Below are 57,671 nucleotides of genomic sequence, written 5' to 3'. Positions count from 1 at the left end.
AAGAAAATCAGCACCCACAAATCAGATTTGAGGCGTCTTCTGAACCAGCCCAATCGCAAAAAGCACCAGCAACCGCTGACGAATTTTCGGCAAATGTTCAGTCTGAAAATGCGTTTCAACTTATTCAAAATATCCAACAAGACAATTTAAAAGCTCTAGAACGTTTCTTGATGGCGAGCATAGATTGGAAGATTTCAGAATTTTCTAAACGCAAGTAATTTAGGGAGCGCTACCGCAACTGGCGAGTTCTGAGTTGTGAGTTGCGTTGGCAATTTTGTTTGACTCAAAACTGACAACTCTTGAACTTAAATAATTTGCTGTTCTTGATAAACAACCCCGTTTGTAGTGAGGACTTTAGTCCTATTTTTAAGGGCTAAAATCTTGAACGCAGCGCTCATAACTTTTATTTTATTACTCTTGAAAAAGTGCTTGGATAAGCTGCTATTTTGGTGTCAGATTATTATGTAAGCATTTTTTTTAAGTGCTGTACTCAGATCCAGGTATGTAGTTGCGCTTCAGCGCTCTTTCTTTATATCTATGAAAGAGCGCTGAAGCGCAACTACGTACCTTGAAAAATGTTCGACTATTTAATATTTTCCGAACCAACGGCCTCTGAAATTGAATTAAATCCTTTTTCTTCTAACTTTTGCAGCAAGCCTGCCAAAATTCGGCGTACCATCCAAGGCCCTTCGTAAACCCAACCTGTGTAAACTTGAATTAAACTCGCACCGGCGGCAATTTTTTCCCAAGCATCTTCGGCGGTGAAAATGCCGCCTACTCCAATTATTGGTAATTCGCCTTTGGTATATTGCCAGATAAATCTGATTACTTCTGTCGATCGCACTTGCACTGGTATTCCGCTAATTCCGCCCGCTTCTTCGGCGATGGGTTTGCCTGTTTCTGGCAAGATTTGGGTTTTCAATCCGTCGCGGCGGATCGTGGTGTTGGTGGCGATAATTCCTGCTAGTTGGTAGGTTTTTGCTAAGTCGAGGATGGATGCGATCGCCTCTGGTTCCAAATCCGGCGCAATCTTGACTAAAATTGGCTTGATTCCCCGATTTTCTTGTTGCAAAGTTTCCAAAATTGTGCTAAGCCCAGCAGCATCTTGGAGCGATCGCAATCCAGGCGTATTGGGAGAGGAAACGTTGACTACAAAATAGTCGCCCCAATCTTTGAGCAGCTTAAAACTCTCCAAATAATCGGCTGCGGCCAGCTCTAACGGTGTTACCTTAGATTTACCAAGATTGATGCCCAAGGGGAAAGGAGGCTCAGGCATGGGGCGCGAGCCGTCTAATTTTAACTTTTTCTGTGCTTCCTGAAACCGGGCTGCCATTGCCGCGGCTCCTTGATTGTTAAATCCCATGCGGTTGAGGGCTGCACTGTCAGCAGACAAGCGAAACAACCGAGGTTGGGGATTTCCCGGCTGCGCTTGGGAGGTGACTGTACCGAGTTCGGCAAAGCCAAAGCCAAAATTTGCCCAAATGTCCGCAGCTACACCATTTTTATCAAATCCTGCCGCTAAGCCGACAGGATTTTTAAAGCTCAGTCCCCACTTCGATTGTTCGAGGCGAGAATCTTGGACTCCCAAAGATTTCTGCAATCGAGAGAGCATTTGACTGGTGGCAGGATTAGACTGGGTTCGGGCTGCTATTTCTAGAACTTGAAGAGTGCGGTTGTGCAGCCACTCGGCATCGGTTTTCAATACTGAAAACAACAGCGGGCGCACACCTAATTGATAAATATCCAATGACTTGTCCTGGGGCTATTGACAAATGAGAAATCAGAAGGGAAATAAAAATAGTCAGCAGGAGACTGGAAAGGGGGAGCATCTCAGTTTTGCCTTGATAGTGCTGTCCCCGCTCGCTTGCGGTTATAACCAAGCGAGCCGGGACAGCACTATATATATACAATAAAATGCTTTTTATAAAAATGAGCTACTCCCCTGGGAAGGTGAGATTTTTACTTTTACTGCGATCGACCGGATCGACATTTTAGATTGAAGCATAATTTAGACGACTATATTATAGGTTGATTCTTTTCCATTTTAAATTTTGAAATTTTTAAGTTTGTAAGTTGAAATTGGACAAAGGTGTGGGGAATCTGGGACATGGGGCAGGAGCAAAGAGCGAAGGATTTAGACGAACAAATCGCGGGGCTGGAGCGCGTGCTCCAAACTCTCCGAGAAGAGGAGAATGTGGAAGTGCTGCTGGAGACGGCACTCGGTTACTTGCAAGCGGAATTTGACTGGCGGTTGATTTGGATCGGGTTGTACGATCGACAGGCGCACCGATTGTTAGGGAAAGGCGGCATGACTCCTAATGGCGACTTGTCTTTTCTCAAACAGCGGTTTTCCCTGACTCCGGGGGATTTGCTGGAACAAGTGGTGATTCAGCTCCGGCCCGTGGGAGTCCCGGATTTGCGATCGGAAAACAGGGCCGGAGAATGGCGCAAAGCGGCTCAAACTTACAATATTCAAGGCACGACTCTGTTTCCGTTGCGCTACAAAGATCGCTGCTACGGCGTAATTTTGCTGGGGACAGACGTGTGGGGTTCTGCGCCAAATGCGGCAGAAAAAACGCAGTTGGCGATCGTATTTGGAGCACTGGCAACTGCTCTTTATCAAATAGAAAAAGATTGGCAGCGACAACAGGTCAAACGCCCGGATGAGTCTCTGTTAGCACTGATTTCGCAGTTGCGGGAATTGCGATCGCTCGACCAATATTTGCAAGCGGTAGTCGAACAAGCCCATGAATTTATTGAGCCGACGCGCACTAATGTTTATTGGTTCGAGCGAGAGCGACGCTATTTTTGGCGCCGAGTTAGCAACCGCCAAATTGCTCCTGGTTTGGGCCAGATCCGACCGGCTTCGGGCATTACTGTGCAAGACTTGGGCGAATTTTATCAGGCTTTAGCGGCCCAACAAATAGTTTGGATCGGTGAATCTCACAGTTCTCTGAAAACTGAGCTGACGGGGCGGTTGATGCAGCAAATTCGCGCTCGCTCTCTGTTGGCGGCGCCGATTGTTTTGGAAGGGGAATTGTTGGGATTTTTGGCAGTGGAAGCTGGCGAGCCGCGGATTTGGCAAGACAATGAAAAACAGTACCTGCGGGGAGCGGCGCAATTAGTGGCTCTGACGGCTCCTCTGTCGGAAATGGAGGAGAGGATTGAGCAAACACAGCTCGATCGAGATTTAACTGCCGGAATAGCTCGCGCCATCTACAGCGATGCTGACTGGGAGGCGACTTTGAAAAATACGGCGGAGCAGTTGTGCTCTCGGCTCAAGTGCGAATACTTTTTGCTGTTGTTGTACAGGGAAGAACAAAATCGCTTTGAAATTGTCTCCCAAAATCTGCCCCGCAACCGCAGACAAGTACCGTCGCCACTCAACGCCCTTGATGTGGCTGATGTGGGGCTGCTGCAAGAAAGCGCGGAACCTCTGGCGATCGAAAATTGGGAGGAAGACGGGCGGTTGGGCGCTTGGCGGGAAGTGCTGGCGGAAGCGGGGGTGCGATCGCTTTTGGCATCGAGCACTCGCACAAAACAGTCCGAGGGAGAAAACCCCAGTCGAAAATCGAAAATCGAAAATCGAAAATCGATCGAGGGTTTGCTGGTTGTCGGGCACAGCGCAACTCGCACTTGGAGGCGATCGGAGCGAGAATTAGTTCGAGTAGTCAGCCAACAGTTAGGATTGATTCTGCACTCCTGGCAGCAGAGTTCGGAAATTGACAAATATCAGGAATTTGAGCGATCGATCAAATCGGGTTTAGCGCTGTTGCAGCATTCGGGCGAGCCGCAATCTCCACAACAGAAATCTGTTGCTTCGCCGAATATGTTCCCAGAGTTGCCGCTGCAAAAGCTCGATCGTCATTTTGCCGAACACGTTTCCCAGACAATTGCCTGTCCTTTAGTGGCAGTAATTACTTGGAATCCCGGCTACGAGGCAGCTTCAATCTCCGCCGCAGTAGCTGCCAATCCCGTATTTGCCCTGAATCCCGAGGCGCTGATTCCTGTCCAAACAGACGCTTTGATCCAACAAACCCTGGCGGCAGGAGGCGTGCTGCAACAGAGTATGAGCCAAGTGCTGCTGGCGACAAAGCGGTGGCTGCGGAGTCCAGGAATTGGCGAAATTATGACAGTGGCGCTGCGGAGTGCCCCAGAACACGCTCCCTTGGGCATTGTGGTGGTGGCGGACGCTCCGGGCCGCCAGTGGTCGGAGTTGTCGGTGAATTTGCTGAGTTCGATGGCATCTCAGTTGGCTTGGCGGCGCAGGTATGTGGCAGTGCAATCGGCGCAGGAGTCGCAGCGATTGGATCTGGAGATGCTCAACTGGTACAAGCAGCGCCGTTTCGAGGATTTTTACCGCACTGTGGCAGCGGGCCTCAAGGAGTTGGGAGAGTTGAGCCAGTCGATTTTGCAGTCGGCGAAGGAACAAAAGGATGCTCTGAAAACCTTGCGCTACCAACAGGTTTTGCGGCAAATTGGCAATGCTTTGGGGTCAATTCATTTGGTGCTGAAACAGGAACAGTGGCGGCCGCAATTCGGACAAGATGCGGTGCCTGTGAGCGCTTGGCTGAGGCGATCGCTCGATCGCACGGCCCCCCTGGTCAAACAGTCGGGAATCTTGCTGGAAGTGAACAGAGAGACCGCTGTGTCGCTGCCTGCGGGTAAGACTTTGGGAGTTCGCGGAGATAGCATCAAGCTGGATTTGATCCTGTGCGAGTTGCTGGCGATGGCTTGCAGGCGTTCTGGAGCTGGCGATAAGATTGAGATTCGCTCTCAACTTTTGGGGGAAGAATGGCTAGAATTATCTGTGATTGATAGTGGCGAGTGCGATCGACAGTTACTTGCCGGCTTCAACGGCGGTTTTCACGGCGATATATTGGCCGTTACGTCAAATAGGTCGATCGGGCAAAATCTCTTAATTTGTCAGCGAGCAGTACGTTTAATGGGGGGAGACTTTTCCTTAGAAATCTTAGAAAATAACTTAATTGTCGCCCGCTTAGTCCTACCTCTAGCAGGTTCGTAGTCAGGACTTCAGTCCTTCTTCCAGGTTCGTAGTGAGGACTTCAGTCCGCATCCATAAATCTCAACTTAAATCCTCACCACTAAAACCTGCATCAAGAAATGGATGATTAACATCCAAACTATTGAAAACCCTCTGCTTAAACCGAAGGACTAGCAGTTTCCACCACATCAGAACTAGGGAAAAACTTGTCAGTAATCCAAGCAGTTAAAATATGAGAAAGCAATCCCATCGGCCCAGCAAACAAACACAAAGCCAAAGAATGAACAGTCCAAACACCCGTCCGTTGTCCTTCCAAATAAATCCAGCGTCCCACAAACAAATCCATCACTAAAAAATGAATCCATCCCGTAGCAGCCGCCGTTTCCTCCCCCAGAAACTTAGCAATATCTGCCAACTTAGGATTGGACAAAGCAGCCGCATTTTCTGGAGTCAGACTGCTACCAAACAAATATATGTACAAGACGGCGAGCACGGCAAACGGAATAAAGGAATTCATCACTTTGCGGGTGATTCCCCAGTTGGGCAATAAAATCATAATTGCCCAGAAAGGCAAAACGAACACATTACCTACATCGAAAATTAGTTCTGGCGTCATAGTCGGCTGTTGGCTCCTGTAAATGAATGCAATAAAAGATGTTGTTACGATTACTTTACACAATTTTTGCTAACATTTCTCAAAATCCGCAAAAATCCGATTCACAAATTAGACATAATTGCTAGATTTACGGGAAATGTAAGATTTACACGTGCAGGTACAGGTATGTAGTTGCGCTTGAGCGCTCTTTCATATAATAAAGAAAGAGCGCTGAAGCGCAACTACGTACCTCAAGAACAGGTATGTAGTTGCGCTTGAGCGCTCTTTCATATAATAAAGAAAGAGCGCTCAAGCGCAACTACGTACCTTAAGAACTAACAGGTAAAACCTATGACAACAAATTATAATAACTTTCCCGATTGGTGCAAGCACAAAGATAATCTCTCTCCCGGCGCCAAACATACCGTAGAAATACTGTTGCAAATATCAGATACTACCGAGTGCGATCGAGCTAACGAAGTGCTTGCTAATACAACAGAAATAAATCTTAAACTTGCTCAACTTACCGATATCAGTCCCCTGTCATCTTTCACTCAACTTACTAATCTAAATCTTAGTAGCAATCAAATATCTGACCTCGCTCCCCTGAAATCTTTAACCAACCTGAAAACTCTGATAATAGATGTCAATCAAATATCAGACATCAGTCCGCTTTTATCTCTAACAAATCTGACTAAACTCGTTCTCGATACCAATCAAATATCAGACATCAGTCCCCTGGCGCGTCTAACTAATCTTGTCGAACTTGTCTTGTTTGATAACAAAATTTCTGACATCAGTCCCGTGAAAACTTTAACCAACTTAAAGGCGCTGATTCTGTACAAAAATCAAATATCAGATATCGCTCCTCTGTCAAATTTAACTGAACTTCAGACACTCTACCTTTACAAAAATCAAATATCGGATATCAGTCCGCTGGCTGCTTTGAAAAATCTCACTACGCTGTTTCTATTCGAGAATCAAATATCTGACTTAACTCCGCTGAAAGCTTTGACTAAATTAAATAAACTGGTTTTGTTTGAAAATAAAATATCTGATGTTAGTCCTTTGGCAGGTTTGACTAATTTAGTTGAGCTGAACCTTGGCAACAATCAAATTTCAGACATTACTCCGCTGAAATCATTAACTAATTTGACTCAACTTTATTTGTTCAATAATCCGATTGCTGATATCAGCGCGGTGCAAGCTTTGAATAATTTGTTTGTACTCGACTTGTACAACAATCAAATTTCCGATATCAGTCCACTGCAATCTTTGCAAAAGCTAACGACGCTTGACTTGCGCGGAAATTCGATTGTAAATAAGATTTGCCCGGTGACTCCTGAATCAATCTGTCGGTTTTAATTGTTAAGGCGGTGGCGAAATCTGGGTGGGTATGATAAGCTATCGAACGTCGGTATCAGGAGAAAGTTATGAGCGGACATGATGCTTTGATGTTAGGAATGCTGCTGTTGCCCGGTTTGGCTTTGTCGATCGCAGTTATGGGCGCTTTTGCCGCTGGTGGATAAAGTGTTCGTAGTGAGAACTTTAGTCCTATTTAAAATTATAAGAGGACTAAAGTCCTTACTACGAACCTGTGGCGGCTGGGTTTACAAAAATTGTGCTGTGATGTCGGAATTGACTAGGGTATTCGCGCACAAAATACCCGATGCTGCGACGGCGGGAACCCCGATTCCGGGCATGGTGCTGTCTCCCACCCGATATAAGCCTTTGACTGGTGTTTGCGGCCCCGGAAAGGTGCCTTTGCCGGCGGCGATTGCAGGCCCGTAGGTTCCTTGATAGCGGTGCAAAAATCGGGCGTGGGTTAGCGGTGTGCCGATCGACTCCAGGACTATTCGCGATCGCAAATCCGGTATAATTTTTTCTAAAGCTTTGAACAGAGATTGCGATCGCTCTTGTTTCCTTTCCTGATAACCGCCGCCATACTCCCAGCCTGCGTAAGGTTCCAATGTATAGGCGTGAATCGCGTGATGTCCCGGCGGTGCAAGAGTTGCATCCCACACAGTCGGAATCGAAATCATGCAGGTATTTCCGGGTACTGTAATGTCAACCTTGCTGTCATGAACGACGACGTGGTGGCCGGTCAAGCCTTCGATTCCTTCGGCTTTAATGCCTAAATGCAGGTGCATGAAACTGTCTACGGCGGGCATCGATAAGGCAGTTTTTCGGTAACTTTCCGGCAAATCTTCAGGGCGCAGTAATTTTGTATAAGTATCCCAAACTGTAGCATTTGAAATCACAATTGGGGCGCGGATTGTTTCGCCATTTTGCAAGCGAACTCCCGTAGTTTTGCCAGATTCAACTAATATTTGCTCGACGGGTGTTCCCAATCGCAATTTTCCACCCCAGCGCTGCAAGCCTCGAACTAAAGCATCGACGATCGCACCGCTGCCACCTACAGGATACTCGATCGCCGATCGCGATCGTTCGCCAATCATAAAAGCGATCTCTGGCGCGACGGTTCCATGCGCTTTCAAGCCCGATAGCAAGAAGCACTCCAAATCGATCAAACGCCTCACCCAAGGATCTTGCACGTCCCTATCCATTAATGTACCAGCCGAACTGGCGATCGCACCTAATGACGGCAAAAGCTTCAGCAAAGCAGGCGAGTAGCGAGACAGCAACACGGGTATCAACTGCCAGTCGGATCTCAGTGCTAAAGCCGGAATTCCCCGCAAACCTTCATACAAAACTAATAAATTTTGTTGAAATTGCTGCAATTCTATAGCGCCTTGCGGTGCGAATTTAGCTACAGCATCTAAGTAATTTCTCGCATCAGCATAAACTGGCAAAGTTCCCTCAGGAAAATGGTAATGCCCCAGGGGATCGTAGGCAATAGCTGCGATCGATTCCTCCAAAATATTCAAGACTTGCCGCAAAGGATTCAGCGACTGGGGGTCACTCAAACCGCAATAAAAAGAAGGCCCCGAATCAAAATGAAATCCCCGGCGCGAAAAGCTGTGAGCAGCCCCCCCCGCTATGGTGTGGCTCTCGCAGACGAGTACCCCTTTGCCGTAGCGAGCCAGCATCGCACCCGCCACTAAGCCGCCAATACCGCTGCCAATTACGATCGCATCAAAGTCTTGCATTTATCAAATGTGGTATGATTTTATTATTTATCGCTGACTCTTGACTCGCCCAAAAACGGGTACAAGTCCCCGACTTAAGTCGTGGAGATACTAAGATTTTACACTCCTGTTCGGGTTCCTTTGATTCAATGTGAGAGTAAATCTAAAATCTAAAATCTAAAATCTAAAATCTAAAATCGACTAATAGGGTATTTTTTGGGAGAGGAAAACTATGCAATCTTTATCTATTTTAGATGAAGTTGTTCGCGAATTTGAACAAGATCTCAATCTTTCGCGCATTAAAAAAATCATATTTTTTGCTTGTAAAGAAAGTTGGGAAAACGATCCGGCAAAACTCGCCAGCGCAGATGTAGGAAAGTTGATCGAAGAAATCTGTGCTAAATACAGCAGGTTAGAAGATATTGAAACAGTTTTAAACAATATCGTTGCCAAGGTTAACAAAAAAACCGAGTACGCCTTAGTCGCAGATAAAATCGTCTGCCAACTGAGCAGGCTTTACGAGTACCAAGATTTTACCAAATTAGAAACAAATATATCTAATTTTGGTGGTCACGAAGCACCTGCATTTGATGACCACTTCAATTCGCAACTGCCCGCAGGAGAGTCGCTAGAAAGAGACGCCGGAAATTTGTTTGATGTCCGACAAAAAATTGTACAGCAAACCAATCCGCTGAGAGCAAAAATCCTCATTTTTTCTACTCTTTATCACGACTTCACTTTTAGCGAGCGCGATTGGCTGCTGCTTAAAACCCAAGAACTTGACAAGCTGCTGCGACAACTATTTAATGTCTGTGGCAGCCTGGCAGAACTCGAATCTAATTTGTACGGAACTGCGGGCAAACTCGACAACACCGACGAATGCGACCAAGCAGCTAGCGTGATCATCAAAGCAATGAATCCTTGTTACGCAAAATTGCAACAGGAAGAACGCGATATAGCCGAAGATTCGGTTAGCGAAGATTCGTCTACCGAAGACTACGATCAGACGCATTTAAACAACAGTTTTTATGAAGATATTGTCCCGGTTGACAGGCGCAACGAATATTTTGAACCTGGGGATATTACTCAGATCATTCAAGCTGCTCCGGCTCACTATCATTATGACCCCCAGAAGAGTTACTTAGTGCCTGCTCCGGTAGAAAATATACAGTTTAAAGACTCAAAAACCAGCAGCAATAATGCCACTGCTGATGTCAGACAGGAATTGGTAGAAACAGACGAAGTTGCAGAAATGCCGACCATTGTCGAAAGTGTAGAACCAGCCGCTCCTGTTACTATCAATATTACCGATTCCATCAAACGCAAGTTGGGATTGGAAGAGGAAATGAAAGGCTTAGTCAGCCAAAGTGCTAACTTCACAACGGCGCAAATAGAACAAATATTCAGCGACTTAGAAGCTGCTATGAACGGAAAATTTTCTACAGAAAGTGCCGAGGAGCGTTTGTATTGGAAATATAAAAATCTCAGAAATTATGTAGCAAAAGTTCAGGGATTTACTGACAAATTAATGAAAATGCTGAGCGAAGTTGAGTCAAAAGAAAGCGGGGGTTCTCCTGCTGAAATCCAGGAGAATATTGCCGAAAATAGTTCAGCAACAGAGCCACAAAACTCTAGCCACAAACCAAATCAGTATCAGCTTGTGGAAATGGCAAAACAAGGCAAACCAAAGGCGATCGCCATTTTGATCAATCAATTGCTACAACCCAGGGGAATTACTGCCACAGCGGGATTTAAAGAGGGTTGGCTCCACGTCATTCTGGAGTCTGCCGAAGTCCCAAGCCAACAGGATACAGCTACATACATTTACAAAAAACTGGGTACTTTAAAATCACCATCTCTGACTCATGTAAAAATTCACGGGCGTCAGTTAGGCAACAAAACAGTCGATTGGACTCAAGAATTTGTGAATAAAACTAATTAAATTCCCAGATACAAATTTGGGGTTGCACAAACTTTCGTCCTTCTTTAAGAGACTATAACTACCATCAATCTCTAAATAGCAAGTAGAGTTTCTCAATAATTAACAACAAAACAACATGAATGCTAGCGAAATTTTAAGGCGATATACATCAGGAGAACTTGATTTTCAAGGTATGAATCTGAGAGGCGTTCATCTGAGCGGTGCAGATTTAATTGGCGTCAATTTAAGCAGTGCTGATCTCTGGGGTGCCAACTTAACGATGTCATACCTGAACAGAATTAACCTTCAGCGTGCAAATTTAACTAATGCCAAGTTTTCGGGTGCTAACTTAAATCAGGCAAACTTAAGCGGAGCAAATTTGTCTGATTCCGACTTCCACGGAGCTAGTTTGCAAGGTGTAGATTTTCGCAAAGCCAACATTTCTTTGGCAGTTTTTATCGATGCAAATTTGACTGATGCAGATATGCGAGGCGTCAATTTGCAAGGTGCAGATTTACGCGGTGCTTGCTTGCGTGGTGCGAATTTCCGGAAGGAACAGCGGATTTTTGAGGGTGTAAATTTACGGGGTGCAAATTTGCAAGGTGCAGATTTGCGGGGTGTCAATTTGCTGGGTGCAGATTTGACTAAAGCTAATCTCAGTCAAGCGAATTTGACTGAAGCATCTCTGCGGGAAGCAAATTTGACTCAGGCAAATTTGAACCAAGCTATTTTAGATGGCACATTTTTAACTGAAGCAACTTTGGTAGAAGCAAATTTTTCCTGGGCTGTGATGACAAATGCTAAGTTGGAAAGAGCTGTGTTAATTGATGCTGAATTGGCTGGTGCTAATTTGCGCGGTGCGTTTCTTCCTGATGCTAAGTTGAGTAATGCTAATTTGGTGATGGCTGATTTGAGTCGTGCTAATTTGGTACGGGCTGATTTGAGTCGTGCTAATTTTAATCAAGCGAATTTGAGTGAAGCTGATTTGACTGATGCTTATCTAGCTCGAACTGATGTGCGGGATGCTATTTTGCACCGTACAAGTTTGATTAGGGCTGATTTGAGCACGGCTAATTTAGCGGGCGCTCAATTCCGCGGCACGATTATGCCTAATGGAGAATTGCACGGTTAGGAATTGGTAGTTGTTAGGTACGTAGTTGCGCTTGGGCGCTCTTTATTTCTTTATATATGAAAGAGCACAGGAATTAGGTACGTAGTTGCGCTTCAGCGCTCTTTCTTTATATAAGCAAAGAGCGCTGAAGCGCAACTACATACCTGGAAATTCTATAATCAATCTATATTCTAAAATCTACAATCAAATGGCAAAACCAGTTGATTTTCCTAAATATCTGCAATCCCTAATTAAGTCCTATGAAAGCCAACCGGATCTCTACACGCTGACAGATTTACAGGTGGAGGTGCGGGTGGAAATTTCACCGGAAGATCGATCGCCCCAAACCCCAAAAAATCAACCAAAAACGAAAATAGTTCGCCTGGAAGTGCTCTCAGGAATCCGCAAATACCTGCGCGACGGAAATGTGCTGCTAGTGGGGAAGCCAGGTTCGGGAAAATCGACGGTATTGCAGCGTTTTCGGTGGGTATTGGCACTGGAAGCACTCAAGGATTGCGATCGCCCGATTCCGATATTAGTGCAGTTGAGGAGCGATCGCTCGATCGTACAAGCAATTTGTGCCGAATTTCGACAAGCAAAACTCAGGGTTAGCCCGGAAGAGGTGGATGATTTGCTGCTGGATGGCAAGTTGCTGCTGTTGCTGGATGGCGTGAATGAGATGCCATCCAAACAAAGGCGGGATGAATTCCAGCTATTCCGCGACGACAATTCCGATACGCCGATGATTTTGACGACGCGGGATTTGGCGCTGGGCGGATCTTTGGGAATTGAGAAAAAGTTAGAAATGTGCGCGCTGACGAAACCGCAGATGGAGGAGTTTGTGCACAAACATTTGCCGCAACATGGGGATTCACTGCTGCGACAATTGCGCGATCGCCTGCGAGAAATTGCAGAAACGCCGTTACTGTTATGGATGATGTGCGAGGTGTTTGAAAGTACCGGGGAAATTCCCCAAAGTAAGGGGGAATTGTTTCAGAAGTTCGATCGCCAGTATGACGAATTTAAGGGCGGTGCGTCGGTTTCGGATGATTTTCGGCGATTCAAATCGGAGCTTTTGCAGCAGTTGGCTTTTGTGATGTTGCAGGGCGATTCGCAGCAGCCTACGGAGGGTTTGGTGGCAATTTCTCGCGATCGGGCTGAGGGAATTTTGGAGTGCTGGTTGCATCATAGAGGGGTGCTAGATGCGCCAACGAAGGCGAAGGAATGGCTAGAGGATTTGCTGGAACATCATTTGTTACAGGTGGCGGCAAAGCCGGAGGAAATTGAGTTTCATCACCAATTATTTCAGGAGTATTATGCGGGGCGGGCGTTGCTGAAACTGTTGGTTGAGAAGCATGATGATGTCACGGATGATGAAAGGTTACAGCATTTCTATTTAAATTATTTTAAATGGACTGAGCCTCTTGCCTTCATGCTGTCGCTGTTGGGGGATGAGGTGCAGGCGGTGCGGGTGGTGCGGCTGGCTTTGGATGTGGATGTGATGTTGGGGGCGCGGCTGGCGGGGGAGGTGCAGCGGGAGTTTCAGAAGTGCACGGTTGGGTTGGTGGATGGGTTGGATGTGCCGGGGTGGTTGAAGGTTGCGCTTTTGGGGGAAGTGCGATCGGATGAGGCGATTCCGGGATTGCTTAAATTCGTTGAAGATTCAGACTCAGATGTGCGTAGGAGGGCGGTAGATGCGTTAGGTGCGATCGGTTCCGAGGTGGCGATTTCTGAATTGTTTAAACTCGTTCAAGATTCAGACTCTGAGGTGCGTAGTAGCGTAGCATATGCCTTTGGCGAAATAGGTTCCGAGGCAGCGATTTCTGAATTGTTTAAACTCGTTGAAGATTCAGACTCTGATGTGCGTTGGAGTGTGGCAGATGCCTTAGGCAAAATCGGTGACAAGGCAGGAATTGAGGGATTGCTTAAACTCATTGAAGATTCAGACTCGGATGTGCGTTGGAGTGGGGCCGAAGCTTTATGCAAAATCGGTGACAAGGCAGCTATTCCAGGATTGCTTAAACTCGTTGAACAATCAAACTATGCTATGCGTAGGATGGCGGCAGATGCCTTAGGCAAAATCGGTGACAAGGCAGCAATTGAGGGATTGCTTAAACTCCTTAAACATTCAGACTCTGATGTGCGTTGTAGTGTGGCAGAACCCTTAGGAAAAATCGGTAACAAGGCAGCAATCGAAGGATTGCTTAAACTCGTTCAACATTCAGAGTATTCTATGCGTAGGATAGCGACAAATGCCTTAGGCAACATCAATAACAAGGCAGCAATTGAGGGATTGCTTAAACTCCTTGAACATTCAGAATCTGATGTGCGATCGAGTGCGGCAGATGCCTTAGGTAACATCGGTGACAAGGCAGCAATTGAGGGATTGCTTAAACTCCTTGAAGATTCAGACTCTGATGTGCGTTGGAGTGTGGCAGATGCCTTAGGAAAAATTGGTGACAAGGCAGCAATTGAGGGATTGCTTAAACTCGTTGAAGATTCAGACTCTGATGTGCGATCGAGCGTAGCAGATGCCTTAGAAAAAATCGGTGACAAGGCAGCAATTGAGGGATTGCTTAAACTCCTTAAAGATTCAGACCCATATGTGCGATTGATGGCAGCCAGTGCCTTAGGAAAAATCGGTGACAAGGCAGCAATTGAGGGATTGCTTAAACTCCTTGAAGACTCAAACTATGCTGTGCGTGAGAAAGCAGCCAATGCCTTAGGAAAAATCGGTGACAAGGCAGGAATTGAAGGATTGCTTAAGCTCGTTAAAGATTCAAAATCTGCTGTGCGTTTTAGTGTGGCAAAAGCCTTAGGAAAAATTGGTAACAAGGCAGCAATTGAGGGATTACTTAAACTCGTTGAAGATTCAGACTTTTATCGTTGGAGCGCGGCAGATGCCTTAGGCAAAATCGCTAAGCAGCACACAGAGAAAATTGCCACTTATCTCCCCCACCTCCTCACCTTAATTCCCTCCAAATCAGGCAAAGAAGTTCACCACCTCATCCTCGCCATCCAAGCCGCCTGCAAATACTACAACTACCCGATTCGTCAGTTGTCCCTAACACCGCAGCCAGCCAAACCACCGCAGCCAAACGAGATCCTTGCTAAAATTGACGAAACCACCCAGCTAATCCACAAAACAACAAAAGAAATGTCTGATAAACCCACCCAGGACTTCTCCAATTCAACCTTCTACGCCCCTTTGAACTTCAGAGATAACCACGGCAATCAAGCCCAAAATATCACCATCGCCGCCCAACAATCCTCCCCTGAAGCCGCACTAAATGCAGTAGTGCAAATCATTCAGGCATTAGAAAAAAAGTATACCTACGTGCAAGACGAACAACAAGCACTCAATATTATTGATGCAGAATTTAAGGAAATCAAAGAGCAAAAACCGATCGAGTGGCAAAACCTAATCAGCCTCAAACGGCTTTACAATGGTGGCAAAAATGCAGCAGTGAAAGTTGGTGAACACTTCGCCGAATCAAACCCCTGGGGTAAAGGAATTGTTGCTTTCATTGAAGGCGTATCCGAAGACGTGAATTAGCCCTAGGAATTACGCACGGGAGCTCAGAAACCGGGTTTTTTACGAAGATACTTCGTTGTTATGCAGAGATTCGGTAAAAACCCGGTTTCTCACCCCACCCGCCACTACTGTCAACTGCCAACTGCCAACTGACTAATGACTCCTTAAAACAACTTTAGCCGATCGCGCAAAATCTCAGCTTGTTTTTCCGATTCCGCCAAAGCATCCCTCGCGCCCTGAACCACATCAGGAGTAGCCTTATCCACAAACTTCTGATTAGTCAAACGCGCCGCCGTATGCTTAATTTCAGCTTCCACCTTGGCCAGCTTCTTCTCCAACTTACCACGCAAAGCCGCTAAATCGACCACACCAGCCAGAGGAATCAAGACTTGGACAGTACCAACAACCCCAGCAATTGTCTGTCCCAAATCTGCGTCTAAATTAGCTGTCACCGTCAGATTTTCGACTTTCGCCAAATCCTGAATGTAAACGCCTCCATCCAAGAGAATTTGGCGTTCCTTTTCATTTTCGCTTTGCAAAATCGCCGTCACCTTCACACTCGGTTTGATATCAGAATCTGCCCGCAAATTGCGAATAGTGCGAATTGTCCCAAACAACAAATCAAACTGGTGTTCTAATTCTGGATCGATTAGCGATGTGTCAGGTTCAGGATAAGCTTGCAAAGCCAAACAATCACCATCACCCGTTTGAGTCAGAGTGTGCCAAATTTCCTCAGTAATGTGCGGCATAAAAGGATGCAGCAATTTCAGAATGCCTTCCAAAACAAAAGCAAAAGTTTGCTGTGCAACTTTCTTAGAATTTGGTTCAGCATCCTGCTGCAAGCGAGACTTGACTAACTCAATATACCAGTCGCAAAAATCGCCCCAAATAAATTCGTAAAGCCCCTTCGCTGCTTCTCCCAAACCGTAATTTTCTAAACAAGTGCGACTTTGTTGTACAACTTGATAATAGCGAGAAAGAATCCAGCGATCGCACAATTCCAACCCTTCTTCACTCCCCCCCTTAGCAAGGGGGGGCTGGGGGGGGTAAGGACTTCCCAACTGCTGTGGAGTTTGTCCTTCCAGATTCATCATCACAAACCGGGCGGCATTCCACAACTTATTCGTGAAATTCCGGGAAGTCTCGACTGATTTAGATTCATCAGTTTTGCGATCGTACTCCATGCGAATATTCTGCCCGGCCCCAATCACTTCCTTAACCAAAGTGTAGCGCAAAGCATCAGTCCCGTACTTCGCAATCAACAGCAGCGGGTCAATACCGTTGTTTTTACTCTTAGACATTTTGTGGCCGTTTTCATCCAACACCAAACCGTGAATGTAAACAGTCTCAAAAGGCATCTTTCCTGTAAAATGTCCTGCCATCATCGTCATTCTAGCAACCCAGAAAAAGATGATATCAAAACCAGTCACCAAAGTAGTTGTCGGATAGTAAAAATCCAAATCCTTAGTTTCATCCGGCCATCCCAGAGTTGAGAAAGGCCACAATCCCGACGAAAACCAAGTATCCAATACATCTGGATCTCTTGCTAGCTGGACATCTGTGCCAAACTTAGCCTCCGCTTTTTCCCTCGCCTCAGCTTCAGTTTTCGCCACCACAAACGGCGTTGTATCAGTAATCTCGCCGTGAGTTTCGCTAACAGCATACCAAGCCGGGATTTGGTGTCCCCACCACAATTGTCGGGAGATACACCAATCTTTTAGCTTCACCAACCAATCGCGATAAACCTTTGTCCATCTTTCAGGAACAAAGACAGGTGAATTATTTTGATCTAAGGCTTCCAAAGCGCGCTGAGACAGAGGATCGATTTTCACAAACCATTGAGTAGATAGCAACGGTTCGACAGGAACTTTGCCGCGTTCGCTGTAGGGAACTGTATGTTTGTAATCTTCAATTTTTACCAAAACTCCGTCTGTTTCTAACCGCTTTATCACATTCTTGCGGGCAACAAATCGGTCTTGTCCCTGGAACTCTCCGGCATTTTCATTTAAAGTGCCGTCTTTATTCATGATATTGATAAACGGCAAATTGTGGCGCTTACCCATCTCGAAGTCATTCGGATCGTGGGCGGGAGTCACTTTCACGCAACCTGTTCCGAAAGTCGCGTCAACTAATTCATCGGCAAAAATTGGAATTTCGCGATTTATAATTGGCAAAGTGACAGTTTTACCGATAAGATGCTTATAGCGATCGTCCTCTGGATTCACAGCAACGCCAGTATCGCCCAACATCGTCTCCGGCCGAGTCGTCGCCACCTCCAAATAACCCGAACCATCCGTCAAAGGATAGCGGAAATGCCACAAATGCCCCTCAACTTCCTGCTGGTCAACCTCCAAATCAGACACAGCAGACTGACTCGCCGGACACCAATTCACCAAGTAATTGCCGCGATAAATCAGCCCCTCATCGTAGAGGCGGACAAAAGCTTCTAAAACCGCAGCGGATAAGCCTTCATCCATCGTAAAGCGTTCCCGCGACCAATCGACAGACACGCCCAAACTGCGTAATTGATTAGTAATAGTATTGCCAGACTCAGCTTTCCATTCCCAAGCCCGTTCTAGGAATTTTTCTCGACCTAAATCGTGGCGAGTTTTGCCTTGTGCTTTGAGTTGTTTTTCGAGAATAGTTTGAACTGCGATACTAGCATGATCGGTTCCCGGCAACCACAGGGTATTGCGTCCAGTCATGCGGTGATAGCGGACGAGGACATCAATTAGGGTTTCTTCAAAGGCGTGTCCCATGTGGAGGCTGCCGGTCACGTTGGGCGGCGGAATGACGACGCAGTAGGGTTCGCCGCCGCCTTCTGGGTCAGCTTTGAAGGTTTGGTTGTCTTCCCAGTATTTTTGCCATTTGGTTTCGGTGGCTTTGGGGTCGTATTGGGGTGGTAGGTTTCCGGTCATGGTGGCTTGAAGGTTTGATCTTATTTATGATTGTGCCATAGAAGGGAGGAGAAGAGTTTTGAACCGCATCCGCGTCAGAGGCAGAGAGAGGGAAGAGCGATATTCAAGGCGGGGCGGGTTTACGTTAAAATTAAGGTAAAATCAACAGGTTTGATGACATTATGAATGTAGCAGCACTTCGACATCAAATCGATCGATGGCTCGATCGACTCTCTCCAGAAAATCTGGCATTAGTTGCGAGTTTTATAGAGTTTCTCAGCCAAAAGCAACGTCAGGGGATAATCATTTCGCAAAATAATCTGCCAGAGGTTTTCTCAGCAGAAATCCAAGAGATGCCGACTGCTAATTCTTTTAGTATTCCAGAACCCTCAGAAATTGACGGAGAGGGTCAATCTAAAGCAGCGCTTCTACAAGATTTTCGGCAAGCTTGGCACGAAGCCATGAGTGGGCAAACCATTTCGGTTGCTCAAATGTGGGAAGGAATTGAGAATGACTGACTTGCCGTTAATTCAAGTTATAGTTTCGCGAACCTTCAACCGCAATTTACGCACTCTTTCAAAAAAATACCGCAGCATTCGCAATGATATTCAACCCGTTATCGAACAACTCACACAGGGAGAACTGCCAGGAGATCGAATTGCTGGAGTGGGTTATGCAGTCTTCAAGTTGAGAGTCCGAAATAGCGACACTCAAATATTTTCCGAGTTCAAAGATGCTTGAATAATGTAGTCTTTAATTTCTGCCTCCATCTCAAAAATTTCTGTCATTATGCTTTGACTCAATTCGCTTTCTCCAACTAATCCCTAATTATATTTCTCTTTGATCCAGATGCGATCGCCAAAACGCAGAACATAAGACCAGATCGCAGAAGGTAGCTCGGAATGCGTCACCCAAATGACAGATGTACCTGCTTCAATAATTTTTTCAACAATGCCTACAACTTTATAAGCTGTTTCAGGATCTAAATTTGCTGTAATTTCATCGAGTAGCAGGAGTTGAGGAGAGTGTACCAGCGCACGGGCAAATGCTGCCCGTTGCCGTTGTCCTCCTGATAGTTGATTGGGGTACTCATTCGCTTTATCTTCAATCCCAAGCTGAGCTAACTGATGCTTGGCAGCTTCATCTGCTAGCTTTTTACGTTTACCGTTACGCAACCAAAGGGGTAGTGCTACGTTTTCTAGAACAGTCATGTGCGACCAGAGGTATAGTTGTTGAAAAACCATGCCAATTTCTAGCCGACTGTTTGTCCGATCGAGATGACCGGGTTTGGAAACAACTCTGCCATTAAAAATAATTCGACCTCGATCGATCGATTCTAGCAACGCAATGCAGCGCAACAGGGTAGTTTTCCCGCAGCCACTTTTGCCTTGAATCAGCATACTCTCACCTTTTTCTAGCGAGAAGCTGACATTCTCTAGAATATTGGCATTATTAAACCGTTTGCCCAGATTTTCGATGCTTAGGAATGAACTTTGCATTGTAGGATTGAGAGCTTATATTGTCTCCGTGCCACCCAGTTCTTTGACTTGCTGTACCCGTCTTAGTAAGAGGTTGAGAGGAACAACGGTAGCAATGAACATCGCGGCAACTGTTGAATAAATTTCGATCGGGCGGTAGGTTTGAGCAATGATTGAATTGGCTGTATGAAGGATTTCTGGCACAGCAATTACTGATGCCAGGGTAGAGAATTTGTAGGTGGTGATGTACTGTCCCATGAGGGGCAGCCAGGATTTGCGAAAAACTTGAGGAATCAGGATGTAGCGAATCGTTTCTAAGCGAGTCATACCCGTGCAGTAGGCAACCTCGATTTCTCCAGGGGGGATGGAGTTAATCCCACCCCGGATGATATCTGCAACAAAGGCAGCGAGGCTCAAACCTAGCCCCAACACGGCACAGCTTTGCCCGTCAAGGATGAAGCCGGGGATGATTAGGGGCAGGCTGTAGTAAAGCCAAACGAGTAAAACTATAGCGGGGAGTGCTAGGAACACTTCGATGAAGAATTTGGCGCACCCAGAAATGAACCGGGAGGATGTGAGAGAAAGCACCCCTACTAACACACCGAGTAGCGTTCCAAGAGCAATACTACCAAGACTAATCCCGATCGTGGTTAGTAAGGCAAAGCATAGGGGTAAAAGGTTATTCCAGATGATGGAAAAGTTCCAGTTCATTGATGAATTACGATTTAGTAAATTCCCAGACTTTTTTAATGTGGAGCCAGTTTGCGCCTGCTTTTTGTTCCCACTCCCGCAGGCGACCTTGGTAATCTAAAGATTCTAGGCTGCTGTTGAGGAAGTTCAACATTTCGGTGTCGCCCTTACGCACTGCCCAGGAGACAGGAGTGAGGTTATAGGGGGCTTTGGCAAAAAGGTCTTTGACTTGGGGGTTGGCTTTGGCAAACTGGGAGGTAACATAGGCATCACCGAGGGCAATATTGGCGCGACCTGCCACAACAGCTTGGAAGGCAAGGGATTGGTCGCCACCAGAGAAGCGGGTGATTTTGGCTTTCTTGAAGTTGGCTTTGGCATATTCGTCGCCAGCTTCGCCTTGGGTGACAGCAACGGTGACTCCGGGTTGGTCGATGCTTTCCAGGGTTGTGAAGCGGGTTTCGTCGGCTTTAGTGATGGCGCTGTTGCCTGCGTAGAAGAGGGGATTGGTGAAGTAGACGGATAAGGCTCTGGGGACGGTGACGAAGGTGGGGACGATCGAAACATCAAACCGACGGGAGTCCAGCCCGGTAGCAAAGCCTGACCAATCGGTTTCGATGAATTCGGGAGTCCAGTTGTTGAGCCGCGCAATTTCTTTGATTGTATCTACTAAATGCCCGCCCAATTCTCCAGTGGTTTGGTTTTTGGTGATGGTTGGCGGAAAGACGAGATAGGCGACTTTGATTTTGCTACTGGCTGCGATTTGCCCCAAGGTTGACGTGCTGGTGGTATTTGGACTGGTTTGTTGTGCAGAATTTTTTGTGCATGAAGCCAAGCTGACCAAGAAGACTATTGCTAGTGAAATGGCGATTGGAAACCAGCGATTTTTAAGTGTTTTAATGCCCATTGCGTTCCTCCAAAAAAAATCAAAAGTTTTAAACACAGCAATCGGTTGTTTGTTCTTGTAAGTGCGCTATTAATCCACGCCACATTTCAGTTTGTGTCTGAAAAACAAATTCTTTCGCCCGATTGAAGGCACTTTCTCCACCTTCCTGTTCTCGAAGCCAAGAAACAACGTCTTCAAACATTCCAAAGTGTTCCGCTGCTGCGTGAACCTGAAAGAAACGTAGCCCTAGCTGTGAGACATCTGCTTTTTTCATGACTCGAAGCAGAAGTTGATAGTCCGGTACATCAAAAATTTCGTAAATTGCGATGGCAGATAAAGCTTCTGCCAGTGGAGCTTTTCTACAGAATGTTTCCCAGGCAAAGTTGAAGTGGCGGGCAAATTCAGGTTCCTGCAAAGAATTTTCTGGTCGAGCATCAACGCAAGATAAGAAATCTCGATACAACTGATTGTGGCTTAGTCCGTTTTTACCACCCAGTTCTTCATACAGATTTCTGGCTAATCCTGCCCATAGGAATTCATTCGTACAGCAACGTTCACCGACAATAAAGTTGAGGCGGCAAAAATCGTAGCGAACAAAGTAAAAGGCTTCAGCAAATCGTTTCAATCCGTCTACCTTGCTGGATAACTTACTAAGGTCAGCTTCTACTGCTAGCTTATCGAGAATAGAGTCTTCTTCATAGACCATGATTTCAACTAGGGGATGAGATATTATTTTCATATCAATTATCCCTCCCATTAGTAATCTGGGGAATTTCACTAACCATCCTGAGAACAGAGTTGACTGAAGAAGTCAGCTTTTCTTCTTCAGGATGAAATGCAAACGCTGGGTAAAGTTCTATATCTTTCATACAGTGGATATTGATGACTTTCCAGTCATTCTTATTTGCGATGGACTCACAAGTCATAGAGTCAGAACAAAAAACAGGAATCAATTCACTCTCTTTGCTTTCAGTAGCTTTCAAATAACTAATAGCTTTGGCTAGATCAGAACAAACCATTCGATCATAACGGACACCAAGAACTTTCACTATAAAACTTCCGACTTCGTTTACTATATAAACTAGCTGAACGCGCCCAATCTGTAAATCTTCAACAAATGAATTTTCATTAACCTGATTTTGAGATATCACTGCATTCAGTCTAAAAGAGCCTCCTTGCTTCCAAGGATCGGAAAAGCGATAGTTGAAAAATCTTTCGGGTGCAGCAAGCATAAAAGGGGCAATTCCATGAACCTTTCGCTCTGCAACAGCAGAAGGCATTTCATCCCAGGTTAAATACTGCCATTCTGTACGTATGCCGAGTAGATCTCCCACTATTTCTGCAAGATCAATAGCCATGCCAGTCGGTGCTTCTCCATAGTCATCTGGTACCTTTGCCCATTTTGGGCTAACTGATGTGTATCCAAGTTTCCACGAGCGTTTATGAGCTATTTCTTGCCAGCTAGAGTCGATTCCTTTTCCTCGAACACTGGCACTATAGCCTGCTGTTTCAAGCAGCTCATTTAACAAACCATCAATCGTGTCAGAAACTGGAAAGGGATTGTGAGGAAGATTTTGATAGACTTCATCTAAGCGACGAGCTAAAAATACCGCAACGCGATTAACAATCGCTTTTGTTGGTACATTTTCTCCCCTCGCCCACCGATAGAACTGAGCTTCTCCAACCTGGATTTCAGCCATGAATTGCTGCTTTGTCCAGTTTGCTTTGGTAAGATAGCCTTCCACAACCTGAACAAATTTTGACTGAGACGCGGTATCTTCAGGACGAGTGCGTTTTGGGCGTGCCATTGAGATTATTTACCCTCCTTTTTTTTCTGAAACCAATAGACTCGCAATAAAGCTGACTTGCTGCGAGGTGCTAGTTGTCCTGCTTGCACTTCAGAGGTCAAGCTTGGGTCGTTGCGGCTAGCTGTGTGCTAAGCCCACAAGAGTTTACACCATATAGCTAGCCTTTGAGCGTAGCAACTGTAAGTTTTGACGATCTTGATAAGACAGATTTATTGGCCATCTGCCGCAATCCTAACAGACATATGCTCGATCGTCATGAGTGGATGCCGTACCTAAGATAATTAAACATACTCATTTTGCAAAATCCGGAAATCGTGAAACGATAGTCTTCCTTGCCAGACTGATTGACATATAAGACTTTTCCTTTGTCCCAGAGGTGCGGGAAACCTAACCTATTAGGTCTACCCACTCGATCGGGACTTACGAAAAGAGTCTTTTACACTATCTGTAGAGTACGCAGTGCATACTCTACAGATAGAGTTTATGTGTAAGTCCTATCTATAAAAGGGTGCGGAGCAACACAAGAGTAATGGCTCAGCAGCCCTCCAGAGTGGCTTTACGCCAAGATTTGGTCATTCCAGGGAACGTCTTGGAAGGCTTCTGCAAGAGCGATCGACTGCTAAATTATATTAAAGATAGTCGTGATTGTCGTGAAACGCAAAAAATATTTGCAAAATATGTTGACAAGAGCAGGCGCGAGCAGTAAAGTGTAAATAACAAACGAAAAGAGTCCTGCCTCGGCAGAACTCTTCTGAAATAAACTTTCCCTCTAAGATTACTATGAAACTTGAAGCTCTGACAAGTGCTGCCGCTTCAGATGTAGGCTATTGGGCTGTTCGCGATCGCCTACCCGAAGAACAGGTCATTCTAGATCCCAATACCCTACTGGAACCGCCTGCTCCAGAAAATCCAAAGAGACTCGCGATCGTGGTCGATCGCACCCTAGAGTCTGGACTAATAGCCAATGCTGTCGCGATCGTCTCAGGCGGCTTGCAATGTGAAGCCTTTGGCTCCCCAATTCCTGATGCTCATGGGAATCTTTAGCCTGCAAGTCTCTGGAATTCAGTAGCTCTGATTACTCTTCTTGTGAGGTTCACTGTATGTTGCTCACTTTTAGTCGTCTCGATCGTCAAATCAGTCAAGTAATCGAGGGTCTCTTGCAATCCCATTTATCAGAAAGCTCTATCAGCGAACTTAAAACTCGGGAGATTATTGATCAAGTAAACGATCGAATTTACGATGACTTGATCTGCTTTTCTAATAAAGATCCAGCGGCGAAAAAATCGCCTGAGTATATTTTTGAGAGTTATCTCTCTTTTCAAGCTCTCATGTATTATCGAGTAGCCAATGCCTTATATTATAGTTGTCACAGTAATGGAAATGAGATAACCCATCTAAAAATCGTTGCGCGAAGGATATCCGAGCAAGCCAAAGCTAAAAGTGGAGTTGAAATTCATCCAGCAGCCACAATTGGTCGTAGATGTATTATAGATCATGGCTATGGTACTGTGATTGGTGAAACTTGTGAAATTGGTGATGACTGTTACATTCTTCAAGGCGTAATTTTAGGTGCAAGAGGGATTTCTGGAAATCAATATAGTAAAAGGCATCCAACGTTAGGAAATCGTGTGGAAGTAGGTGGATGTGTCAGGATTTTTGGTGCGGTGACAATTGGTGACGACGTAAAAATTTCTCCTTATATTGTCATCACCGAAGATATCCCTGCTAATTCTAAAGTATTGCTACGAACAACCAATCAAATTATCAAGAAATAAAATGAAGGCTATCTACATACAAGGTCAATCTCTACGTTCAGAAATAGAAAAAAATATTTCTGAGGAGCTGCTTGAAAAAGTTTACTATTTTGCCCGCCAAAGTTATCCAGATGAATGCTGTGGGTTAATTCTTGAAAAGGGCATCAGATCTTGCAAAAACATTCAAAATCAATTACATCAATCAGATCCAGTAACTTATCCCAGGAGCGCAAGAGAAGGGTTTGTTTTTTCATCAGAAGATTCCTTGTTCTTAAGCAGAAATATTGCTTCAGTCAATCCAGTCAAGGCAATCTATCATTCTCATCCTGATGTAGGAGCTTATTTCAGCAATGAAGACAAAAAAAATGCTCTATTTGATGGCAAGCCAATTTATCCAGTAGATCACCTGATAATTGATATACAAAGAGATGAAATTATCTGTTCTAAGCTATTCAGATTTATTGCAGAAGATTATCAGTTAATTGCTGTTTTTCCTGGTAGAAAGATCTGAGAAGATACTCAAAAAAAGATTGCAAAACACAAAACAGTGATACTAATTATGATTTACAACTCAATTTTAGAGACAATTGGTCAAACTCCAGTGATTAAGCTTCAAAAAATAATTGATAAATCCCTTGATTCAAAGTTTGCCATTTATATAAAAAATGAAACGTTTAATCCTGGAGGTAGCCACAAAACTAGAATTGCCTTTAATATGATTAAAGATGCCGAAAAACAAGGGATTCTCAAACCAAATACAGGACAAACAATTCTCGAACCAACTGGAGGAAATACAGGAATGGGAATTGCTATAGCTGCTGCTATCCTCGGCTACAATGTGATCTTAGTTATTCCTGATAACTATAGCTCACAAAAACAAAAATCATTAAAAGCGTTAGGAGCAAAAATTATCCTTTCTGATAGTCGTAAAGGAGGTAATTCACATGGTGAGCTAGCAATGGAAATTCAGATTGAAAATCCTGAGTATGTGATGCTAAATCAAGGTCAAAATCCAGCAAATCCAGAAATTCATCGATTAACAACAGCTCCAGAAATTCTGGAAGACTTTCAAAATGAAACAATTGATTATTTTATTGCCAGTATTGGTACTGGAGGTCACATTACAGGAATAGGAGAAATTCTCAAAAAAGAAAAACCAAAGGTAACAATTATAGGAGTTCAACCAGACGGCTGCGAGCTTCTAGAAAATAAATTTTTTCCTCACAATATTCAAGGTCTTGCTGTTGGCATTATCCCCAAAGTATTGAATGTTAATATCATAGATCGAATGATTTCTGTAACATTTGAAGAGTCATTACAAATGATGAAAAATCTGAGCGTAAAAGAAGGCTTGTCAGTAGGTATTTCTTCTGGAGCTAATGTCGCCGCTGCTTTAAAAGTTGTTGAGGAAGTTCAGCAAAAGAAACAGCTACATCACAAAGTCAATATTCTGACGATGGCTTATGACTCAGCTATTGATTACTTAGATCTTTTTGATTGATTTTTTGATGACATCAAGCTTTGTTGCTCAGTTTTGAGTAAACTGTGAACTTTCCAAAATAAGGAGATTGAAATGACGATTTTTATTCTTAACAGTCCAGAAAAACTACCCCCAACTCAGAAGTTGTGGATTGATGAACCCTATCAGACTGAATGTGAAGCTACCGTGCTGCATACACAAGATGATTTGCTGGTAACAGATCGAACTATATTTTATGCAGAATCAGGAGGGCAAGTACCTGACAAAGGCTTTATTGACGATGTAGCTATCATTGACGTACAAAAGCAACCCGGAAAACCTATCTATATAAACCGTCCAGATGTCGAAGTTCCGATGGTACAGATTGATACTGTGGTGGTTCATAAACTAGATAGTCCTTCCCCTTTTATCGTAGGACAAAAAGTGCATATGAAGATTGATTGGGATTATCGATACAAGCTAATGCGTTACCACAGTGCAACTCACTTTGTTTTACACGCCCTTGAAGAAATCTATGGTCATCAAGAAAAGCTATATATCAAAGGTTGCTATATATATGAACAGAGTGCCCGTTTAGACTACGCTAATAAACTCAATCCTGAACTGATTCCAAAAGTGTCTACTTTAGCTAATAATTTGATTGCTCAAGGCGATGAAATTTTGATGGAGTCAGATCCTAGTACAAAAGATATCTCTTACTGGCGTTATGGTGATATCATTATTCCTTGTGGTGGGACTCATGTAAGTAGTGCCAAAGAAGTGGGTGCCGTTTCTTTGAAGCGTAAAAGTCATGGTAAAAATCTCGATCGAATTTACATTTCTCTATGTTAAAAAGTTGGAGCGAGTTAAAATCTCTTTGGCACATAAACTGAATGTCACTCAAATCCAACTTCTACCGAAACCCTGACATTACTTGCGATTCAAAGAGGGCGATTAACAATCGCCCCTATTGGTTGAACCATCCGGGTCAATTTCCACCAAGGTTCCCGTTCCAATAGCCGTCAACTGAATGTACCGCTCGGCAATCGCATCACTACCTTTATACTTACGTTAAAATGAAGGTAAAATTAACAGGCATGATGGCATTATGAATGTAGCGGCACTTCGACATCAAATCGATCGATGGCTCGATCGACTCTCTCCAGAACATCTGGCATTAGTTGCGAGTTTTATAGAGTTTCTAAGCCAAAAGCAACGTCAAGGGGTAATCGTTTCACAAAATAATCTGGCAGAGGTTTTCTCAGCAGAAATCCAAGAGATGCCTGCTGCTAATTCTCTTAGTATTCCAGAACCCTCAGAAATTGACGGGGAGGGCCAATCTAAAGCAGCGCTTCTACAAGATTTTCGGCAAGCTTGGCACGAAGCCATGAGTGGGCAAACCATTTCGGTTGCTCAAATGTGGGAAGGAATTGAAAATGACTGACTTGCCCTTAATTCAAGTTATAGTTTCGCCAACCTTCAATCGCAATTTACGCACTCTTGCAAAAAAATACCGCAGCATTCGCAATGATATTCAACCCGTTATCGAACAACTCACACGGGGAGAACTGCCAGGAGATCGAATTGCTGGAGTGGGTTATGCAGTCTTCAAGTTGAGAGTCCGAAATAGCGACACTCAAAAAGGTAAAAGTGGTGGCTATCGTTTAATTTACTACGTCCAAACAGCAACGGGAATCATTTTGCTGACCGTTTACACCAAATCTGAACAAGTCGATATTGCAGCAGAAGATATTCAAAACATTATTACAGAATACCAGCAGCAGCAGAGCGAAGATCGAGAGGATATCTAAGAGTTTGGGAATCTCACGCCGTAGAAGATGAGGTTTCGATATCTTCAACGGGTGACTGCTATACCTCGATTATTTCACCTCTTTATAATCCACCCCATAACTCGTATCTCTCCCTGACAAATACGTAGTTTTCCCCGTTAAAGTCTCCAAAGTTTCCCTTGTTTTACTCGAAGTAATCGTATTTAGGGGCACTCCCAACTTGCTAGCCAAACCCGCCGCCACGCCCACGCCTTGTCCTTGATAAATATTCACCGTCGCAATTCGCCCGACTGATACCGCCATACCGACATAGCCGGACGATCGCCCTACGATCGCCAAATTACTCACTTTACTAGCCAAAGCGCTCTCTATCCCAAAATTATAGGTCGGCAGTGGCGGAATTCTCGATTCCAAATCCTTGACTCCGCCCCGCAAGTCGAAATCATAGGAAAAACTGCCGATCGACTTTTCGGCCTCTGTTCCTCCTTTGATAATCTCTTTCCCACTTAGCGGCGCCACCACATCGCGAACATTCAAAGTTTGTCTGATATAAATCTCTTCCGGGATAAACACTCTCACATCTTTACCAGATTTTTTTTGCAGCCATTCTTGGAGATGTGACATTTCTTTCACCATCTCAGCATTCGGTTTTCTGCCGTTAGCTTCCATCTTCATCAATTCATCAACTTGATATTTAAATAAAAACCCGTTCCACGACAGCGAAGTATCTTTATAAACGCAAACATTGGCTTTATCAAAGAAGAATCCTTTATCTTGAGTAAAGGGCAAGTTCCTGTCTACGTGATATGCCGCACCTAGGGCTACGCTTCTGATGTTGTAGCCGTCTCGATATGCCTGATAAATCGGACTCAAGAAATTTCTCATCCAGAATTCTGTACTTGCGGGGTCTTTATATTTGGTAATGCTTGCTTTGATTTTTTCGACTAAAGGCGTGTCGTAGAGAATGTCATCTTCTATTTTGCGGAAGTCTGCCATCGTTAGCCCCGTAATTGTCGGCACTACAGATACTGCTAAAGTTTCATTTTTTGATTTAATATTTTGCGATTCATATCCTGTATAATAAGATAATCCGGCTTTTCTTGCCAGTTCCGCGTCTTGAGTTACGTCAATAAAAGAGTTAGCTTGAATTTTAATATTGCTCTCTTTGACTTCGGCATATTCTATTTTTTTATCAACTACGTGAGGAGTCAGAGTTGAGTGGGAAATAAGTTTAACTCCGGCTTCCGAAAGCATCTCTCTCAGAGCTTTATCAGCGGTTTTTGGTTCCAAGCAAGATTCAGGAACATTCGCTTTGTCTAGGAATTCCCGGAAACATTGGGCGTAGGGTTGGCGGTACCAGTCGGGGATTTTATCTAAATCGACGTAACCTAAACCGCCGCGGGTGAGTACGCCGCCCAAAAGAGCAGTTGCGTAGTTCGATCGCACAACAGCAACTTTACCCTTTTCACCTAAAGTCTTTTTTGCCCATATAGCCGCACATATCCCCGGCACTTCATCGCCATATACTACTACATCAAACTTTTGATCCGGTGATTTGTGGGGTTCTGCGGCGGCGGGGCTGCTGGATTTTTGCCGGATAGTTTCGGTATCTGATGTGGCGCTGGCTGGGTTTCTGTGTGTGATGTCATTGGCGGCTTGTTGGAAGTGCCCAGAGTCAACTAAAATTTTTACGGCTACGAAGAAGATTGCAATGGCGGCTAATTTCTTGAAAGTAAAGGGCATTTAGTTGACTCGTTGATAATTTTGGCATACCTGAAAGCGCTGTTCAGGGTTTACGGAGTTGAATATAACACGTTTAGGTAATTTCGACACAAGTTTAATTTTTCCGGGAACAGTTGCGATTAGTATTGATGTTAAGTTAATTCACAACTTGTAGTAAGCGTAACACTCGGCTGCTATTTTCAAAGCATCAGTCAAAAACGATAAACTGATGAAAGTGCAAGTTTTGTCTATTCAATCTGCGATCGCCCCCAACACTCACGAGGTTGTGCTGTCTGTTGGTACGGATACACAAAAATTTATTTTTACAACAGAAGTGAATCGAGTTGGAGAACATTTACTTCAGACTACCCGCGGCGATCGCACTTTTTCAGAGTTTTTTAAATTTAATCAGCGGGTAGCGATGAATGTGACAAATCTGGTTGTTAAATACTACAATCGTGAAACTGTCAATCTTCCGGCAGATGTCGGTGTCTTGGTCACTCAAGAAACGGCTTTATCGAAGCAAAAGCCATTTGAAAATAACAGTTTAGCAGATACTGAATCGCAGCTACCAACAGCAGTGGATGGAGAAACTCGTCAAAGGGCGATCGCGATTCTCGAACAGTTACCGGAAGCTGTGCTTGATGAAGCTGTTAAGTTTCTGGAATCTTTGTATGTTAAGTGCGATCGGCTACAATAAGTTAAGAACAGCAATTAAGTCATCTTAAAAATACAGAAAAAATGGAAAAAGTTTTTGTACATCCTGAATGTCCTTTTTCAGAAAACACATTTAACCTAGTGGCACAATTTAATGATAATCCCAGCTCTGATTTTTACAGTGAACACAAAAAAGTTTTCTTGAAATATGTTGAAAATCCATTAAAGTATATTTTAAGCCAGGTGGAAGAGCTGTTACCTGATTTTATCAAAAATTATATAAATTTCAGGATTGACCAATTTGGTTCTCTCCTTCTATTCCAAGGATTCCCATCAATATCGTACAGTGTAGCTTTGGGTCTGGGAGATATAAATTCTTTAGATAAGGCGCAGTTAATGCTAAAAATTGAACCTGAAAAATTCACTTTTGGATTTTACTCAAAAATAACAAGTTTGGAAAAATTCATTAACAATTATAGCTCTCAATGTAGAAGTAATTCCTGGAAAACCTTGCTTGAATTATACAAGCTGCCCCATCAAAATTTTTGCGAGTTAAATCGCCACCTTCATTCTTATCGTTACCTACTTGAAGACTATAGGTTCGTAAAAATTAAAAATTCACAATCTGTTTTTAGTTTGCTAGAAGAGATTTTTTGTTGGCAAGAAATACCCAAGAATTTATTAATCACACCTAAAGTCAATAACATTCAGGTTGCTGTCTCACTAGAATCACCAGAGGTATTAGGATATTCTGCTAAACAGTTAATCGCAAAAATAGCACAAACCTTTAAAAAATTATTTCCATTGTTTTTATTTTTTAATCTTTATGAGAATAACTTATCTCTTCTTGTAAATGAATATTTTTTAGTATATAACAAAGAATTTAATCGAGCCTACAATCTCCAAGAAATGTCGGAACTAACAGGTTTTCAAACATCTGAAATCAACCGCTGGATACGCACCATTAACCGCAAGCAACAAGCCATCATCCAAGGCCCGCCCGGAACCGGAAAAACCTTCCTCGCTCAAAAACTAGCCCAACACTTAATCGGCGGCGGTGACGGCTTTTCAGACCTTATTCAATTTCATCCAGCTTATACTTATGAAGACTTCATTCAAGGCATCCGTCCGCAAAGTCAAGATGGGCAATTAACATATCCCATAGTTCCCGGCAGATTACTCGAATTTTGCACAAAAGCTGAGTCTCGTCAAAACACTTGCGTTCTCATTATTGATGAAATTAATCGTGCAAATTTATCTCAGGTATTTGGAGAATTAATGTATTTGCTGGACGATCGTGATCGCACTGTTAAACTAGCCAGCGGTCAACTATTTAGAATACCTAAAAATGTCTGCATCATCGGTACAATGAATACTGCCGATCGCTCTATTGCCTTAGTCGATAACGCACTCCGCCGCCGTTTCGCATTCATTCCCGTCTATCCAAACTATGAAGTGCTGCGACAGTATCACCAGAGAGAGAATACAGGTTTCCCAGTTGATAAATTAACTAGCATTCTAGAAGATGTCAATCGGGCAATTAACAACAAACATTATGAACTTGGCATCTCCTTCTTTTTGACAAAAACCTTAGCTGAAGATATCCAAGATATTTGGCAAATGGAAATTGAGCCATACCTCGAAGAATACTTTTTTGATGACCAGGCAAAAATGGATGAATTTCTCTGGGATAAAATCAAAGACAAATTGAGCAATTGAGCATCTAACGCTACCATTACCAAAAATATGCCGTTACAGCATCTATGAAACAATGTGATTGACTTAAGAGAGTCCTAGAGGGAAAACTGTGTGAACAATAGATACTGCGATTGCTTTCCTACGGATCGCTTCGCTAACGTTCCTCGCAATGACAACTACTGACTGAACCGTATTTCTATGAAACGAGAATCACCCCAAATTATCGAACTCACAGAATATCAATTAGCGACCTTTGAGCGAGATGCAATCCCCCAATCAGTAGGAGAGAAAATCTACCATAATTATGCTAAGGAAATAGATATTGAATTTCCCAACCCTAAAACAAAATATAAATGGCAATTAAAGTCTCAAGGCCGAGTTGGCAATATTCCAATTACTCCACAATTTCACATTGTGATCAAACCCAAAGTTCCGATCGCAAATTTATTCGGAATGCTTGAGTATGCCTACGAACTTAAGATAAGTTTTCCGAAAGGACAGATTGAGTGCGAATCTTTGGAACAAGTCTATGAACGATTAGCTAACATCCTGGCGCTGAAAATTCTCGAACGCTGTCGCAAAGGATTGTATCGCAATTACTTACCCAAAACAGAAAAACTTTCCTATATTCGCGGCAGGATTGATGTCCGGGAAGCTGTGCAAAAACCTTGGGATGTTAAACTAAAATGTCACTATAACGAACAAACAGGCGATATCGAAGATAATCAAATTCTGGCTTGGACACTTTTCATTATTGGCCGTAGCGGTTTGTGCCGCGAATCTGTCTCATCGAGCGTGCGAAAAGCTTTTCACGCACTCCAAGGATTTGTTACTCTAACATCTTTTAAACCAGAAGCTTGTATCGATCGCACTTATCACCGTCTTAATCAAGATTATCAACTTTTACACGCCCTCTGTCGGTTTTTTTTAGATAACACAGGGCCCAGTCACGAAATGGGCGATCGCGAAATGCTCCCTTTTCTGATCAACATGGCTAGTTTATATGAACAGTTTGTCGCTGAATGGCTCAAGGCTAATACACCAAAAGGCTTCTTTGTCAAGAAAAAAAACACGGTCACACATGACCAAAATTACTCCGATCGCATTGACTTACTGCTGTGCGATATAGAAACAGGTAAAGTCCAATACGTCCTCGATACCAAATACAAAGCTCCCGATCGAGCAGACAGTGGAGACCGCCATCAAATAGTTGCCTACGCCAATGCAGTAAAGTGTAACAATGCAATTCTCATCTACCCGCAACACCTCAAACAGCCACTAGACATAAAAAATGGCGCTTTGCGAGTTCGCAGTCTAAACTTTTCCCTAAATGACGATCTCAATGAATCCGGAAAAATATTCTTAGCCTCTCTATTTCCCAGCACCGTCTCCTATTGGTGACAACTTAAGTAAAGGTACAAATTTTTAAGGCATACAAAAAAATGTAAATAGCTGAAATACTTACAGGCAAAGCAGTTTAGCTCTACTGAAGGAGTAAGGTAGCTAAAGTGCTTTGCTTGTTTACTGCGATCGCTCCCGATCGCCCCCGATCGCCAATGAGATGATTGCCAAAACAGTCTTGATCTAGACCAGATCAATTAATAAGCCGTATAATTAAAACAGGACAAAAAGTAATTATCCAGAAACAACTTCCGTTCCCCAAAAGCACATTGATTCGCGCCGTCATATACGTATTATTACTGCAATGTGACAGTTTCGAGACTGCTAAATAAGCAATCCACAAAAAGCTGTGATCTGGATCAATGCGCGATAAGGAATTTTCCCTAGGGTGCCTCTCTTAATCTCCCTCACTCTACTTAAATCAAAAATATGATGAATTCTCAAGATGTTTTGACGAGTCGTGATGGGTACTTACCCAACCAGGAAACTGATGCACTAAAAACTACCCACGATGTCTGTGTCGATCTTCCATTACATAGTCAGGATATTTCCTCTGTCGAGGACTCTCAAGTCGATCGAACTCCATCTGACTATGTGAGTATCCATCAATGGTTTGAAGCACAGGTTAAGGAGACTCCTGATGCGATCGCCCTTTCATTTCAAGGGCAAGAATTAACCTATGATGCCTTAAATCAACGCGCAAACCAGCTCGCCCATTACCTCCAAGCACTAGGAGTGCAACCGGATGAACTGATTGCTATCTCTATGAATCGCTGCATGGAAATGGTGATTTGCTTTTTGGGGGTGATGAAGGCTGGGGCGGCCTATGTGCCGATCGACCCAGCCTATCCCCACGAACGTCGAGCGTACAAGTTACAAGACGCCGGTGTGCGATTCATTTTGATTCAACAGCATCTGGTTGAATTTTTGCCAGAACACAATGCTCGCGTGATTTGTCCAGATACAGACTGGCACGATATGGCGCCATACAGCACTGAAAATTTGTCTCTGCTGACAACGCCCGAGCATTTGGCTTATGTTATTTACACCTCTGGTTCGACGGGAAATCCCAAGGGTGTAATGATTACTCACCGGGGCATGGTTCACCACAGCAAGGCGATCGCACAGGCATTTAATCTTCAGGCTGGCGATCGGGTACTGCAATTCTCTAGCATGAGCTTTGACATCATCATTGAGGAAGTTTTTCCATCCTTGGTAAGTGGTGCAACAATCGTGCTGCGAACTGAAGACTGTATTAGCTCTACTCGCCAATTCCTCGAATTTATTGAGCAAGAACGTATTACTATTCTGGACTTGCCAACTGCTTTTTGGCATGGTCTCGTCAGCGGACTCTCATTGCTAGGTGTTCCCATGTCCCCAGATGTGAGATTGGTGATTGTGGGCGGAGAAAAAGCCTCTCGCGCTCTGTATGCTGAATGGCGACAATTGGTAGGGGAATATCCTCGTTGGCTCAATACCTACGGGCCGACTGAAACTACAGTGACGGCCACCATTTTTGACCCGATCGCTGAAAGCTACGATCTCAGTAGTGAAGCAGACATTCCGATCGGTCGTCCCCTTCCCAACAGCCAAATTTACATTCTGGATGAAAACCTAAATCCTGTGCCCGATGGCGACATTGGAGAACTGTATATTGGCGGCCCAGGGGTTGCGAGGGGATATCTCAACTTGGCAGAACGCACTGCAAGTAAGTTTATTGCTAATCCATTTAGCGATCGACCTGGAGACAAACTTTACATAACAGGGGATACTTGCCGCTATTTACCCAATGGAACGTTGGAGTTTATTGGTCGCATCGATTTTCAAGTAAAAATTCGAGGTTTTCGGATTGAGTTACTAGAGATTGAAACCTATTTGGAACAGTACCCATCTGTGCAGCAAGGTATAGTTTTGGCACGGGAAGATGTACCCGGTGAAAAGCGCTTAGTGGCATATATCATTCCGAAGCCCGGACAACCAATTCAGGTGTCTGAATTGCGTAGTTTTCTACAAACCAAACTACCGGCATACATGATTCCGGCAGCGGTTGTAGTGATGGACTCTTTCCCGATGACGCCCAATGGTAAGGTCGATCGCCGTGGGTTTCCAGAACCTCAGGTTGCCGATCTGGTTACAAATAGTGAAGTTGTGTTGCCTATTGATGGACTAGAAGCTCAACTTGTTCAAATTTGGGAGCAGATACTCAATATTAAGCCGATCGGCACTACGGATAATTTCATGGATTTAGGCGGTACATCCCTGTTAGCCGCTCGCTTAGCTGACAAAATTGACCAAAAGTTCCAGCAGAAAGTCCCACTATCGATTATCTTCCAAGCCCCAACCATCAAGCAACTATCCCAGATTCTACGTCAAGGCGATATCCCCAACCAAAGCCTTTCCCTTGTCGAGATTCAACCGAAAGGTTCTCAGCCACCACTCTTTCTGTTTGAAGGAGTGTCTATTTATCATCCGTTAATTCCATATTTAGGGCTAGATCAGCCGATATATGGCTTAATTGCTGTTGTTAAAGATGGCGTGCACGGGCCAGTCAATCAGGTTGAGGCGATCGCAGACTATTACATCAATGAACTCGTGAAGGTGCAACCAGAAGGCCCCTATTATTTGGGTGGTTTGTCATTTGGAGGTATTGTTGCTTTTGAGGTTGCTCAAAAATTGGCAGCTAAAGGACAGGAAACAGCGTTATTGGTGATGTTTGATTCCATGTTGCCCTCTGCCTACAAGCCCCTACCCATTCAGCAGCGGCTGCGCTTCCATGTCCAAAAAATTGCTAAGCAGGGCGTAGGTTACATCGTCAGTAGTGTCGTCGATAAAATAACGACAGTTACAGACGGAATGACAATGCTGGCCCGCAAGACGATCGGGCGAGACAACAAGGTGAAAGAACCTACAGAGTCAATGTCTTACACCACCGACTATTTGATCAGAGAGAAGATAATTGATCTGGCAGAACGAGCTTACGCGCCAAAACCCTATGCTGGCAAAGTAGTGATGTTTCGAGCACAGGATTCTCAAGATGGCGTAAGTGTCAGTCTCGATCCGGATCTAGGCTGGAAACCTTATCTCAAAGACGGTCTGACCATTTACGATGTACCTGGAGACCATCTCAGTATTTTACTGGAACCCAATGTCGGGGCGATCGGCAATCGAATGAAGCTATTACTGGAGGAGGTAATGGTGTAGCAGTAAAGTTTTTGGCATTCTTAATCGATATTCACACAGGGTTGCATCAAATTAGATAATTCAAAAAAGTAGAACTTCCCTCAATCAAGCCGGAAAAACATTTTTAAACTCTCTATTGCCAAATACTCTACCCTAACTCAATAGGCTTGGCTTAAAGATTTTTTACGAATTTCGTCTCACGATTTCATAGGCAATACAGGCATTTTTAAAAAGTCAGATAGTTCTTAAATGAACCGTATTACGCCTTAATTATTCGCTGTGCCAATATCACCATCTGCCGTTCATTTCACCCACAAAAAAAAGAGGCGCACTCGCGCCTCTCAAATCTTTCATCAAAAAAAGTGGGTGGAAACCCCGTCCTTCGCTCGACGGCTTTACAAAAACATACAACACAGAGCTAATATCACAAAAGACGTGTTAGGCTGTGAAGATATGGAAAAAGCCTATCGCTACCGATTCTATCCCACCAGCGAGCAAGAAAACCTCTTGCGACGGACAATGGGCTGTACCCGGCTAGTGTACAACAAGGCTTTGACTTACCGCACGGAATCTTGGTACGAACGCCAAGAAAGAGTTGGCTACAGCGAAACTTCCTCTATGCTGACGAACTGGAAGAAAGAGGAAGAACTTGATTTCTTGAATGAAGTTAGCTGCGTACCTCTTCAACAAGGCTTGCGCCACCTTCAGACAGCGTTCACCAACTTCTTTGCAGGACGAGCCAAATATCCTAATTTCAAGAAAAAGCATAACGGTGGCAGTGCTGAATTTACCAAATCTGCCTTCCGCTGGAAAAACGGACAGGTATTTTTGGCTAAATGTAACGAGCCACTACCTATCCGCTGGAGCAAACAAATTCCCCAAGGGTGCATTCCGTCTACGATTACAGTGAAATTAACGCCTGCTGGGCTTTGGTTTGTATCCATATTAGTAGACGACTATAAAATCCAACCATTTCCAAAAACAGATAAAACTATCGGATTGGATGTGGGGATTACGAGTTTGATTGCTACTAGCGACGGCGATAAAATCGCCAATCCCAAACACTTTAAGAGACTTCGCAAAAAGTTAAAAAGAAAGCAAAAAACGTTAGCACGCAAGCAAAAGGGAAGCAACAATCGGGAAAAAGCCCGGAGACAGGTGGCAAAAGTCCACGCACAGATAGTCGATGTGCGTAAAGATTTCTTGCACAAGCTAACGACTCAACTCGTTCGTGAAAACCAAACGATTGTAGTTGAGGATTTGGCTGTCAAGAATATGGTGAAAAACCATAAGTTAGCTCTTGCCATCAGCGATGCTAGTTGGGGTGAATTGATTCGCCAGCTAAGTTACAAATGCGATTGGTACGGGCGTGAATTAATAAAAATAGACCGCTGGTTTCCCAGCTCTAAGCGCTGTGGAAACTGCGGTCACATTGTTGAGAAATTGCCGTTGAATATTCGCGAGTGGGAGTGTCCCAAGTGCGGGACAAACCACGATCGTGACATCAATGCTGCAAAGAACATTTTGGCGGCTGGGCTAGCCGTTTCAGTCTGCGGAGCAACTGTAAGACCCGAAGAGAGTAAGTCTCGGAAGGCTGGTGCTATGAAGCAGAAACCCAATTAGCGATGATTGGGAATCCCCGCACCTTCAGGTCGGGGTGGATGTCAAGTCAGAGTTCTAAACACTAACAGCAACTTTTGATTCTTTTGCAGTCAACTTTTCGTAAGTCGCCCGCATCTTCAATCCCACCAATACTTGGAATAAACCAGTTCCATTGTTGGAACCAGGATATTCGCGGTGTTGGAGTAACAGGTGAGTCAACTCGCCTTCGTATTTCGCAGAAGTCTTGCTCAAGTGGCTTTCGATGTAAATCACTTCTTCGAGATTCTCGAACTGACCGTCTACTTCCAAAATCGAGACTTCGTGGCCGTAGAAAGCATCTGGGCCGTAGTACATCTTAATTCCGGGATAGGAACAAGTCAGTTTGCGGCCGCAAGGAATCCAGTTAATTGTCGAACCTTCGTCAAACAAATACGCAGGTTCAAAGTTGGCGATACCTTCGCGCTGGATCATTTGGACGCGCAGAACCTTCCGTTCTTTGTCATCTTTGATCAAGTTGGTCGGCAATACTTGAATTACCACGTCAGCATATTGCTTTTGTGGGTCGATGTACGCTGTGAAATCTGGTTTGCGAGCATTGATCGCAAACAGCACGTCTTCGTAACGGTGGCCCCGTTCCGCCATGTCGCGCTGGATTTTCCAAGCAATTTTTACTTCGTCGCTGATGTCGAGGTAGACGCTGAAGTCGATGAGATTTCTCACTCGCTCGTCGTAAAGGGGGTGCAACCCCTCAATCACAATCACGTGATTCGGCTCTACCCGCTCAGGAGGATCGAGCAGACCGGTTTCGTGGTTGTAAATCGGCTTGTCTATTCCCCGACCTTCTTTGAGCGCTTTCATTTGCTCGGCCATCAGGTCAAAATTGTTCGCTCTGGGGTCAAGGGCGGTAATCCCTGTTTCCTTGCGTTGCTTGCGATCGAGACAATGATAGTCGTCAAGGCAGATTACAGTCACGAAATCTTCCCCGAACAAATCTGTCAATCGGCGCAAAAAAGTAGATTTTCCGCAGCCGGAGTCTCCGGCAACGCCAATTAAAACCACGCGATCCGGCTTACTGGTCATAGTTTCCCTCTAACAAAATCACTGTTTACTAAGTAACTGAAGTCTAGATTCCAAAAAATTTCAGCCCGCAGGTAGCTACAAGCAGGCTTTCTGCGGGTTTGCTACCCCGAGAGGATCGAGGACTAACCAGCATACAGCAGTCAGTTGACTGCCTGTCCGGGAAGACCCAAGCAATCTTCAAGGCAAGAAATTAATACTAACTTTAGTGGTTAATCTTACCAGAATGCGTCCGCCCCCTACAAGCTCAACGTCATTTAGCTAAATCCTACTTTCAGCAAGACAGCATTTAAATTGTATATTTCTTGAGCCGTATTCCCCTCTCCCCCTCTCCCCCTCTCCCCAAATCAGAACGAGTTATCGGGGCAGATCCCCCGATCGGGTAAAATATTGGCAGTACGCAGACAACAATAGCTATAGGTCAACACCTGAATGCAGCCGGGCGAGACCAAGGGCGGCGATCGGCTAATCGGGAATTAGAGGCAGAGCGATCTCAACTTGACACTCCCGCCTGCGCGGCAATGCCCAAAGATTCGCGCGGGCAAATTAGTCCAGGTGGCCTTAAGAAAAAAGTAAATTGAGTCTAACGTCACATTCTCTTTCTTTATAACTCTGTATCGTGAAGGACAAGCAACAAATGTACAGCCCAAGCATATCTGGTGTAGCGGCCAACTCAGAATCAGGCAGCCGCATCTTTGTTTACGAAGTGGAGGGTATGCGTCAGAGCAAAGCAACTGACGAAACAAATCACCCGATTCGCCGTAGCGGCAGCGTGTTTATCTCCGTGCCGTACGATCGCATGAATCAGGAAATGCGCAGAATTGCTCGCATGGGTGGCAAAATCGTCAGCATCCGCCCCTCAAACGGCGCTCCCGAAACTACTAATGGCAAAGTCGCACCAGAAGCAGGGCTACAGAGTCAGAAATCTGGAGAAAAAACTAAGCCCATGACTCAAGCAAAGGAAAAAGTTCAGGTTCCTGTTAACCTCTACAAACCGGCCAATCCCTATATTGGTAAGTGCATCTCTACAGAAGAAATGGTCAGAGAAGGCGGCGACGGCACAGTTCGTCACGTCACTTTCGACATTTCTGGTGGCAATTTGCACTATCTAGAAGGTCAAAGTATCGGGATTATTCCCGATGGAACCGATAAAAACGGTAAACCTCACAAAATTCGACTTTACTCGATCGCCTCTACCCGTCACGGCGACAACCTCGACGACAAAACTGTCTCTTTGTGCGTTCGCCGGCTGGAGTACAATGACCCGAAAAGTGGCGAAAGAGTATTCGGCGTTTGTTCGACTTTTCTCACAGGTTTGGAACCTGGGGCTGATGTCAAAATCACTGGCCCGGTAGGGAAAGAAATGTTGTTACCCGATGACGAAGATGCCACCGTGATTATGATGGCTACTGGTACGGGTATTGCTCCTTTCCGCGCTTATTTGTGGCGGATGTTTAAAGAAAATAATCCTGGTTACAAGTTCAAAGGTTTAGCTTGGCTGTTCTTTGGAGTTGCTTACACTCCCAACATTCTTTATAAAGAAGAATTGGAGCAATTGCAGCGCGAATTCCCCGATAATTTCCGCTTAACTTATGCGATCAGCCGCGAGCAAAAGACTGCTGACGGCGGTAAGATGTATATTCAAAACCGGATTCAAGAGAACGCAGACCAACTGTGGGAATTGGTTCAAAAGCCGAAAACTCACACTTACATCTGTGGTTTGAAGGGCATGGAAGGCGGCATTGATGAGGGAATGTCTGCTGCATCTAGCAAGCACGGCATTGACTGGGCTGGCTATCAAAAACAGTTGAAGAAAGAGCATCGCTGGCACGTTGAAACTTATTAATGTGTAAAGTGATTTAATCTGATTTGTAGGGCGGGCTTAGGCTTGCCCTATTTTTTTAAGAAAGAGTTTTTAGCCCACATTCCGCAGTTCTGGCTTTGATGATTAAGGTTTTTCATATATTCACTGTATGAAAAACATCTGCGCCTACCTTTTCTACTTTTGGTATCATTATTGTCAGATTTTTGAGATATACAAGAATTTTGAATTTACAGATATTTCCTAATATATTCATTTGTGGAATCTTTGAGCTAATTTGCCATAAATTAGATATCACAATTCCGGCAACATGATTTTTGCCTTGCTAATTATTGGGATTTATTCAACTATATTCTCAGGTTTATTTTCATCCTTATCCATCTTCAACTATTAAAAAATATTCACTGCAAACGTTTCCTAAATAATTCAATATATCCCAATACGGTTTACTTAGAATAGTCCGAAGAGAGGAACGTTAGCTTTCGCGATCCGAAGGAAAGCAATCTCCGTATCTATTTCTCATAGGGTTTTACCCTCAGGGCGGTCTTAAGTAAACGGTATTGCAATATATCCTGTTTTTTGTTAAGTTGCTCACCTGTTCGGCTCCATTTAGATTGACTAAGTGTACGGCTTAAAACATCTGAAATACCGACCGTATTGTCGGTTTATTTGTTGATTTCTTAACCTAATTTCTCATACTAGAGCGTCGGTACAGTAGAATATTTTGACAAAAAGAACGAAATATGTATTATGTAGGGGTTCTCGCATGAGGGCGACAGTAGATCGCGATCGCCAACCATTTTTTTGTCCTCATGCAACGCCGGGCCAAGGTCTACATCAACATACATACTATGCCGAGGAGTGTCAATTTCTTTTACTGAACCGACGCCCTAGTATTCCTAAATAGCCTAAATTTAGGACTGTTATCGCTCCTTCATCACTCTCAGACAGTAAAAATATGACCATAATTTGATAATGCTTATCTAGTATGGCTTTGTGGAGCGATTTTCTAACACCTTCCTTTGTTGGGATCGTTTGGGAAGAGATCCTTTGCTGTCGTGTCTTCGAGAATTTACTCTCATGAAAGTGACGAAAGAGCGTTATGGCTCCTTGAGGATCATTCATGGTTTTTACCTCTTTTATCCTGACTCAATATTTTTTAACCAAAAAAGCCTGAAATGCTTGCTGGATAAATATTTCAGGCTTGAATATTTCAACTTGACAACCATCAATTCTGTTTAAATATCTGCGGAATCTGGGCTATAATTAATGACAACTGTCAACTGTCAACTATCAACTGTCAACTGACTAAACTCCAGCAGCAGTAAAAGCTGCCCAGTGATAAGGATTGGCAAAAGGACAGGGTTTGCGGTTGCGAATTTGCTGTAAAGATGCTTCAGCAATCAGGCGAGAACTTTGTGAAAGCCGATCGAACATTTGCGAAATTTGAGGCTGAAAATCCGCCAGCAACACCTCCAATTCCTCGCCTGTCAAATCCCGCAGCCACCTTTGAGCCTCCGCAAGCGATCGCGCCACATCTCCCACTTGCAATCGAGGAAAACGCCCGAGATTTTCATAAAACTTGCTCGTCAGCAGCAGCGTTGAAACATCATTCACTTTCCACAGGCTGCTGACAACACTAGATGTGCCAGCATACAACAAACCCGCGGACAAACCGACAAAATCTTCAGTACCGCTGACTGAGCCTGCTGCAATTTCGCAAGCCGATAAAGTAACTAAAAAGTATTGCCGACAATCGAAATTAAAAATTTCCTCCAAAGTCATAGTATCATTTCTCACAAATACGCCTGATTTGAGCGGGAAAGCGAAATCAAGCACGCTCAAACAAGCAAAGTGAGCGCATTTTTTCTGCTGCACTTGTCCTATTTTCGCGGATGAATTCCCATCATTTACAGATATCGATCGAGAAAAAGCCTCTTTAATTGCTGGCTTCTGCCGCAAAATTTCTGTACTGGAAAAACACTGGGAAATATTGCCGATTTCCAGGTTGCTGTAAAGCGCATCTCTGCTGAAAGTGGGAACTGCCAACAGGTGCTGCAAATTCGGTCTGTAGCGGCCGATAGCTGCGCTGCGCGCGATTTGTCTCAACCGCAATAGCTGGCAGCTAGGAGCATAGCGAATTCCTCCGGCAAATCGATCGATCAAATAAGCAGGAGGAGGTGAAATTTCCCCAAAGGACGAACTGTGAGAAAAATCCGAACTGTTGTGCGTATCCAACAGATCGAAACCGCTGCGATCGCCGCCATGAGACCTGAAAATTGCCCCGGTGTCCTCCAACCCGTCTCTCACCCCCAAAGGCAAAGCATGGAGCGGCAAAGCGTGCAAAAATCGGTGCGGCACCACAATTAGCCGATCGCAATTTTCCGGAATCAGCGCCACCACTCGATCGATTTCCAACAGCGCGGCCAAGCGTTTGAGGCGAGCCGGGAGATGATTGATCCAGCGACCTTTTTGCTCGGAATAAGCGCTGAGGTACTCTCCGGCCCAAGTTTCGGCAGCTAAAGCATTTCCCGCCGCACAGAGGTGAACGGCGGGATATTCTGCACTCTTCACCACCACAAAAGCCACTACCAAATCCTCCAAACTCGCCCACACCACAGCAGCACAATTGGCATCAGGCAACAATTGGCGAATTTGCTCGAAAGTAATGGGTTCAACTTTGCGAGCTAAGCTGAAGAAAGGGTCGTTTGCCTGCACCTCGCGCGCAATCAACCCATCAAACTGCCGCCACAATTGATTTAAGTGCATAAAATCGGAGTTCGGCATCAGAGAACCGCTGTTCAAACCAGGGCTGTCGCCCTCAGAAATCAAGCTAGTGCTGGGTTCGGGTTGTCGCTGTTGTTGCTGCCGCTGTTCCCTTGCTATTTCCAGTTGCAATGACTCCAACTCGCTGCGTACCGCTGCCGGAATGTCGCCTTTTGGGGTCAGGGGGGATTTAACCAGGAGTTCTACCAAATTCCGATTTTTGTGGCGTTCAGCGTATTCCAGGGCTTTAGCGTAATATTCCGGCTGGCCCGGGCCGAGTTCTAGGCAAACTTGTACGAGGGATTTATAGAGTCCTCTCCAGGTGCTGACTAATTTGGCTTTTGAGTTACTTCCCCGATCGCCCAAATCGGCCGCATCAACCCCAACTTCGCTCCGCAAGAATTCCACAGTATCGACAGCAGTAGTAAAAACGCCGTAGGCGCGCAGCAACTCGCCTCGCCTTCGGTAAGCTTCACCCAAATAAAATAAAATTTGTGCCCAACGGTGGGGATAGGTTTCGCGAGTGTAGATTTGGCCGGCACTGTGATAGCAGGCGATCGCGCTTTCGATGCGAGACGAGTTTTCCGTCTCCGTCAGTTCCGAAAAAGCTCGGCCCAGATAAATTTGCAGCATGGCCCAGCGGTGGGGAGATCCGTGTTTGGTGTAGACTTGGGCTGCATTTTGATAACAGGCGATCGCGCTTTTGAGATTGCGGTTTTTTTCGCCTTTCACGTGTTGGCTGAAAGCGCGTCCGAGGTAGGCACAGAGCATTGCCCAGCGTTCGGGAGTTTTTTGGCGGTTGCAAAAGAGCAAAGCATTTTGATAGCAGGCGATCGCCATTTCCAGATTTTCCGCTTTTTCCCCTTTCACCCGCAGACTGTAGATCCTGCCGAGGTAAGTTTGGATCGAACCCCAGGCTTCGGGAAATTTGATGCGAGTGTAGACTTGCAAAGAATTTTGAAAGCAGGTGAGTGCCATTTCCAGATTTTCGACTCCTTCGCCCTTAATTCGATCGATAAACACCCGGCCCAAATTCCTTTGAGTCGTCGCCCATTGCAGCGGAAAAGCTTCCTTAGTCCGCACTTGCAAAGCTCTCTGGTAGCAGTTGACAGCGTATTCGAGATTTTCTGCCCGATTCCCCCGCAGGAAATCATAGTAAGCATTTGCTAAATTATTTTGAGTCGTCGCCCAGCGCCGGGGAAACATCTTGCGGTTGTAGACTTGCAAGGCATTGTGGTAGCAAACGACTGCCTGTTCGAGATTTTGGGCTTTGTCACCGCGCAGTCGGCGGCTGTAAGCGCGGCCGAGATTGTTTTGAGTGCTTGCCCAATCTCCTCCAAAACCCTCGCGGTTGCGAACTTGTAGGGCGTTTTGATAGCAGGCGATCGCAATTTCGAGATTTTCGGCCGCATCTCCCCTGAGGCGCTCGCTATAAGCGTTTCCCAGATTGTTTTGCAGCGTCGCCCACTGTTCCGGGTACTGTTCGCGAGTTCGCACTTGCAGGGCATTAGCAAAGCAAGCAATGGCTTGTTCGATATTTTGAGCCTTATCGCCTTTGGGGCGATCGGTATAAGCATTGCCCAGATTATTTTGCATGACTGCCCACTCTTGGGGAAAGTCTTTGCGGGTAAACACCTTAGCCACGGTTTCGTAACCGGCGATTTCGATTTCCAAGTTATTCGCCTTGCTACCGAGGGGAAACCGCCCAATTTTGTTGCTCAGATTGCCAATTAGGGCCGCAATGCGCCTCGCCTCTGATTCTGGGGCAGTAGGGAGTACCAAAGTTGCCCAGCGGCGCAGCAAATCTGCGAAATTCTGGTCTAGTTTGTCTAAATTGTTTCTCAGCAGCGCGTACACGTGCTGCGAATCAGGGTTGCGCGCCACTGCTTGCAATACTTCTGCTAAAAAAGCCAGATATGCTGCCCCGGTTCCGGGCAATTTAGCATTGCTCTTAGCAGATTCTAAGGGTGCGATCGTCCTTTGAAAGAATTTTGCAGCTTTGAGCAAGCTGTCTCGTGTCAGTGCCGGCTCTTCCAAGTAAAGCATTTGCACAAACTCAAAGTCGATCGACTTTGAGTCAGTCCTCAAAATCAAATCTATTCCTGAGTCCACAGGATTTTCCAGCAGCGCTCGGAGCATATTAACATCAGTTTCGCGACGCTGTTCGTCCATCGTGCATTCCGCCGAACTATTAACGATAGGATTGCTGCTTCTGTGCAGCCAATGAAATTAGGAACTGTTTCAATTTGGCTCTCGAACCGGAGGTAGGAGTCTCCGACGGATTATAGACCTTAAAGGATGAAATCAGTTAAACCAGGATTCACAAGTGGCAACAGACAGGCTGATAGCGAGATTAGCACCTACAATCACTAATAGTATTATTGTGCCCGTTGTCTTTAGCCAAATTCCGGTCTAATGCGTCGTCAGTGTTTCGGGGCGGGTTTCACAGACAATATTCGAGTAGAGGATAAAACTCAATTTTATCTTGAGATATTTTTTGTGTCGATCGGCATTCAAAAGCGGTTAAAAATTCCCAACCGGGAGTCTATTAACTTTAAGACTTATCTAGAAGTATTAAAAAAACCCGGTTTTTGCAGCATACACATCGTCACAGCGCAGTGTATTTGCCTAAAAAACTGGTTTCCGGGCAAGTCCTAAACTGGATAAAACCCGCCCCGACAGACTTGCAGCGGGGCGGGTTTACTTTTACCCTGATAGGGACTGATATCATGTCCGGTCGATTACCATAACAAAAACGGTTTGTAGTGCGCCCGAAAGTCCGCTCTGATGCTGCGGACTTCAGTCCGCACTACGAACGCATCTGATTGCGATGATCGAACACGACAGGAGGCTAAGAAACCGGGTTTCTCAGGAATAGCGCCTCTGCATATTGCGCCAGTTGCAGCGCTACAGCTCACAAAAATCAACCCAGTAGATTTTAGTGTACCGCTTGAGAGCGCAACGCTTCCTCAACGGCAAGCAAAGCCCGATCGACTTCAGCAGCAGAAACAATTAGAGGCGGGACAAACCTCAACACCTTCGGCCCGGCGGGAACCAACAGCACACCAGCGGCGATCGCAGATTTAACAATATCAGCCGATGTCAGTGCAATATCAGCCTGCAATTCCAGCCCGACAATCAAGCCCCAGCCCCGCACCTCAGCAATCAAATTCGGATATGCAGCCGCCAGTTGGTTGAGGCCAGCTTTCAACTGTGCTCCGCGCTGTTGGACGTTTTCCAGCAGGTTTTCCCGTTCTAAAGTTTGGCACACGCACAAAGCGACAGCACAAGCAAAAGGATTACCGCCAAAAGTGCTAGCGTGACTTCCCGGTTCAAACACATCGCAGTGAGACTTGCACAGCATAGCGCCGATCGGGATACCGCCGCCCAATCCCTTCGCAGAGGTAAAGATATCCGGTTCAATCCCGAGATTTTCGTAACCCCAATATTTACCGCTGCGTCCCATCCCGACTTGCACTTCGTCGAGAATTAGCAAAATCCCTTTTTCGTCGCAAATTTCCCGAATCCGTTGGAAATAGGCGATATCTCCGGGACGAACTCCCCCTTCACCTTGCAGCGCTTCCAGCATAATTGCAGCGACTTGGCGTTCATCTTTGTCGAGTTGCTCGATCGCCAGTTCGATCGCACTAATATCATTGTAAGGAACATAGTGAAATCCAGGAACCAACGGACTAAAACCCTTCTGATATTTAGGTTGTCCCGTCGCCGTAATCGTCGCCAAAGTCCGCCCGTGGAAACTAGCAACAGCAGTAATTATGGTCGGATTCGAGATATTTAATTGTTCGTGGGCGTACTTGCGCGCCAGTTTAATCGCCGCTTCATTAGCTTCCGCACCCGAGTTGCAAAAGAAAGCTCTGTCCGCGCAAGAATGATCTACAAGCCACTTTGCCAGCTCGCCCTGTACGGGGATGTAGTAAAGATTAGAAACGTGGTGCAGCGTCTGAATTTGCTGAGTTACCGCTGCCACCATCGCCGGATGGGCGTGTCCCAGAGTGCAGGTAGCAATACCCGCCACAAAATCGAGATATTCGCGGCCCTCGGTATCCCAAACGCGGCAGCCGAGGCCCCGTTCCAGGGCGATCGCAAAACGCCCGTAAGTAGTCATTACATAACTGTCGAAGCCCTCAGAACTGAACAAACTGGCTTCGGCTTGCACGCTTGGTTCTTTTAGTAAGGTTTCTGGACTCACGAATCGCTCCTTAACACATAATATGTAGAACTAGATTGTACGGTAAAAATCCAGCTTCGCGTTGCAGGCTGTTAATTTTGTCATAAAATTGTAACAGTAACAGCAATAAATCCCTCACAAATCTACTGATGAGTTATTACATTTCTCCTAACTTTCTCGATAAAGTTGCGGTGCACGTCACTAAGAACTTTTTAAATTTGCCTGGGGTAAGAGTTCCCCTAATTTTGGGAATTCACGGCCGCAAAGGAGAAGGTAAAACATTTCAAGCCGAACTGGTTTTTCGGCGAATGGGCTTTGAACCGGTGATGATATCTGGTGGAGAATTAGAAAGTCCCGATGCCGGAGATCCGGCGCGTTTAATTCGTTTGCGCTACCGCGAAGCTGCGGAGCAAATTCGAGTGCGGGGCGAGATGTGTGCAATTTTTATTAACGATTTGGATGCCGGTGCTGGCAGGTTCGATACTACGACTCAATATACTGTAAATACTCAGATGGTCAATGCCACTCTGATGAATATTGCGGACAATCCCACTAACGTGCAGTTACCGGGAAGTTATGACAGTACGCCGCTGCACCGAGTGCCGATTATTGTCACCGGAAATGACTTTGCTACGCTTTACGCGCCGCTGATTCGCGACGGGCGGATGGAAAAGTTTTATTGGGAACCCAGCCGGGATGATAAAATTGGGATTGTCGGCGGAATTTTTGAGTCTGACAATTTGTCACAAACCGAGATAGTGGGTTTGGTAGATAATTTTGCAGATCAGGCGATCGACTTTTTTAGCGCTTTGCGATCGCGCATTTACGACGAACAAATCCGCGAATTCATCCACAAGATAGGAATCGAGCAAGTTTCCAAGCGTTTAGTCAACACTCTGGAAGCACCGCCAGATTTCCCGAACCCTAATTTCAGCCTCGCTCATTTATTAGAAATGGGTAGTTCAATGGTTGGTCAACAAAAGCGGGTACAGGAAATGCGCTTGGTAGATGAATACAACCAATCACGGCTGTTTAACGTTCCTGGAACTGTCAATGTCCCGGCTGCTGCGCCAACACAAAATCAACAAAACGACCCCTCATCGAAATATTATAAGGCTTATGTCGAGCCAACTTCAACTATTAGTAACGGTAAAGCTGCGCGGCTGAGCGGCGAGGTATTGGAACAAGTACAACAGTTATTAGCAAGGGGCTGCAAAATAGGGATGGAATATGCAGACAATCGCCGATTTAAAACAGGTTCCTGGCAAAGTTGTGCGACAATTAAAACGGCACAGGAAAAAGATGTGGTTGCATCTTTAGAAACTTGCTTGGCGGAACACGGCGGGGAATACGTGCGGCTGATTGGTATCGATCCAAAAGTCAAGCGCCGGGTAGTTGAAACAATTATTCAGCGGCCACAGTAGGCTGTGCTTCGGGGCACCTTACAAATTCAAGAAGACTTGGCGGTTGAAACCGCGTCTATACAAGCAAAACCCGCCGGACGCCGGTTGAAGAGTGGGCAGTTAAAATTATGTTATCCTCTTCAGTCCGCGAAGGCGGACATCGTTTGTGTAGATGCGGTTTCAACCGCCGTCTTATCTAAATTCTGCTGCTAAATTATGCTGCAAAAATTTATCAAAAGTTGCCCGATCGGGCATAGCAACCTGAGCACCCACCTTAGTTGCACACAGAGCACCCGCTGCACAGCCCCACACCACCGCCTCCGACAGCGATCGCCCGCCATCTAACGCCGCAGCCAACCCACCGTTAAAAGCGTCGCCAGCAGCCACTGTGTCGATCGCCCTCACAGCAAAAGCAGGCACAAAAAAGCTCTCATCCGCAGTCACAGCAACCGCCCCGCGATCGCCCAATTTGACAATAACATTCTCGACACCGCGCTGCTGCAACTGTTTGGCTGCCCGAATCGCCGTTTCTGTGTCATTCACCGGAAAACCGAATAACTGTCCAGCTTCCACTTCATTCGGCGTGATGATGTCGATTAGCGGGTAAAGGTCGATCGGCAAATCCCCCGCAGCCGGTGCCGGATCGAGAATCACTCGCACCCCAGCTTGACGAGCAGCTTTCGCAGCTTTTAGGACAATTTCCAGGGGAATTTCTAACTGTAACAGCAAAGATGTAGCTTCAGACAACACTTTTTTAAGACGTTCTATATCTGCATCACCAACATTATTATTTGCACCCGGAATCACAATAATATTATTTTGACCGCTATCGTCTACGGCAATAATTGCCACACCTGAATGAGTGCTTTTATCTATTAATACATTTTCTGTATTCAAACCATAGGATTGTAAACTTGTCAATAATTCTTCAGCAAATTTATCGTTGCCCACACGCCCGATCAGGTGAGTCGAAGTTCCAAGACGCGACGCTGCTACGGCTTGATTTGCTCCTTTACCGCCGCCGGCAGTGAAAAAATTGCTACCGATGATAGTTTCCCCAGGTTGCGGCAATCTGGGAGTTTTTGCTGCGAGGTCAATGTTGATACTGCCAAATACAATGAGGCTCATGGATTGTTGAATTGGGTAATTGGTAATTAGGTTTGTAGTGAGGACTTCAGTCCTCTGAGTTTAATATTGAATTTGGGCATTGGGAATTGGGAATTGGGAATTGGGAATTGGGAATTGGTAATTGGGAATTGGTAATTGGGAATTGGGAATTGGGAATTGGGAATTGGGAATTGTCATTGGGAATTGTCATTGGCTTATCTTGCTTATTTCATGATTTTTCCATCTAACTGTCAACTGACAACTGTCAACTGACAACTGTCAACTGTCAACTGTCAACTGTCAACTGTCCCCTGAGACGTGCTAGAACTGGTATGGTCTAAATCGGTCAATGCAATGGCTGCACTCACTCTCGATCGCAATCCCTGTGTCCTGCTAGTAGAAACAGACGAAGTTCTCGCCGGACACTTAAGTCTAGACTTAAAATCCTCCGGCTACGAACCAGTAATAGCTTCTAGTATCGCCACAGGCCAACATTTAGCCCATAAATTGCAGCCAGCTTTGATTGTAATCGATCGCATACTTGGCCCTGAATCGGGGCTGTCGCTGTGTTCTCACCTCCGAAGTGGTGGCAATCGGGCGCCAGTGCTATTATTGATCGGTCGCGATACAGTGGACGATCGCGTGGCTTGTCTGGAAGCTGGCGCAGATGATTATTTTCTCAAACCTTACCGCACTGAGGAGTTTATGCAGTTGGTGCGCTTGTATTTGCAGCCGGATAACACCAGCAGCGAACAACTGAGGTTTGGTGATTTAGTTTTGGATTTGGCGTCTAGGCGAGCTCTACGCAACGGACGGGCGATCGACCTGACGATGAAGGAATTTGAACTGCTAAAGTATTTGATGGAACATCCCCGCGACGTTTTGACTCGCGAACAAATTCTAGAGAATGTTTGGGGTTACGACTTTTTGGGTGAGTCGAATGTGATTGAGGTTTACATCCGCTATCTGCGTCTCAAAATTGAAGATGAGGGCGAAAAGCGCTTGATTCAGACTGTGCGCGGTGTTGGTTACGTGATGCGCGAAGCTTGAAGTCAGTTGACAGTTGACAGTTGTCAGTTGACAGTTGTCAGTTGACAGTTGTCAGTTGACAGTTGTCAGTTGACAGTTGTCAGTTGACAGTTGACAGTTGTCAGTTGACAGTTGTCAGTTGACAGTTGTTAAAAAGTCCCATTCCAATTACCAATTCCCAATTCCCAATTACCAATTACCCATTACCAATTACCCATTACCAATTCCCCATTCCCAATCTAAAATCTTTATGAGTTATTTAACTAATTTCCTAAATATTGGGGTAATTATATTTTTGCTTGGATGTTCGCCGGCTTTACCTGTCGCAAATTCTGGTGTTACTGGTACTTTGGCGTCGCAGTCTCCGACGGCGACAACATCCGGTCAAGTTTTGCCTGTTTCTGCTAGAGCTCGGATAGCCGATCGCCAGATCGAACTTGAAGTCGCCAAAACATCCGAACAACAGGCTATGGGTTTAATGTACAGAACTTCTTTGGCCGATGACAGAGGAATGCTGTTTGAGTTTAAACCCGCGCGCTGGGTCAATTTTTGGATGAAAAATTGCAAGATTTCTCTGGATATGATTTTTCTGCGGGATGGAGTCGTGACAGCCATCGCAGCAGAGGCACCTCCTTGTACAGCCGATCCTTGTCCCACCTACGGGCCCGATACTGCTGTCGATCGAGTGATCGAGATCCGGGGCGGCCGGGCTGCTGAACTTGGTGTCAAAGTGGGCGATCGGATTGAAATCGAGTTTTTCCAGTAACACTTCGGACATTTTCAGGGCTTACACATGGGGCTAGAAACCCGGTTTCTAGGTGTATTTCTGGTTCCCAGTCGCAAAATTTAGTAGAAACCCGGTTTCTGAAGTCACTCCCCCTCTCTCCCCTCTCCCCCTCTCTCCCCTCTCCCTTTCCCGCTGAGTTCGGCTTCCAGAAAACCTCAAAAAATTAATAAACTTTACAAAACTTGATAATATCTGTTAAAGTATTAATGTAAGATACAGCACAAAGACCAAAAGATTTGCTACGATGTCAATCTGAGTTCGTCTGGGCTTGAGCTTGTTTGCAGAAGCTGTAGATTGTTAGTTCCAGGTATGAGAGGAGTCAGCGACTCGTTACCAATCCTGAGAGACGATGCTTAGCCGATCGGGCTCCTGGCACGAAAAGAAATTCTCTGGAACTTCTGGCGCCAAACCTGAATCTACTAAACCTGTCGGAAGTAAGATGCTACAAGCCAAATTAAGTGGCAAAGTTAACTTAAGGTAGCAAGGTCGGCTGCGATCGACATATCTGACCAAATATTGCCGAAGTAGATTTGCGGATTCTGCACTTTCGCAGATGAAGTTAAACTCTGAACAACAGTGCAATTAGTTTAGGTAGCAGAATTTCTTCAGATTCGCGTTGCACAATACCGAGGTATTCAGTTTAAGTTCGATCGCGCTCAACAGGCGATCGGGCAGACAGCAGCAAAAGTGCAAAACCTTTCACTTCTGGGGAAAGGTTGGCTTTAGAGTCACACTCAGCAGTAAATTTGGGATTTTCCACAACCGCTAATACTGTTTTAACAGCTATCGACGGCCAAGAGACAGATTTAAAACTGGCTTATTACTAATCAAAAACATCAGGTTCGCATCAGAAAATGGTGTCCTATACATGGAGACAAAATCACATGGCACCCGCTACATACACTAGATTAATTCGATTTTTACAAGAAGATTTGGCAATCTCTCCCGCGTCCATCGCTGTCGCCGAACGTGTTGGCGGTGACGAAAAACGGCAGCGAGATCGAGACCCTAATTCCTTGCCGATGGTTCTGTGGCAGTACGGTTTAGTCACTCTGGAACAATTGGATAAAATCTTTGATTGGTTATCCCAAGCCTATTAAAAGGATTTTAGATTTGAGATAAAACCCAAAATCCAAAATCCTTTAATAACTAAGATTAAGATCCAGCTAACTCTTTCGCAGCAGCGGCGATACCGGCACCAGGAAGGCAGCCTTCATGACCCAATTCTTGCAACACGACTTCCAAAGCGGAAATTGCTGCTAGAATATCGCGATCGCACACAAAGCCCAAATGACCGATGCGGAAGATTTTACCTTTCAAATGGTCTTGTCCGTCGGCGAGAGCAATATCAAACTTCTTTCTCATCAAAGTTCGCACTTTTTGAGCATCTACAGACGCAGGCGGCATAACTGCGGTAATGGCAGGACTGGCGGCATCATCAGCAGCAAATAATGGCAAACCCAAAGCTTTTACAGCGGCGCGAGTAGTTGTCATCAAGCGCTTGTGTCTGGCGAAAACGTTTTCCAATCCTTCGCCTTTCATTATTTGCAGCGATGCTTGCAGCGCAAAAAACATATTGACTGGCGGAGTAAAAGGAGTCGTATTTTTGGCAGCGTCTTTGCTATATTTACCCAAATCTAAATAATAGCGGGGCAGTGTGGCAGTTTTGTAAGCTTTCCAAGCCTTAGGACTAACGGCTACAAAACCCAAACCCGGGGGAATCATGTAAGCTTTCTGAGAACCAGAAGCAATCACATCTAGCCCCCAAGCTTCCATTGGCACGCTGACAGCACCTAAACTGGTGACAGCATCAACCATAATTAAAGCTTCGCCGTGGGCTTTGACGTGGCGGTTGATGGTTTCGAGGTCATTCAGGACACCGGTAGAGGTTTCTGAGTGAGTGACGATGACAGCTTTGATTTGCTTCTCAGTATCTGCTTCGAGTTTTTCGCGGAAGTCTTCGGGGTTCAAAGGTTGACCCCACTCAGCTTTGACGATTTCGGCATTTAAACCGTAAGCTTGTGCGACTTCAGCCCAGCGTTCGCCAAATTTACCATTGCATCCGACTAAAACTCGATCGCCCGCACTCAAGAAATTAATTATCCCAGCTTCCATCGCGCCGGTACCGGAAACCGTCAAACTCAGTACGTCGCCGCTGGTTTGGTGCAGCCATTTGAGATTTTCGGTACATTCGGCAAAAATCGCGTCAAATTCCTTGCTGCGGTGGCCCATCGGGTGTTTTGCCATTGCTAGCAAAGCCGCTTCCGGCACCGGTGTAGGGCCGGGAATCATCAGCATTAACTTGTTGTCCATTATGTCGTCCTAACTTTTTCGATGGGAGTTCTACAGAATAAATCAAATACGATCGGTTGGTACTCTAAGTTTTTTAACTTTTAATGCCAGTATGGTTAGTTTCATTTAAAGACCAACGGTATTCTACTGCCAAGTTCGATCGCTCGCAGCTTTGTTCTAATTGCTTTTGAATGGCAAGGGCTTTACGCAGGGTAATAATAAGTTGGTGAACTTGTTGCTGTTGGGGCGATTGTGGACTGACAGCAAACATTGTTTTGCGTTCTAACAATTGAAGTAACAATTCATAATGAATGTACGAAGGAAGGGGAATTGGCTCCATGAAAGCTAACATACCTCAGCGAACCGATACCCCATTGCAAGTGCATGGGGCATCACAGGTGAACATTAGATGCCCGACTTCTTATTTGTTTTCTAACCTTACAAAAACCCCTGCTTTGCCGATCGAATATTCGGGGCTGGGTGCGTTGGTAACGCTAAATTTTGCGATCGACTGGCGACAGCGAATAGATTTAATTGCTTTCTGGCAAAATATTTCTCTGCAATATAGCTTTGAGTGCTATTTTTTTTGCAGTTAGGCGCTTGAGTCGATGCAGGCTAGAATTTCTGATTATTTACCTACTCAATCATTTTTTATCAGAATTCGGGGGTGTTTTTGAACTAACCCCACCGATGAATCGGGGGGATTCGTGCGATTCCAATAAAGGTTTCACACAGGCGTGTTCAATGCGCCGCTACCCACTCAGTCTAGATTACTCTAAACTTTGCGTATACTTTTATGCTTCTATCGCTTGGAAAGTCCATCACTCTGCCAGGTTGGTACGCTCGACATCCTGCCATTATTTGCCCTTTAACTGTTCCGAATCGAAGTCGGATATGTCCGTTGCCTGGATTTCTCAGTACTAGGATGTTTCGTCGCGTAGATGGTTGCTCCTACTCGCTTGAATCTATTGTACCACGGCGGCTAAAGCCGTGCAACCCCTTCTAGGCGGTTGAAACCGCTACCGACTTATCCCCATGTCTCGCATCGAGGGGCCCGGCGGGCTCGTTCTTTGGTCAAGCAGTCTCGCCTTTGGTGATGGGCGGATGTGTCTTGGCAAGGGAGGCTAAAGCAGCACCCGGATCTGGCTGCTTGACTAGGGATTCGCCGATGAGGACGGCTTGGACTCCGGCGCTGGCAACTTGGGTGAGGTCGTCGGCTGTATGGATTCCTGACTCGCTGACGGTGAGGATGTTTTTTCCTTGAATTTCGGTTTGGCGCGAGGCTAATAGTTGGCTGGTGGTTTCTAGACTGACGGAAAAGTCTTCTAGGTTGCGGTTGTTGATGCCGATTAGGTTGACTCCTTCTAGGGTTAATACTCGATCGAGTTCTTCGAGAGTGTGAACTTCTATTAAGGCCGTCATCCCCAAAGTCTTGACAATTTTCACAAAGTATTGTAAGTCTTTGTCAGATAAGATGGCAGCGATTAACAATACAGCATCGGCGCCGCTAATCCGGGCGAGATAGATTTGGTAAGGATAGATAATAAATTCTTTGCAAAGTAAGGGCAAATCGACGGCGGCACGGATTTTAGCGAGGTTGTCGAAACTGCCTTGAAAGAACTTTTCATCGGTGAGTACGGAGATGCAACTGGCGCCGTTTTCTTGGTATGCTTGGGCGATCGCCACGGGGTCGAAATCTTCGCGAATTACGCCTTTGCTGGGGGAAGCTTTTTTGACTTCGGCGATGATTGCTGGTGCGGTTTTACCGTTTTTAAGCGCGCCGAGGAAGTCGCGGATCGGCGGCGCAAAGGGGAGTCTTTTGTGAAGTTCGGCTAAGGGCGTGCGATCGCGCTTTTGGGCTACTTCAACCTCTTTTTGCCAGACAATTTCTTCGAGGATGTGCCGGGGTTCGGCGTCGGGTACGGCGATTTTGTAGCTGAGGTAGAGTACGGAGACTGAGGTGCTGGGGGGACGGCGGCGGATTTGAAGCATAGTAGAGGGGATAAAGGGCGATCGCGACAAGTTTCAATCTATTATATGATAGAAGTCTCTATTACGATTAATTGAACAGAAACAAACTCGGATTGACATGAAAAAACTTTCCCAAAGCCTCAGCTTGTTTTTTGGTAATTTCTAGTTGACCGTTAACGATTTCTGTTGCCATCTCAATTGTGTCCATAATTCCCACTAAATCCGCTGGCTCTAGATTTTTAGCATCCATCAAATGAAGAAGTCTTGAGTGGGGAGTTGAAGCATTTATTTGATAATGTGTTTCTTCAAAATCCTCAATTAATTTGACTAAGAGTTCTAGGAGAGTGTCTTCTTCGGGAGTTAGATTGTTCCGAGAAAGCAAGCTTTCAACTATTTCTAAAAATATCTTGTTTTCATCTTCATTTTTGATAATGCGCGGTTGATATTGAGATAGCAAGCTGCTGTATCTGTCGGAGTCAAAAGTAAGGGTCATTTTTCCAGTTGTTTTTGTCATATTCTGCATGAGTCAAAATGTACTTGATATAAACAATCTGCTTTTGATAGTTAAGACTTACGATTAAGCGATATTTATTTCCTTTGATGTTGAAAATTGTAAAATTTCCAACTGCTTCAGCTTGAGGATAAATAGTTTGAACTTCAATAAGCTTAGTCCAGTTGGCTTGACTAGCAATCTTGTACCAATCATCGAGGGCTTCGCAAGAATCAGCATGATTTTGGCAGTAGTCTCTTAATTTTTTGCGACTGATAACGTGCATTTAGCGATCGATTTGAGGTTTGGCTGTTCTGGCTTTTGCCTGTTTCAGAGCACTTAGGAGGCGATCGGCGTTTTTGGGCGATCGGTACGCCTCTAATCATCGATTTAGCGGACAAGAGTGGAAAACCCATACATATAACCATCATTGCGGTGAACAGTTTTGCAGTATTTGTGACGC

At 45.1% G+C, this 57,671-nt stretch carries 47 protein-coding genes (1 of these 47 running past the window's edge); 28 read left to right on the top strand and 19 right to left on the bottom strand.

The window, feature by feature from the left end; translation table 11 throughout:
* Positions 1-218, top strand: partial view of a hypothetical protein gene (locus JGK22_RS04360; protein ID WP_293174374.1) — the 3' portion only. It extends 10 nt beyond the left edge of the window; 218 of the gene's 228 nt are visible here — the last part of the coding sequence; its start codon lies beyond the left edge, outside the window; the stop codon is at positions 216-218.
* A 365-nt stretch (positions 219-583) separates the two neighbouring features.
* On the opposite strand, the gene JGK22_RS04355 is transcribed toward JGK22_RS04360, so the two are convergent.
* The gene (locus JGK22_RS04355) at positions 584-1,747 is read right to left on the bottom strand and encodes a quinone-dependent dihydroorotate dehydrogenase (RefSeq protein WP_293174371.1); all 1,164 of its coding nucleotides are present in this window, start codon (positions 1,745-1,747) and stop codon (positions 584-586) included.
* Positions 1,748-2,107: 360 nt separating this feature from the next.
* On the opposite strand from JGK22_RS04355, the gene JGK22_RS04350 reads away from it, so the two are divergent.
* Positions 2,108-5,026 carry a GAF domain-containing protein gene (locus JGK22_RS04350; protein ID WP_293312405.1) on the top strand — a complete coding sequence of 973 codons (2,919 nt, stop codon included), beginning with the start codon at positions 2,108-2,110 and terminating at the stop codon, positions 5,024-5,026.
* 136 nt (positions 5,027-5,162) lie between these two features.
* Here JGK22_RS04350 and JGK22_RS04345 read toward each other — a convergent pair whose 3' ends face one another.
* A complete protein-coding gene (locus JGK22_RS04345; protein ID WP_293174365.1) occupies positions 5,163-5,621 on the bottom strand; it encodes an ABA4-like family protein in 459 nt (152 codons plus the stop codon).
* Positions 5,622-5,951: 330 nt separating this feature from the next.
* Between JGK22_RS04345 and JGK22_RS04340 the strand changes: the two genes are divergently transcribed.
* Positions 5,952-6,965, top strand: coding sequence for a leucine-rich repeat domain-containing protein (locus tag JGK22_RS04340; RefSeq protein WP_293210366.1), 1,014 nt, complete (start codon positions 5,952-5,954; stop codon positions 6,963-6,965).
* A 245-nt stretch (positions 6,966-7,210) separates the two neighbouring features.
* Here the strand turns inward: JGK22_RS04340 and JGK22_RS04335 are convergent, their stop codons facing one another.
* On the bottom strand, positions 7,211-8,710 hold the full coding sequence (locus JGK22_RS04335) for an NAD(P)/FAD-dependent oxidoreductase (RefSeq protein ID WP_293204681.1): 1,500 nt from the start codon (positions 8,708-8,710) through the stop codon (positions 7,211-7,213).
* A 211-nt stretch (positions 8,711-8,921) separates the two neighbouring features.
* On the opposite strand from JGK22_RS04335, the gene JGK22_RS04330 reads away from it, so the two are divergent.
* From JGK22_RS04330 to JGK22_RS04320, 3 genes are all read left to right on the top strand, one after another.
* Entirely contained in the window at positions 8,922-10,631 is a 1,710-nt protein-coding gene (locus JGK22_RS04330; RefSeq protein WP_293197160.1) for a hypothetical protein, read from the top strand.
* 115 nt (positions 10,632-10,746) lie between these two features.
* The gene (locus JGK22_RS04325) at positions 10,747-11,742 is read left to right on the top strand and encodes a pentapeptide repeat-containing protein (protein ID WP_293174353.1); all 996 of its coding nucleotides are present in this window, start codon (positions 10,747-10,749) and stop codon (positions 11,740-11,742) included.
* Positions 11,743-11,929: 187 nt separating this feature from the next.
* On the top strand, positions 11,930-15,277 hold the full coding sequence (locus JGK22_RS04320) for a HEAT repeat domain-containing protein (protein WP_293312403.1): 3,348 nt from the start codon (positions 11,930-11,932) through the stop codon (positions 15,275-15,277).
* 143 nt (positions 15,278-15,420) lie between these two features.
* Here JGK22_RS04320 and JGK22_RS04315 read toward each other — a convergent pair whose 3' ends face one another.
* A complete protein-coding gene (locus JGK22_RS04315; RefSeq protein ID WP_293197162.1) occupies positions 15,421-18,174 on the bottom strand; it encodes a valine--tRNA ligase in 2,754 nt (917 codons plus the stop codon).
* Between the two features lie 161 nt (positions 18,175-18,335).
* On the opposite strand from JGK22_RS04315, the gene JGK22_RS04310 reads away from it, so the two are divergent.
* On the top strand, positions 18,336-18,671 hold the full coding sequence (locus JGK22_RS04310; protein ID WP_293189288.1) for a hypothetical protein: 336 nt from the start codon (positions 18,336-18,338) through the stop codon (positions 18,669-18,671).
* Positions 18,664-18,894: a hypothetical protein gene (locus JGK22_RS04305; protein ID WP_293174342.1), complete on the top strand. Its 231-nt coding sequence runs from the start codon at positions 18,664-18,666 to the stop codon at positions 18,892-18,894. The genes JGK22_RS04310 and JGK22_RS04305 overlap by 8 nt, the downstream gene beginning before the upstream one ends.
* A gap of 83 nt (positions 18,895-18,977) precedes the next feature.
* Here JGK22_RS04305 and JGK22_RS04300 read toward each other — a convergent pair whose 3' ends face one another.
* The 5 genes from JGK22_RS04300 to JGK22_RS04280 are packed head-to-tail and all read right to left on the bottom strand — an operon-like array spanning position 18,978 to position 23,012.
* On the bottom strand, positions 18,978-19,652 hold the full coding sequence (locus JGK22_RS04300; RefSeq protein ID WP_293204685.1) for an ATP-binding cassette domain-containing protein: 675 nt from the start codon (positions 19,650-19,652) through the stop codon (positions 18,978-18,980).
* A 15-nt stretch (positions 19,653-19,667) separates the two neighbouring features.
* Entirely contained in the window at positions 19,668-20,342 is a 675-nt protein-coding gene (locus JGK22_RS04295; protein WP_293204687.1) for an amino acid ABC transporter permease, read from the bottom strand.
* 7 nt (positions 20,343-20,349) lie between these two features.
* Positions 20,350-21,225, bottom strand: coding sequence for a transporter substrate-binding domain-containing protein (locus JGK22_RS04290; RefSeq protein ID WP_293204689.1), 876 nt, complete (start codon positions 21,223-21,225; stop codon positions 20,350-20,352).
* 28 nt (positions 21,226-21,253) lie between these two features.
* Positions 21,254-21,943, bottom strand: a complete 690-nt coding sequence (locus JGK22_RS04285; protein WP_293204691.1) for an iron-containing redox enzyme family protein — start codon at positions 21,941-21,943, stop codon at positions 21,254-21,256.
* A 1-nt stretch (position 21,944) separates the two neighbouring features.
* Entirely contained in the window at positions 21,945-23,012 is a 1,068-nt protein-coding gene (locus JGK22_RS04280) for a transporter substrate-binding domain-containing protein (protein WP_293204693.1), read from the bottom strand.
* 780 nt (positions 23,013-23,792) lie between these two features.
* Here JGK22_RS04280 and JGK22_RS04275 point away from each other — a divergent pair.
* The 7 genes from JGK22_RS04275 to JGK22_RS04245 all read left to right on the top strand — a co-directional run bounded on the left by JGK22_RS04275 (position 23,793) and on the right by JGK22_RS04245 (position 28,036).
* Entirely contained in the window at positions 23,793-24,056 is a 264-nt protein-coding gene (locus JGK22_RS04275) for a hypothetical protein (RefSeq protein WP_293174323.1), read from the top strand.
* A 56-nt stretch (positions 24,057-24,112) separates the two neighbouring features.
* The gene (locus tag JGK22_RS04270) at positions 24,113-24,787 is read left to right on the top strand and encodes a serine O-acetyltransferase (RefSeq protein WP_293174321.1); all 675 of its coding nucleotides are present in this window, start codon (positions 24,113-24,115) and stop codon (positions 24,785-24,787) included.
* A gap of 1 nt (position 24,788) precedes the next feature.
* Positions 24,789-25,277 carry a Mov34/MPN/PAD-1 family protein gene (locus tag JGK22_RS04265; protein ID WP_293174318.1) on the top strand — a complete coding sequence of 163 codons (489 nt, stop codon included), beginning with the start codon at positions 24,789-24,791 and terminating at the stop codon, positions 25,275-25,277.
* A 48-nt stretch (positions 25,278-25,325) separates the two neighbouring features.
* On the top strand, positions 25,326-26,267 hold the full coding sequence (locus JGK22_RS04260; protein ID WP_293174315.1) for a PLP-dependent cysteine synthase family protein: 942 nt from the start codon (positions 25,326-25,328) through the stop codon (positions 26,265-26,267).
* A 72-nt stretch (positions 26,268-26,339) separates the two neighbouring features.
* Positions 26,340-27,077, top strand: a complete 738-nt coding sequence (locus JGK22_RS04255; RefSeq protein ID WP_293174312.1) for an alanyl-tRNA editing protein — start codon at positions 26,340-26,342, stop codon at positions 27,075-27,077.
* Positions 27,078-27,333: 256 nt separating this feature from the next.
* Entirely contained in the window at positions 27,334-27,669 is a 336-nt protein-coding gene (locus JGK22_RS04250) for a hypothetical protein (RefSeq protein WP_293216503.1), read from the top strand.
* Positions 27,662-28,036 carry a type II toxin-antitoxin system RelE/ParE family toxin gene (locus tag JGK22_RS04245; RefSeq protein ID WP_293216505.1) on the top strand — a complete coding sequence of 125 codons (375 nt, stop codon included), beginning with the start codon at positions 27,662-27,664 and terminating at the stop codon, positions 28,034-28,036. Before JGK22_RS04250 ends, JGK22_RS04245 begins: the two co-directional genes overlap by 8 nt.
* A 69-nt stretch (positions 28,037-28,105) precedes the next feature.
* Here JGK22_RS04245 and JGK22_RS04240 read toward each other — a convergent pair whose 3' ends face one another.
* Positions 28,106-29,758 carry an FAD-dependent oxidoreductase gene (locus tag JGK22_RS04240; protein ID WP_293312400.1) on the bottom strand — a complete coding sequence of 551 codons (1,653 nt, stop codon included), beginning with the start codon at positions 29,756-29,758 and terminating at the stop codon, positions 28,106-28,108.
* Between the two features lie 208 nt (positions 29,759-29,966).
* On the opposite strand from JGK22_RS04240, the gene JGK22_RS04235 reads away from it, so the two are divergent.
* The 5 genes from JGK22_RS04235 to JGK22_RS04215 all read left to right on the top strand — a co-directional run bounded on the left by JGK22_RS04235 (position 29,967) and on the right by JGK22_RS04215 (position 38,296).
* Positions 29,967-30,437: a hypothetical protein gene (locus JGK22_RS04235; protein WP_293174298.1), complete on the top strand. Its 471-nt coding sequence runs from the start codon at positions 29,967-29,969 to the stop codon at positions 30,435-30,437.
* Between the two features lie 41 nt (positions 30,438-30,478).
* Positions 30,479-32,113, top strand: coding sequence for an AAA family ATPase (locus JGK22_RS04230; protein WP_293216507.1), 1,635 nt, complete (start codon positions 30,479-30,481; stop codon positions 32,111-32,113).
* Between the two features lie 177 nt (positions 32,114-32,290).
* Positions 32,291-33,493, top strand: coding sequence for a restriction endonuclease (locus JGK22_RS04225; protein WP_293216509.1), 1,203 nt, complete (start codon positions 32,291-32,293; stop codon positions 33,491-33,493).
* 429 nt (positions 33,494-33,922) lie between these two features.
* The gene (locus JGK22_RS04220; protein WP_293197165.1) at positions 33,923-36,694 is read left to right on the top strand and encodes an amino acid adenylation domain-containing protein; all 2,772 of its coding nucleotides are present in this window, start codon (positions 33,923-33,925) and stop codon (positions 36,692-36,694) included.
* 432 nt (positions 36,695-37,126) lie between these two features.
* Positions 37,127-38,296, top strand: a complete 1,170-nt coding sequence (locus JGK22_RS04215; RefSeq protein WP_293174389.1) for an RNA-guided endonuclease TnpB family protein — start codon at positions 37,127-37,129, stop codon at positions 38,294-38,296.
* A 54-nt stretch (positions 38,297-38,350) separates the two neighbouring features.
* Here JGK22_RS04215 and JGK22_RS04210 read toward each other — a convergent pair whose 3' ends face one another.
* Positions 38,351-39,355 carry a phosphoribulokinase gene (locus JGK22_RS04210; RefSeq protein WP_293174286.1) on the bottom strand — a complete coding sequence of 335 codons (1,005 nt, stop codon included), beginning with the start codon at positions 39,353-39,355 and terminating at the stop codon, positions 38,351-38,353.
* A 634-nt stretch (positions 39,356-39,989) separates the two neighbouring features.
* Here JGK22_RS04210 and petH point away from each other — a divergent pair.
* Positions 39,990-41,198 carry a ferredoxin--NADP reductase gene (gene petH, locus JGK22_RS04205; RefSeq protein ID WP_293174283.1) on the top strand — a complete coding sequence of 403 codons (1,209 nt, stop codon included), beginning with the start codon at positions 39,990-39,992 and terminating at the stop codon, positions 41,196-41,198.
* 1,284 nt (positions 41,199-42,482) lie between these two features.
* Here the strand turns inward: petH and JGK22_RS04200 are convergent.
* Positions 42,483-46,112: a CHAT domain-containing protein gene (locus JGK22_RS04200; protein ID WP_293174280.1), complete on the bottom strand. Its 3,630-nt coding sequence runs from the start codon at positions 46,110-46,112 to the stop codon at positions 42,483-42,485.
* A 243-nt stretch (positions 46,113-46,355) separates the two neighbouring features.
* Here JGK22_RS04200 and JGK22_RS04195 point away from each other — a divergent pair, with 243 nt between their 5' ends.
* Entirely contained in the window at positions 46,356-46,598 is a 243-nt protein-coding gene (locus JGK22_RS04195) for a hypothetical protein (RefSeq protein WP_293174278.1), read from the top strand.
* Between the two features lie 280 nt (positions 46,599-46,878).
* Here the strand turns inward: JGK22_RS04195 and JGK22_RS04190 are convergent, their stop codons facing one another.
* Positions 46,879-48,150, bottom strand: coding sequence for an aspartate aminotransferase family protein (locus JGK22_RS04190; RefSeq protein WP_293174276.1), 1,272 nt, complete (start codon positions 48,148-48,150; stop codon positions 46,879-46,881).
* A 128-nt stretch (positions 48,151-48,278) separates the two neighbouring features.
* On the opposite strand from JGK22_RS04190, the gene JGK22_RS04185 reads away from it, so the two are divergent.
* A complete protein-coding gene (locus JGK22_RS04185; protein WP_293312398.1) occupies positions 48,279-49,553 on the top strand; it encodes a ribulose bisphosphate carboxylase small subunit in 1,275 nt (424 codons plus the stop codon).
* 171 nt (positions 49,554-49,724) lie between these two features.
* Here the strand turns inward: JGK22_RS04185 and rbsK are convergent, their stop codons facing one another.
* Positions 49,725-50,660, bottom strand: coding sequence for a ribokinase (gene rbsK / locus JGK22_RS04180; protein WP_293189308.1), 936 nt, complete (start codon positions 50,658-50,660; stop codon positions 49,725-49,727).
* Between the two features lie 86 nt (positions 50,661-50,746).
* On the opposite strand from rbsK, the gene JGK22_RS04175 reads away from it, so the two are divergent.
* The 4 genes from JGK22_RS04175 to JGK22_RS04160 all read left to right on the top strand — a co-directional run bounded on the left by JGK22_RS04175 (position 50,747) and on the right by JGK22_RS04160 (position 53,555).
* Complete coding sequence (locus tag JGK22_RS04175) at positions 50,747-50,887, top strand: hypothetical protein (protein WP_293189310.1); 141 nt, start codon at positions 50,747-50,749, stop codon at positions 50,885-50,887.
* 106 nt (positions 50,888-50,993) lie between these two features.
* Positions 50,994-51,689, top strand: coding sequence for a response regulator transcription factor NblR (nblR, locus tag JGK22_RS04170; RefSeq protein ID WP_293174270.1), 696 nt, complete (start codon positions 50,994-50,996; stop codon positions 51,687-51,689).
* Positions 51,690-51,918: 229 nt separating this feature from the next.
* Entirely contained in the window at positions 51,919-52,434 is a 516-nt protein-coding gene (locus JGK22_RS04165) for a DUF192 domain-containing protein (protein WP_293174386.1), read from the top strand.
* A gap of 905 nt (positions 52,435-53,339) precedes the next feature.
* The gene (locus tag JGK22_RS04160; RefSeq protein WP_293144219.1) at positions 53,340-53,555 is read left to right on the top strand and encodes a DUF2949 domain-containing protein; all 216 of its coding nucleotides are present in this window, start codon (positions 53,340-53,342) and stop codon (positions 53,553-53,555) included.
* Positions 53,556-53,610: 55 nt separating this feature from the next.
* Here the strand turns inward: JGK22_RS04160 and JGK22_RS04155 are convergent, their stop codons facing one another.
* Both JGK22_RS04155 and JGK22_RS04150 read right to left on the bottom strand, forming a co-directional pair.
* On the bottom strand, positions 53,611-54,768 hold the full coding sequence (locus JGK22_RS04155) for an alanine--glyoxylate aminotransferase family protein (protein ID WP_293174268.1): 1,158 nt from the start codon (positions 54,766-54,768) through the stop codon (positions 53,611-53,613).
* A gap of 73 nt (positions 54,769-54,841) precedes the next feature.
* A complete protein-coding gene (locus JGK22_RS04150) occupies positions 54,842-55,087 on the bottom strand; it encodes a DUF5340 domain-containing protein (RefSeq protein ID WP_293144225.1) in 246 nt (81 codons plus the stop codon).
* Here JGK22_RS04150 and JGK22_RS04145 point away from each other — a divergent pair.
* A complete protein-coding gene (locus JGK22_RS04145) occupies positions 55,086-55,343 on the top strand; it encodes a hypothetical protein (protein ID WP_293174266.1) in 258 nt (85 codons plus the stop codon). The two genes, JGK22_RS04150 and JGK22_RS04145, sit on opposite strands and share 2 nt — an antisense overlap.
* 478 nt (positions 55,344-55,821) lie before the next feature.
* Here the strand turns inward: JGK22_RS04145 and trpC are convergent, their stop codons facing one another.
* From trpC to JGK22_RS04130, 3 genes are all read right to left on the bottom strand, one after another.
* Entirely contained in the window at positions 55,822-56,739 is a 918-nt protein-coding gene (trpC, locus tag JGK22_RS04140; RefSeq protein ID WP_293174264.1) for an indole-3-glycerol phosphate synthase TrpC, read from the bottom strand.
* A 67-nt stretch (positions 56,740-56,806) separates the two neighbouring features.
* Positions 56,807-57,211, bottom strand: a complete 405-nt coding sequence (locus JGK22_RS04135) for a transcriptional regulator (protein ID WP_293174262.1) — start codon at positions 57,209-57,211, stop codon at positions 56,807-56,809.
* Entirely contained in the window at positions 57,195-57,494 is a 300-nt protein-coding gene (locus tag JGK22_RS04130) for a type II toxin-antitoxin system HigB family toxin (protein ID WP_293174260.1), read from the bottom strand. The genes JGK22_RS04135 and JGK22_RS04130 overlap by 17 nt, the downstream gene beginning before the upstream one ends.
* Positions 57,495-57,671: the final 177 nt, after the last annotated feature.

Source organism: Microcoleus sp. PH2017_08_TRC_O_A (assembly GCF_020738665.1).
GTDB lineage: Bacteria > Cyanobacteriota > Cyanobacteriia > Cyanobacteriales > Microcoleaceae > Microcoleus.
The sequence above is the reverse complement of the archived record's forward strand: the minus strand, read 5'-3'. Positions and strand labels throughout refer to the sequence as shown.

What these genes read in the sequence shown, in the direction of transcription:
- JGK22_RS04345 (WP_293174365.1), bottom strand. Translation starts at nt 5,621, where the DNA reads ATGACGCCAGAACTAATTTTCGATGTAGGTAATGTGTTCGTTTTGCCT.
- JGK22_RS04305 (WP_293174342.1), top strand. Translation starts at nt 18,664, where the DNA reads ATGACTGACTTGCCGTTAATTCAAGTTATAGTTTCGCGAACCTTCAAC.
- JGK22_RS04250 (WP_293216503.1), top strand. Translation starts at nt 27,334, where the DNA reads ATGAATGTAGCGGCACTTCGACATCAAATCGATCGATGGCTCGATCGA.
- JGK22_RS04155 (WP_293174268.1), bottom strand. Translation starts at nt 54,768, where the DNA reads ATGGACAACAAGTTAATGCTGATGATTCCCGGCCCTACACCGGTGCCG.
- JGK22_RS04150 (WP_293144225.1), bottom strand. Translation starts at nt 55,087, where the DNA reads ATGGAGCCAATTCCCCTTCCTTCGTACATTCATTATGAATTGTTACTT.
- JGK22_RS04310 (WP_293189288.1), top strand. Translation starts at nt 18,336, where the DNA reads ATGAATGTAGCAGCACTTCGACATCAAATCGATCGATGGCTCGATCGA.
- JGK22_RS04200 (WP_293174280.1), bottom strand. Translation starts at nt 46,112, where the DNA reads ATGGACGAACAGCGTCGCGAAACTGATGTTAATATGCTCCGAGCGCTG.
- JGK22_RS04165 (WP_293174386.1), top strand. Translation starts at nt 51,919, where the DNA reads ATGAGTTATTTAACTAATTTCCTAAATATTGGGGTAATTATATTTTTG.
- JGK22_RS04245 (WP_293216505.1), top strand. Translation starts at nt 27,662, where the DNA reads ATGACTGACTTGCCCTTAATTCAAGTTATAGTTTCGCCAACCTTCAAT.
- JGK22_RS04160 (WP_293144219.1), top strand. Translation starts at nt 53,340, where the DNA reads ATGGCACCCGCTACATACACTAGATTAATTCGATTTTTACAAGAAGAT.
- JGK22_RS04130 (WP_293174260.1), bottom strand. Translation starts at nt 57,494, where the DNA reads ATGCACGTTATCAGTCGCAAAAAATTAAGAGACTACTGCCAAAATCAT.
- JGK22_RS04185 (WP_293312398.1), top strand. Translation starts at nt 48,279, where the DNA reads ATGAGTTATTACATTTCTCCTAACTTTCTCGATAAAGTTGCGGTGCAC.
- JGK22_RS04195 (WP_293174278.1), top strand. Translation starts at nt 46,356, where the DNA reads ATGCGTCGTCAGTGTTTCGGGGCGGGTTTCACAGACAATATTCGAGTA.
- JGK22_RS04325 (WP_293174353.1), top strand. Translation starts at nt 10,747, where the DNA reads ATGAATGCTAGCGAAATTTTAAGGCGATATACATCAGGAGAACTTGAT.
- JGK22_RS04210 (WP_293174286.1), bottom strand. Translation starts at nt 39,355, where the DNA reads ATGACCAGTAAGCCGGATCGCGTGGTTTTAATTGGCGTTGCCGGAGAC.
- JGK22_RS04145 (WP_293174266.1), top strand. Translation starts at nt 55,086, where the DNA reads ATGAAAGCTAACATACCTCAGCGAACCGATACCCCATTGCAAGTGCAT.
- rbsK (WP_293189308.1), bottom strand. Translation starts at nt 50,660, where the DNA reads ATGAGCCTCATTGTATTTGGCAGTATCAACATTGACCTCGCAGCAAAA.
- JGK22_RS04255 (WP_293174312.1), top strand. Translation starts at nt 26,340, where the DNA reads ATGACGATTTTTATTCTTAACAGTCCAGAAAAACTACCCCCAACTCAG.
- JGK22_RS04330 (WP_293197160.1), top strand. Translation starts at nt 8,922, where the DNA reads ATGCAATCTTTATCTATTTTAGATGAAGTTGTTCGCGAATTTGAACAA.
- JGK22_RS04280 (WP_293204693.1), bottom strand. Translation starts at nt 23,012, where the DNA reads ATGGCACGCCCAAAACGCACTCGTCCTGAAGATACCGCGTCTCAGTCA.
- JGK22_RS04135 (WP_293174262.1), bottom strand. Translation starts at nt 57,211, where the DNA reads ATGACCCTTACTTTTGACTCCGACAGATACAGCAGCTTGCTATCTCAA.
- JGK22_RS04335 (WP_293204681.1), bottom strand. Translation starts at nt 8,710, where the DNA reads ATGCAAGACTTTGATGCGATCGTAATTGGCAGCGGTATTGGCGGCTTA.
- JGK22_RS04300 (WP_293204685.1), bottom strand. Translation starts at nt 19,652, where the DNA reads ATGCAAAGTTCATTCCTAAGCATCGAAAATCTGGGCAAACGGTTTAAT.
- JGK22_RS04350 (WP_293312405.1), top strand. Translation starts at nt 2,108, where the DNA reads ATGGGGCAGGAGCAAAGAGCGAAGGATTTAGACGAACAAATCGCGGGG.
- JGK22_RS04260 (WP_293174315.1), top strand. Translation starts at nt 25,326, where the DNA reads ATGATTTACAACTCAATTTTAGAGACAATTGGTCAAACTCCAGTGATT.
- JGK22_RS04320 (WP_293312403.1), top strand. Translation starts at nt 11,930, where the DNA reads ATGGCAAAACCAGTTGATTTTCCTAAATATCTGCAATCCCTAATTAAG.
- nblR (WP_293174270.1), top strand. Translation starts at nt 50,994, where the DNA reads ATGGCTGCACTCACTCTCGATCGCAATCCCTGTGTCCTGCTAGTAGAA.
- JGK22_RS04220 (WP_293197165.1), top strand. Translation starts at nt 33,923, where the DNA reads ATGATGAATTCTCAAGATGTTTTGACGAGTCGTGATGGGTACTTACCC.
- JGK22_RS04230 (WP_293216507.1), top strand. Translation starts at nt 30,479, where the DNA reads ATGGAAAAAGTTTTTGTACATCCTGAATGTCCTTTTTCAGAAAACACA.
- JGK22_RS04225 (WP_293216509.1), top strand. Translation starts at nt 32,291, where the DNA reads ATGAAACGAGAATCACCCCAAATTATCGAACTCACAGAATATCAATTA.
- JGK22_RS04285 (WP_293204691.1), bottom strand. Translation starts at nt 21,943, where the DNA reads ATGAAAATAATATCTCATCCCCTAGTTGAAATCATGGTCTATGAAGAA.
- JGK22_RS04265 (WP_293174318.1), top strand. Translation starts at nt 24,789, where the DNA reads ATGAAGGCTATCTACATACAAGGTCAATCTCTACGTTCAGAAATAGAA.
- JGK22_RS04240 (WP_293312400.1), bottom strand. Translation starts at nt 29,758, where the DNA reads ATGCCCTTTACTTTCAAGAAATTAGCCGCCATTGCAATCTTCTTCGTA.
- JGK22_RS04315 (WP_293197162.1), bottom strand. Translation starts at nt 18,174, where the DNA reads ATGACCGGAAACCTACCACCCCAATACGACCCCAAAGCCACCGAAACC.
- JGK22_RS04290 (WP_293204689.1), bottom strand. Translation starts at nt 21,225, where the DNA reads ATGGGCATTAAAACACTTAAAAATCGCTGGTTTCCAATCGCCATTTCA.
- JGK22_RS04270 (WP_293174321.1), top strand. Translation starts at nt 24,113, where the DNA reads ATGTTGCTCACTTTTAGTCGTCTCGATCGTCAAATCAGTCAAGTAATC.
- JGK22_RS04295 (WP_293204687.1), bottom strand. Translation starts at nt 20,342, where the DNA reads ATGAACTGGAACTTTTCCATCATCTGGAATAACCTTTTACCCCTATGC.
- JGK22_RS04215 (WP_293174389.1), top strand. Translation starts at nt 37,127, where the DNA reads ATGGAAAAAGCCTATCGCTACCGATTCTATCCCACCAGCGAGCAAGAA.
- petH (WP_293174283.1), top strand. Translation starts at nt 39,990, where the DNA reads ATGTACAGCCCAAGCATATCTGGTGTAGCGGCCAACTCAGAATCAGGC.
- JGK22_RS04275 (WP_293174323.1), top strand. Translation starts at nt 23,793, where the DNA reads ATGAAACTTGAAGCTCTGACAAGTGCTGCCGCTTCAGATGTAGGCTAT.
- trpC (WP_293174264.1), bottom strand. Translation starts at nt 56,739, where the DNA reads ATGCTTCAAATCCGCCGCCGTCCCCCCAGCACCTCAGTCTCCGTACTC.
- JGK22_RS04235 (WP_293174298.1), top strand. Translation starts at nt 29,967, where the DNA reads ATGAAAGTGCAAGTTTTGTCTATTCAATCTGCGATCGCCCCCAACACT.
- JGK22_RS04340 (WP_293210366.1), top strand. Translation starts at nt 5,952, where the DNA reads ATGACAACAAATTATAATAACTTTCCCGATTGGTGCAAGCACAAAGAT.